Genomic DNA, 57,671 nt, shown 5'->3' on the forward strand with positions numbered 1-57,671 from the left:
CAATTTATCTGGCTGCTTCTGTCATTTGGCTCAATTGATGACACGCCCTAGATTTAGTGGGAAGATTAGCGATCGCAAGCTAATAGAAACTTTCAAACAAGCTCTAATATTAAAATCCTATCTGGGCAAGGGTTACAAATTATTCTCTGCCGAAAGTGACAAAAGAGGGATTACCCTTCGAGTTCGTTAATCGCTCGTAGGGAAACTCCCTTGTTTAGGAGACACTTTGGGTTAGCGTCTCTGAAAGAGAAGCCTCTCCCTTTGGGAGAAGATCGCGCGAACTTACTACGAACTTGCTTCTCGATCAATTTAAACTTGACACAGTAGTAGCGATTTCCAACTAGCGATGCAGTTCAACTCTAGGAAATATATCGCAGTCTATCGGCTCACCAGATTTTTTGGTTTTGAATGAATTCAATTCTGGTAGATCAATTTCTTCAACAGGTCTGAAAGGCCATGCTTTCGGGCGGTGATAGTAAGTAACATCATCGCCAGTCCAATTGGTAACTACTGCACGTCGTTGTGTAGAAGATATGTTGGTTACTGAATGATGAATTGTCAGAAAATGATGAACCAAGCAATCTCCAGGCTCCATATCCCAAGACAAAATTTCGCGAGGTTCTGGCTCTACAAACCAGGAGGGGTTTGATCCTTCACGTAACTCTTTGCCCCATTGATGAGAGGCTTTGATATACTCTAATCGACCATTTTCTTGGTTGGCACTATCTAAAGCCAGCCAAATTTTACAACACTGCCAGCCTTTTATAGGCCAGTAAGGTAGGTCGTTATGCCACCCAACACGGCTGTTTGTTTTCGGCTTTTTAACAAAGAAACCGTCGGTCAAAAAGTTCAGTTTTTCTGATTTCAAGACTTGAGCGGCGAGGGATGCTAGCGGAGATTCAAAAGCCAAAGCACGGAAATCAGCATCGGTGAGCCATAAGCTACTGGTATGTTCCACATGACCTTCTGGTCTGGGAATACCTTTAACTTCTAAAGGGCCGGGGATTAATACATTCTTATCAACGGCTGTTCGCATCCGTTCTACCCAGATGTCATCCAAAACATTTTTGACGCAGATAACGCCGTCTCGCTCGAAAGCTTCAACTTGTTGGGTGGTAATTTTTGATTTGTCTACCTTAAGCATTACGAAAAAACGAATAAAGTCAGATTTATGTAATAACAGATTTCTATAATCTGCTTTACTGACATTAACTTGGTCACTAAGTTAAAAATCTTTCTTACTGTAAAGTAAAGATATAAGTTAGCAGTTCTTCCTATAGGTGGATAAATCTCCAAGTTAAGTACAACTTTTTGTTCTCATATCCGCAACAAAGAGATTTCATTCTAACTACCTAAGTCTTTTTTAACAATGAGTGGCACAAGTGAAGCTAATCGTAATACACCAGATACAATAAATACTTCTGCTATACCAAAAGACCCAGCAAATTGAGCGATGAAGCCACCGATAGTTGCTCCTAAAGCACCACTTGCCCCAGCAACAGCTGCTGCGATCGCAAAATATATAGACTGATTTTTTACTGGTGCAATCTCTATCTGAAGATTGTTGTTACACAAGTCAACTCCTCCCCAATTAGCTCCAATAAAAATGTGTAACAGCGGCAACCATAGCCAGAGATCGAGAGGACTAGAACCCATTTTCAGCCACAGCCAAGGTATGACTGCAATGAGAAGTCCATTAGAAATTAAAATCGGACGATTGCCTATTTTATCTGCTAATCTGCCCCAGACGATCAGCATTAGCATGTGTGCTCCTGCTCGCAGACTGTTGTAGAAAGTTACCCAACTCACATCCAAGTCCAGTGTGTCTAGCAAGTAGAGGTTAAAAAACGGGGCACTTAGATTAACAGCAAATGTCCATGAGCCGAAATAAAGTAGAAACACCAAAAAATTAGAGTTTTTCCAAATGCTGCTATCTATCTGATTTTGAGGAGTTGGCATTTGCGGCAGAGAGATTGGTTCAGATATCTCACCAGGTTTATTTGGTGCCAAGTCCGACTGAATCTCACTGGTTTGAGATGAGTTAGCATAATAAGTATTTTGTAGTTGAGGGTTTATATCAACCTGAAAATACTGACACCCCAAGCTCACAATTCCAAAGATAATGCCTAAGAACAAAACCACCCCATAACCTTGAATAGCTCCCCCGTACCAATGTGATACGGCGAGACCAGCTATTGGCAAACCGACCAACTCGGTTAAGTTAGCAAGGCTATTGCGTAGCCCGAAATATCTACCTCGTAATTGCCGTGGGACTAACATTGCCATCCAACTCAACCAAGATGCGGCTCCTAATCCTCCTAAAAAATTGCTGCATACGAGAATCAAAAGCGACAATATCACTAATTGGTTGGAATTAAGCCCTCCCCAACTAAAGCTAACAATGCCAATTACTAAAATCAGCCATAGTAGCCGACCAATCCCATGAGTGCGAAGCGAATACTGAAAACGGCTAGTACTGCGTTCAGACAAATAAGCACCCATCGGCTGAAAGAGATTTACCAACATGGGGATAGAACTCACCATGCCAAATACCACTGGACTGGCATCTAACTCCACCAAGAAATTACCTAGCAAAATTGCGCCAGTACCAATAGAGAAAAGTGCTGCGAAAACACCATCGATAGTAGAAGCACTCAAACTGGTGCGAACAGCATCTTTAGGAATACGATGGCTGAGTGTTGAGCTAGGAGAGAGTGTTGTGGATGGCGAAGCAATCTGAGCAATTTCTATAGAAAGAGGCGCACCTGTTTCAATTTGAGAAGAATCCATAAATCTAGTATTTAAGAAAATAATTTAGGATTTACGTATCATACACATGTACTATACTAAGTTTAGGCTTTTGAGCTGTGTCTAACACTCAAAAAAGTTGCAGTCAGCACCTGAAATCTATATATTGACTGTTTGTGAGCTTGTGTGCCTAAAATGATTGTCATTGATGTGCTGAAAGTCGTTTTCAAGTTTATAGATAGCAGTTTATCTCTGGTTTCTTTATTGAAACCGCAGGAATAGTCTGTATACTCATCGGGTATTTTGTTTTTTATTTCAAGAGTTGATATACCCGATTTGCGAAGTGAGATAGCAATACTACCTCAACGGTCTGGAAAAACCGGGTTTTAATATGCAGGTATCCGCAGAAGCAGTATCGAGCGCGGGTGAGCGTAAATTAGAAGTCAAAACGGAAGAAAAAGGCATGACCAAGAAGGAGAAGGGGGAAGGGGGAAAGGATACAAGAAAGAGTTTTTAAATATAAAGCACATGTAAAGATTTATTTCGAGATACGTAGGCAGAAAAATAGGGACTCATGTTAAAGGGTAAAGGTAAAAGGGAAGCAGGAACAGGACTCTTGTGTTATCCCTTTTCCCCGCCCCTTATCCCCAGAGGGAACCCCCTGACAGGTGTAGGTATTTTACAAACGTGGCTGAAATGAGGTTTTTGCGTTGGTTGAAAACTCAAATTTTAGTCTCTAATTTTCCACCTAAGAACGAAATTTCGTTATTTGAACCACCTTTAGAACTCTGTTTGAGAGTATCCACTCATGCCCACATAAAAAACCTACACTTGTCAGGAGGGAACCCCACCTTCCCCTTTCCCCCAAACCCTTGCGAAGCGTTTTTACTTCAGCCCCTAACTTTAGTTATGGGGTTCCCTTTCCCCTTTCCCCTTTAACCTTTTCCCTCCCCAAAGGGCGTTGACCCGCACTGAATTCCGCTATGGTAGGTTTCAGCGCGTGATTTTGCTACTTACCTACGTTCAGAATGAACAGGTTCAAGCAAAATACAAGGATGGCATTCTCAAGCTGACGCTGCCCAAGGCTGAATCTGAGAAGAACAAGGTTGTAAAAGTATTCTGCGAGTTGGAGTGTCTTTTTTTTGTTTCATGCAACGAAGGCTATGAAGAAGAAAACCTGTTTTGGATACTCAGATATCGGAGCTTATATGCCAAAGTTGTTGGTATTTAGCGCCTACGTTGTAATTACTATTTCGGCTTTCTCGCTGTCTGGCTGTATGCACGAAAAAACAAAAAAAATTGTCGGATTTTCGCAAACGGAGAACATTGGACCGTGGCGCATTGCCGAAACGAACAGCATTAAGGAGGAGGCCGCCAAGCGTCAGAAAACTTATGATTTTCTGATGACGGATGCTCAGGGACAGACATCGAAGCAATTTGCCGACATTGAGGATCTAATTGCACGACAAGTTGATGTGATATTTCTTGCACCACGTGAGTATGAGGGTCTTACGCCCGCTCTCGAAGCAGCGAGAGCGGCAAAAATACCGGTTTTTCTCATCGACCGTGAAGCAGCAGGAAGACCAGGCGAACATTTCGTCAGCTTTCTTGGGTCGGATTTTATCGCCCAAGGTCGCCGCGTTGGTGAATGGCTAGCCCAGGCAACCAACGGTAAGGCATCCATCGTGGAACTCACAGGAACAGCGGGTTCATCGGTTGCAATCGATCGCGCTAAGGGATTTCGTAATGCGATCGCTACTTATCCCAACATGAAAATCATCGCCACATGGTGGCGATCGCCCGCGCTATATCCTTTGGGGCGCGGGTGCTAATTCTTGATGAACCCACGAGTTCGCTGACGGAAACTGAAGTTTCTGTGCTTTTTGATGTCATGCGGCGGCTAAAGTCGCAAGGGACATCTATCGTCTACGTCAGCCACCGTTTTGAAGAACTTTATGCCGTGTGCGATCGCGTCACGGTACTGCGTGATGGGCGCAATATCGTGACGCGATCGCTCTCTTCGCTGACTCGTCTGGAACTCGTTTGTTTTATGCTAGGTCGTAAACCCGAAGAGGTGAGCCAAGGAGTCACGGCATTTGCAGGACACTCGCAAAACACGCCTTGTCAGCCAGTGCTGCTCCAAGCGGAAGCTCTCAAATATAAAAAACGGCTCAATGGTGTTTCCATTGAAATGCGGCATGGCGAAATCGTTGGGCTTGCGGGTTTACTCGGCTCTGGTCGTAGTGAAACGGTGCGTGCCTTGTTTGGAGCTGAACCTCTTGAAGGTGGAACTGTAAAACTCGAAGGTAGTCTTTTATCTCTGCGCGATCCTCATGATGCCATAGACGCAGGCATAGCTTTCCTTTCAGAGGATCGCAAGGCAGACGGCATCATCCCTGAGCTTTCGGTGCGTGAAAACCTCACACTTGCTGCACTACCGAACTTGACGCGATGGGGCATCGTTTCCAGAAAACAACAGAGCGAACTTGTAGAGCGTTTCATGCAGCGCCTTGGAATCAAAGCCGCCAGCGCCGAGCAGAAGATCCACGAACTATCGGGCGGTAATCAGCAGAAGGTACTTCTGGCGCGATGGCTGTGTAAGAATACTTGAGGGGGCGACAATACTCGTTAAAGTACCACAGGTAAAGGATTTGAAGTAACAGACCCTCTCAAAAAAAGGGAGCTTATTGACAATGAACTGTGCAGTTATTAAGCACCTATCTATGGGGTACAGTTTGATGGTAAAAAAGAACGGTCTCGTAAATTGAACAAGACCGTCACTATAATGTTGCCTTCATTTTATCAAACGTTTCTCGAAAAATACCTAAATCACTCGCAGTTAATTACTTTAAAATTGTTAGTGTGGTTGTTACAAAATCAAAAACAAGTCAGACTGGAAAGATTGGCGGCAACGCTACCTTTACCCATACAACAGAATAGTCGAAGGCGACATTTACAAAGATTTCTAACGTTGAATGCTTTGAGTGTAGTATTACTGTGGTTTCCGATCATTGAAGCAATAATTAACCAACATTTTAAACTGGGGTCACAATTAACCATTGCGATGGATAGACGAGCGTGGAAAGAAAATAACGTGTTGATGGTGAGTGTGATTTATCAAAAAAGAGCCTTACCAATATTTTGGGTAATGTTAGAGAAGGATGGCAGCACTAACTTGGTAGAACAACAAAAAGTATTACGACCTGTTATCCGGTTGCTAAAGACTTATAAATTAGTCGTAATTGGGGATAGAGAATTTCATAGTATAGAACTAGCAGATTGGTTACACAGACAGAATATCAGCTTTGTGTTTCGTCAGAAGCATAACACCACTTTTCGTGAAAAAAGACAAAAGTTTAAACCCTTAAATAACATTCCTATTCATCCAGGTATTCGTCAATTTTATACTAATATTCATCTTACGCAAAAGTCAGGATTTGGTCGATTCAATTTAGCAGTTTACTGGAAGAGAAAGTATCGAGGTAAACAAGAGGGTGATGCTTGGTATTTATTAACAAACTTACCTGACTTGGAATCTGCCGTCAAAATTTACAGTCAGCGTTTTGGAATAGAGGCGATGTTTAAAGACTGTAAAACTGGTGGTTACAATCTGGAGGGTTCTAAAGCTAATCCTGATAGACTTGTACGAATAATATTGTTAATTGCCTTGGCAATGACTTCTGCTTGGTTACAAGGACAAAGGACTAAATTACAAAGACAACAACTCTATGTCTGCCGGACTCAAGAAAAAGGTAGAACTAGAAAACGGCACAGTAATTTTTGGATAGGTTTATACGGACAAAATTGGATAACTGCTTTTCATGAGTGTCAAATATGGGTTGAGGAACTTATGGGTTCTATTCGCAATAAGCTAAGGTTTTATCGCCAGGGCTTGAAAGCTATGTCACTTATACAGCAAGCTCTTTAGCTCCACTGTCGCCCCCTGAATAAGAATACAAAACTTCTTCTCCTTGATGAGCCAACTCGTGGTATTGATGTTGGTGCAAAGCGCGAGATCCAGCAGCTAATTGCCGAACTAGCAGAACAAGGGCTGGGAGTTCTGATGATTTCCTCGGAAGTGGAAGAGTTAGTTGAAGGTTCGCAACGTGTCGTCATCCTGCGTGACGGGCAGTCAATCGCGGAACTGGGCGGCGAACAGAAGAACATCAAGGCAATTCTGCACGCAATGGCGGAAGGCGCAGATCGTCAGGAAGCCGTCGGTGGACAATCTCAAACAGAGCAAAATCCAAATGAAGAGCAAGAAGCCTAATCTGGGTTGGGGAACCCTGTGGAATCCAAACTTCGGTGCATTTGCGGCACTCTTAATTCTCTATGTTGCGAACGCCATCTTCACACCGCGTTTTGCAACAATTAGCAACACATTGAATATGTTACTGCAAGTATCCACAACAATGTTGATTGCCGTTGGCATGACCTTTGTCATTGCCTCCCGTGGCATCGACCTGACGGTTGGCTCTACTATGGCATTGGTTTCAGTCATTGTGGCATTGCTGATTAAGTATGGGATGACTGTGGCCATCTTGTTCGCTTTCAGCGCTGCTCTGTTGGTTGGTTCGATCAATGGCTTTCTGATCTCACGTCTGAAACTTGATGCCTTGATCGTCACCTTGGCGGCTCTGATCTTATGGCGTGGGATTGCTCAGGTTATCGGGGACAGTAAGCTCGTTCCTTTCGTCCATCCGACATTTGAAGCGCTGGGAAAGGGGTATCTCGGTTCTATACCAATTCAAGTTGTCATTGCGGCAGTAGCGATCGCGGCAGCTTTCTTCTGTATTCGCTCTACACTTTTGGGCCGTCATATCGTTGCAGTTGGCGGCAACGAGGAGGCCGCACGGCTTGCGGGTATCCGTGCGGAGCGCGTGAAATATATAGTCTATATAATTAGCGCCCTGCTTGCCGGGTTAGCCGGACTGATCGAAACAGCAAGGCTGGGCATGGGCGATCCGAGTAAGGTCGGTGTCAACGCGGAATTTGATGCGATCGCCGCTGTTGTTGTTGGCGGCACGCCCTTCTCTGGTGGTCGGGCAAATATCCTCGGTACTGTTGTCGGAGCCTTGCTCATGCAGGTGATTTCCACAAGTTTCAATATGCTCCTGATTCCCTTTACCTGGTCTTTAGTTTTGAAATCTGTAATCATTCTTTTCGCCATTTTTTTGCAGCGTCCGAGGGAGGTTTAACGGGTCATGCCTGCGACAAGGTCTCTTGCACTTACGGGTTTGCGGCATCTTGCCAAACTCCTCACCTCCCAAGGCGTGCTACTCATGCTCCTTAGTTTGGCTGTTTTCGCATCCTTTCGTTATGAAACGTTCCTGACACCTGTTAATCTCATGAACATCATGCGACAGAATAGTATGCTGGCGATCGTGGCGCTAGGCATGACTGTCGTCATCTTGAGTGGAGGAATCGATCTGTCTGTGGGTTCCCTGGTTGCTCTAGGCGGTGTTGTTACAGCAATGCTTGCCGGACAAGGAAGCTTCGCGGCGATCGCCGGTGGCATTGCTAGCACCACGTTGCTCGGTGTAGTCAATGGTCTTCTGGTGTCTCGCGCGCGGCTTCAGCCGTTCGTTGTTACCTTATTCACTGCCAGCGCTGCACGCGGTCTGGCGTTGAGCATCACCGAGGAAAAGTCCATTGCCGTATCATCGACAGTATCGGGATTTATTTGGCTGGGTAGGGGATTCATTGGTTGGATTCCTGTACCTGTGCTGATAGTTGCACTCTTATATTTTGCAGCTTGGTTTATGCTGCACAGAAGCCGATTAGGTTTGCACATATTCGCTATTGGCAATAACGAGGAGGCTTCTCGGCTCATGGGCGTGAACCCAAACCGAGTGAAGGTGGCAGTCTACACATTTAGCGGGTTGCTTTCAGGGCTTGCTGGTATTATTCTCGCAGGCCGTCTAGGGGCGGGTCAGCCTGTCGCTGGCTTTGGCTGGGAGACGGATGCGATCGCCGCCACCGTCATGGGAGGAACGTTTCTCGCAGGGGGTCAAGGGAGCGTGTTTCCGACGCTAATCGGTGTACTTTTACTAGGAATGATGTACAACCTTTTAAATCTTGAGGGAACCATTACTCCTTGGTGGCAACTCGTACTTCGTGGGGCCTTGTTACTTTTGGTCGTGCTTTTTCAACAGCGTATTGTGCAGAAAGGCTGAGTTTATTGAAACGGAAGTTGTAGTTGTTCAGAGTTTCTGACTCTGTTCAACGTTAAATATAAAAGAATTAGTATTCTTGGTTTTTGGGAGCCTCAACACAGTTTTGAATATGGGGTTGTGGTCGGTGGTTTTAATAGTGAACGTTACTTGCAACTACTGCAATGCCAGCCATATTTAGCCCAACAGCGTCTTGAACAAACGTGTAAAATCACTGTCATTATTCAAGATGGAGCATCATTTCATAGTAGCAAACAAGTTCAACAATACTGGCAAATTTAGCACTCAGCTTGTGGTTGTACATTTTTTTTCTACCCCCATACTCACCTCAAATGAACCGCCTTGAAAATCGGTGGCTCCACCTGAAACGTTATGAGCTTTCTTCACAGATTTTTGACGATAAGTATGAACTAGCGTAGGCGTAGCCCGCCGCAGGCATCGCTCTAATTCATGCTATTGAAAATCGTGTAAACAACGGTAATTACTTTGTTGAACGTTTTATATTTAATCATGTCTAGCTACTTATAACGTCTCTGAAAAAGAAGACTTAGTGCTTTTCAATCAGTGGCGGGTCTGTAGCAACATCCCGCAGGGTATCCACCACTGATTGTTCTGACTCCTGAATTCTTCTTAAACCAGAATTTTTATAAGGAACAAACAATCAGTACATCAACGTCTGTCTCTATATCTGTTTCAAAATATAGATACTAATGTATTTCCAGATAGTGAAGTTATGGAATTATATACTTTATTGTCTATTAGTAGCTAAATACTATTTATTTGTTCTATCTTACTATGAAAATCATGCGAAAAAACTACTTTAACACTAATCAAGGGCGAATTTTTACTGCTTTTATTTTGACTGGAATTTTGTCTGTTGCTAGCGGTTTAACACTTGTAAAAGGTGCTACGGGGGCTTCTCTTAATTTATCGCTAGAAACAAGCAATGAAGTTCTCAAAGACAATATTAAACCAAACCGTTTGCCACGTCCAGTAGCTAATGCGGTACTGCGCGATTTAGCCCGCAGGCAGGGAATTTCTACTAGACAACTGCAAATTATTGACTACAATCAACAGACTTGGCGCAATGGTTGCTTGGAACTGCCTCAAGCTGATGAATTCTGTACCCAAGCCTTAGTTCCTGGTTGGCGGGTTGTGGTATCTAATGGCAAACAAAACTGGGTTTATCATACTAATAATAATGGCCGATCGCTACGTTTAGCTTCAGCAAATACTCCCTCAGAAAATTTGCCAAATAAATTACCCACATCTGTAAAAAATGCGGTTTTACAAGCCGTATCCAGACGTTTGCAACAGCCAATTTCTCAGTTAACCATTATTGAGGCTCAACAGCAAACTTGGAGAGATAGCTGTTTAGAATTAGCTAATCCTGATGAATTCTGTACCCAAGCTTTGGTATCAGGCTGGCGGGTGGTTGTCGGCGGAGTCGGTCAAACTTTGGTTTATCATACTAATCAAACAGGTTCCGCACTCAGGCTGAATCAAAAGGCTAACGAAACTACACTGGCCCCTGTGCAAATTCCAGCTAGTGAGTTACCACCACCGTTAGATCGAGATATAGTATTTCGCCAAATCTCCAGTGGGGGTTTTGCTGGTAGAACCTATGAGACTGTTTTACTCAAGGATGGGCGACTGATTCGCGTGCGGATTGGTGATGCTAATGATTCTGAACGTAGTGTTCGCCGTGTTTCTGTGCAACAGGTACAACGATTTGTGCGATCGCTAGAACGTTCTCAGTTTAGTAAATTTCGGAATTTGAGTTACCCAGCCCCCAGTGGTGCTGCTGATTATATCACCTATACCCTCACCAGCCAAGAAGGTACGGTTCAATACAACGATATTTCTCAAAATAACCTGCCAAAGAATTTACAGACAGCAGTCAAAGCCTGGAATCAAATTGTAGCCAGCGCACAATCATAAACTTCATTGATGAAATTGAAGAATAAGAAAGTAGCAAGAACCTAGCTACAGAGTCGTCATTCTCTTATAAAGTAACGGGTTGCAAATTTCCTAAATGCTGGCGATCGCGCTATCTTGAAAAATCAACTTTCAAGATAGCGAAACTAATGAAAGGTGTTTACGGCAATATTTGGTTGAAATACTTATCTAATTCGCCGTTTTGTAAAATACCACATAGGATTAAAATTAAACATGAAGTCTACTGTTAACAAGCAGTTACTCGAACAGCAATATTATATTAACTTGTCAATCCCCCAAAAGAAGTATCTTAAAAAGATTAATCAAGCTTATTTAGTTTAAATGGGTAAGCAAGTTTGTAGTAAGGACTAAAGTGCTTATTATAAAATCTCTTGCACTAGCTTAGACATTGGATTAGTACAGCACGACGTAAATCTAGCTACTATCTCAATTAACTAGATAAGTTGCTCTGAACAACTTATTAAAGGTAGGCAAATTTCCGCCACAGTGAACTAGTAGTTTTTGCTCAATTATACTCGGTTGAGGTGAAAAAATAGCACGTTTAATCAAGTAATATAAACTTAGTCAAAAAATATTTTGGAAAAAACAGGCTTGTATATTAATCAAACATTAATTACATGGAACAAGTCATTACTTCAATGCCAGATGCTTTGTTAGTAACCAGTAATTCAGGAAAAATAAAAAAAGTAAATTATGCTGCTCAACAATTATTTGGTTTTCCGGAAGAAGAATTAATAAATCAACCGATATCATTAATCATTGATGAAGATCAATTTTTAATTAAAGCTATTTGTCAACATTTTTATTTAAAGCGTAATGCCCAAAATCTAGAAGTGGTTTGTCGAACCAAAACTAGAGAGAAACTGTTGATTGCTTTTTCTTGCTCAGTGATTACCAAAAAAACAGAAGGACTAGAAGATATTGTCTATATTGGTCGGGATATTACTGCTTGGCAACGCCGAGAACAGCGTACAAGTGCCCAGTATTCTATTACTCGCATATTATCAGAATCACAAAGCATAAAGCAGGGGATTCCCCAAATTTTGCAGTCGATTTGTCAAAACTTGGGATGGGATTTAGGCGAACTTTGGACACCAAGTCAATATATTGGTACTTCCCTACAAGGAGATAGTCTCAATGCAGTACTAAGGTGTGTAGAAATTTGGTCAAGTCGATTAGTTTCTGTGCGAGAGTTTAAAGCAATCACTTGGCAAACTACTTATACACCTGGTGTTGGCTTACCTGGTCGAATTTGGATCAGACGTTTACCTTTGTGGATTAAAGATATCACAGTAGATGGAGATCAAAGGCGATCGCTACTGGCTGCGGAGGCTGGATTGCACGCAGCTTTTGGCTTCCCCATTTTAGACGATAGTGAAATCTTAGGAGTGATGGTTTTCTTTAGTCGGGAGTTCCTACCAAAAGATAAAGACCTACTGCAAATGATGGGTTCTATTGGTAGCCAAATTGCCCAATTTATCAAACGCAAACAAGCAGAAGATGCTCTTGTGGAAAGTGAAGAGCGATATCGAGATTTATTTGAAAATGCTAATGACTTGATTCAATGTGTCAATCCATCTGGTCGTTTTTTGTATGTCAATCGTGCATGGCGAGAAACTTTGGGATATAGCGAAGCTGAAATTGCGAATATGAGTATTTTCGATATTATACATCCAGAGTTTAAACAAAGCTGTTTGCAAAGATTTTATCGCGTACTATCAGGAGAAAATCTTGGGCAAGTAACAGCTATATTCGTTACTAAAGACGGTCAAACAATCTTTCTAGAAGGTAATATTAATTGTAAATTTGTTGAAGGTCATCCAGTTGCGATTCGCGGCATTTTTCGCAATGTAAGCCAGCGAGTAGCAGCAGAAGAAGCACTTCGATATCATCAGAAAGAAACCGAACGTTTATTGCTGAATATTTTGCCAGTCGCAATTTCTAGAGAAGTGAAAGAACAACCAGCTAAAATTGCCGAAGACTTTGCTGATGTCACAGTTTTATTTGCAGATATCATTGGCTTCACCGAAATTGCTACTTCTATGAGTGCAATTCAACTGCTGAACCTACTCAACTCAATTTTCTCAGTTTTCGATCGCCTCACCGAACGATATAGTTTAGAGAGAATCAGAACCATTAACGATGCTTATGTGGTGGTTGGTGGCTTACCTACACGCCGCCAAAATCATGCTGAAGCGATCGCTCTGATGGCACTGGATATGCAAACTGCGATCGCTCTATTTAATACTGAGAATAACCAAAATTTCAGCATCCGTATCGGCATCCATAGCGGTTCGGTAGTAGGGGAAGCGATCGATCTGAATAAGTTTACTTATGAACTCTATAAAGACACGGTAAATATCGCTCGCTCTATGGAATCCCAAGGTATTGCTGGTAAAATCCAAGTTACAAAAAATACTTATAAGTGCTTATGTAATGAATTTGTATTTGAAAAACGAGGCGAAATTGAAGTTAAAGGCAAAGGGAAGATGACAACTTATTTGTTAATTGGACGCAAGGGATGAGGGCATTGGGCATTGGGTATGGGGAAAGGGGTAAGGGGAAAAGGGGAAAGATTAAATTTATTCCTTTTCCCTTTAACCTTTAACCTTTTCCCCTGCCCCCCTGCCTCCCCTGCTCCCTGCCTCTTCCCTTAGTGAGTATTCGGAATCAGCCGTCCACAGGGATAAGTTGCTGTTGGCTGTGAAGCATTTTCAGCAACTGCTGCTGGAACTCGATCTGATGGTTGGGTTTTGGCTGCTAGATAATCTTTTTGCAGTTTATCTAAAATGGCTTCTCGCCTGTCGTATATACGCTTCAGGGGACGAGGCTGGCATTTGTTTAACACATACGCACTCACCAGTGGTAGAGCGATCGTGCTATCGGTATAACAAACGATTGTGTTAGGTAACTCATCCGGGTCAATTTTACCCCAGCTGACAGCTTCCGATGGGGTCGCCCCAGATAAACCGCCTGTATCTGGACGTGCATCGGTAAACTGCACAAAATAATCGTGTCCTCGTTCTTCCAACCCCAAAACTTCGTGAAGTTGCGGTTGAGTTTGTAGCAAAAAGTTTTTAGGACTACCGCCACCAAGAATTACAGCCGCACTTTTACCTCCTGATTCACGGGCATTATATGCGATCGCTGCTGTCTCATTCACGTCAATTGATGGATCGATCACCAACTGCGAACCTTCCAATGCTAAAGCCGCCACGTTCATCCCAATTGAACTATCTCCTGGAGAAGACGTATAAATCGGTACACCATACTCATAAGCTGTAGCTAGCAAGCAGGAATGCTGCACACCCAATTGCTTTTCTACTTCTCGGACATATTTACCTAGTAAATGGTGAAATTCAGCCGTTCCCATCCGCTTTTGAAACGCTTCTCCTTGGAGAATCTTGCGGATGAACGCATCAGTTTCTAGCAGCACATCGTAACCAAAAATAATGTCATAAATGCGGATCGTGCCTTCTTGACGAAGTTTCACATCATCCAAAAACGGATTACCAGCAAAGAGTTCAAAACCCAAACCATAATGCATATCGTGGTAAAGATTTGCACCAGTGCTAATCATCCAGTCAATAAAGCCGTTGCGAATTAAAGGTGCAAGTGCTGAAACCCCAAATCCTGCTGGCGTCATCGCACCGGAAAGGCTAACTCCCACCGTAACACCTTCCGTTAGGACATCGCGACTCAGTAGTTGGCAGATTTCCCGCAACCGCGCTGAGTTGTAAGCGGTGAAGTATCGATCGATCAAATCCACTACACTGATATCATTTGATATCGGTGTGGGTGCAATTTTTTGACCCAGCTGTTTAGACATTTTGGCACTCCCGAACAGTAAACACGCCGAATCTAATAGTATCTAGCTTTCAGCCAAAGTGGCAGCAATATTTTTTTACCACTAGCTTGAAAAAGTAAGTGAGGAGTAGGAGAAGAAAACTTTTTCAGCCCTTTTGGGATTTTCCGATGATTACAGGCATATTAGTCACATTGCTGCGAAATCACACCATAGTTTGACTAACATTGGGTTGTAATCCAGTGTGTGCGATCGCTTTTTCGGTTTTGGAATGGTGATGCCTTAATAAACATTAGTTGCAAAGAATTAACAATTAGTATTTTTTCTTTAATAACTATCTTAAATCTTTTAACTATCTGCTTAACTGTCTTAACTGTCTTTTAATTCTTTAATTTTTGATTTAACTATTTGTTTAACTGTCTTAACTGTCTTCTAATTCTTCAATTTTTGATTTAACTATTTGCTTGACGGCTTGAATCTACGGATTGCTTTTTATTTACAACTATGAAAAATTATGAGAGCACCAAGATTTAGTATTAAAAATTTATTTGCCAAAAACTTCAAAGAAAACGTACATAGCTCGTTATTTAGATTATGAGCATCTTAATATTCTCGCTTTGAAACGAACCACCACGAGCAAACCAAATGTGGCGATCTAGCTGGGTGGCGATCGTACTTGTGAGAATGGCACTAACAAAAAGGCGAAAGGCTTGTGTCACTTCGTTCCCAGTCTTCAGACTAGGAATGTATTTCTGTGGGCTGCTGCCTCTGGTCAAGCCACTGGAGGCGGAGCCTCCGACAATGGGTTTAGAGCCTCCAGGCTCTTAACCAGTTAGGGCAAAGCTTATAGCTTTAGTGCCATTCATATTTGTCAACTGCAACAATGCTCAGATCCGCTACGAAATAAAGATAGAAGAAGACTCCAGAGGAGGTTTAGCGCAGATCATGCAACCCTTTGAACTGCCAGAATTTTACACGCCTTGGCCCGCACGGCTGAACCCAAACCTGGAAGCGGCACGAGTCCATTCCAAAGCGTGGGCTTACGAGATGGGGATACTTGGCTCAGAAGAGGAAGCGGAAAGCTCGGTTATCTGGGACGAGCGCACATTCGATGCTCACGACTACGCCTTGCTTTGCTCGTATACCCATCCAGATGCACCAGAAGCGGAGCTTGACTTAGTAACCGACTGGTATGTTTGGGTGTTCTTCTTCGACGATCACTTCCTAGAAATCTATAAGCGCACCCAAGACATGGCTGGGGCAAAGGAGTATCTTGACCGGTTGCCAGCGTTTATGCCAGTGCATCCCACTGATACCCCTTCCGTTCCCACCAACCCAGTAGAGCGCGGCTTGGCTGACCTCTGGTCTCGCACTGCTTTTACTAAATCTGTGGACTGGCGACTTCGATTCTTTGAGAGTACCAAGAACCTCCTAGAAGAGTCTCTGTGGGAACTCGCCAATATCAACCAAGATCGGGTCGCCAACCCCATCGAATACATTGAGATGCGCCGCAAAGTTGGTGGCGCTCCGTGGTCAGCGGATCTCGTCGAACACGCCGTGTTTATAGAAATTCCGCCCCAAATCGCCTCGACTCGGCCAATGCGTATCCTCAAAGACACATTTGCCGATGCAGTGCATCTTCGCAACGACTTATTTTCCTACCAGAGAGAAGTGGAGGATGAAGGTGAAAACGCCAACTGCGTACTGGTCTTGGAGCGCTTTTTAAATGTCAGTACTCAGGAGGCGGCTAACCTTACCAACGAACTCTTAACTTCGCGGTTATACCAGTTTGATAACACTGCCGTTACTGAGTTGCCCCCCCTGTTTGAGGAGTACGGACTAGACCCAGTGGCTCGCGTGAATGTTCTCCTTTACATCAAAGGACTCCAAGACTGGCAATCGGGCGGTCACGAGTGGCACATGCGATCGAGCCGCTACATGAATAAAGGAGGAAACAATTCTTCGACATCCACACTTCTGGGAGGCCCTACAGGGCTAGGCACATCGGCTGCGCGGATTGAATCGCTATACGCCGCCTTGGGTTTGGGAAGGTTCAAGAGCTTTACTCACGTTCCATACCAGGCTGTCGGGCCAGTAACACTGCCGAAGTTTTACATGCCCTTCACTACAAGCTTGAATCCCCATCTGAATGCTGCGCGGAAGCATTCCAAAGAATGGGCACGTCAGATGGGGATGCTGGAATCACTACCTGGGATTCCTGATGCCGTCATCTGGGATGACCACAAGTTTGATGTTGCCGATGTAGCCTTATGCGGTGCGTTGATCCATCCGAATGGATCTGGTCACGAGCTGAATCTGACCGCGTGCTGGCTTGTTTGGGGAACCTATGCTGATGATTACTTCCCGGCACTCTACGGGAATAACCGCAACATGGCTGGTGCGAAAGTGTTCAATGCCCGACTGTCAGCGTTTATGCCTCTGGATGACTCTACTCCAACCGAGATTCCGACCAATCCGGTAGAAGCGGGCTTGGCAGATATTTGGTCTCGCACCGCTGGCCCCATGTCCGCAAATGCGCGGACTCAGTTTCGCCGTGCAATCCAGGATATGACTGACAGCTGGGTGTGGGAACTCGCTAACCAGATTCAAAATCGGATTCCCGACCCGATAGATTATATTGAGATGCGCCGTAAGACCTTTGGCTCGGATCTGACCATGAGTCTGTCCCGACTAGCTCAGGGCAACGAGATCCCGCAGGAAATTTACCGCACCCGAACAATGCGATCGCTCGATAATTCCGCCGCCGACTTCGCCTGTTTTACCAACGATATCTTCTCCTATCAGAAAGAAATCGAATTCGAGGGCGAAATCCATAACTGTGTGCTGGTCGTTCAAAATTTCCTCAATTGCGATAAACCACAGGCTGTTGAAATTGTCAATAATCTGATGACTGCTAGGGCGCTCCAGTTTCAACTGATCGTTGCCACCGAACTGCCAGTTCTTTTCGATGATTTCAACCTGGATGCAAGTACCCGCGAAAAACTGCTCGGATACGTCAAGAAACTAGAGCAGTGGATGTGCGGCGTACTCAAATGGCATATAACGGTAGACCGCTATAAAGAATTTGAATTGCGTAGTACGTTAGCAGGGCGGCTACTTAGCGGGCCCAGAGGTCTGGGTACTTCAGCTAGGCGTATTGGATCGTCGATTGATCGGGGGAGTCTCAAGTCATTACTCGGCCAATGAAGTTAGGTTTTCTTGTCGGTGAGTTAATTCAAGGTCATACCATTTTGGACTTTAGATTTTAGATTTTGGATTGTGAAACATCCATTGGATAAGTGTTTCAGTTTTCCATCTGTCGCAATCATTTTTCAAATTGGTGTCAGTATGCGATCGCGTGAGATCAATTTTTTTAGTAACTAAAAAGTGGAGGATTAAGTTGTGACGTATTCTAACGATCCCAATTTGAATGTAGAAGATCAGCAGCCTTTGTTAACTTTAAGTACAGCAGCGGCGCGTAATTTAGCGACAACGGCCAAATCTGCACCACAGACTCAGGAAATTACATCTCGGTGGTTGTTGAAGTTGTTGCCGTGGGTGCAGACAAAAGGTGGCGCTTATCGAGTCAACCGTCGGTTGAGTTATTCCGTGGGTGATGGACGGGTGACTTTCACCAACACTGGAGCTGCGGTGCAGGTGATTCCCCTGGAACTAACTGAGTTGCCCTTGCTGCGGGGGTTTAACAATCTTGACGTATTGACCGCGTTGGCAAACCAGTTTGAGCAGCAGGAGTACGCCCCAGATGATGTAATTGTTGAACTTGGCCAACCTGCCGATCGCGTGATTCTGATTGCTCGTGGCAAGGTAAACAAGATTGGTGTTGGCAAGTATGGCGAGCAGATCGTGTTCGATGTGCTAGCTGACGGCGACCATTTCGGTGATGAAACTGTGGTGCAATCCGAGGATACTTGGCAGTACACCCTCAAGGCGATTACCAGAACCATCGTTTTGTCGCTACCTCAAGCGGCGTTTGAGAGGGCGATCGCTCAATCTGAGGCGTTAGGAATCCATGTTGAACAGTTCCGCACCCGCCTAAACCAGCCACAGACTCCCCAAGGTGAAGCTGCCATTGAACTGGCAGCCGATCATCCCCAAGAGGCTGAGTTGCCGGGAACCTTCGCCGATTACGAACTCACACCGAGAGAATATGAGTTGAGCATTGCTCAAACGGTGTTGCGAGTCAGTACGCGGGTAGCCGATCTGTACAACGAACCGTACAACCAGACAGAAGAACAACTGCGTCTGACTATTGAGGCTTTGCGGGAACGTCAAGAACACGAGTTGCTCAACAACCGCGAATTCGGGTTGCTGCACAACGCCGATCTCAAACAGCGTATCTACAGCAGTAGCGGCGCACCTACTCCCGATGACCTTGACGAACTGTTGGCGACGGTATGGAAGGAACCGGGATTCTTCCTGGCTCACCCCCGCACGATCGCTGCTTTCGGTCGCGAGGCCAACCGCCGGGGCCTCTATCCACAAAGCGTAGATGTGAACGGCGTTCAGGTCACATCTTGGCGCGGCGTACCGATCTTTCCTTCCAACAAGATCCCCATCACCAATAACCGCACCAGTTCTATCCTTTTGCTCCGCACTGGTGTAGAAAAACAAGGGGTAATCGGCTTACATCAAACTGGTATCCCCGATGAATACCAACCCAGCTTGTCTGTTCGATTCATGGGCATCAGTGAAAAGGCAATCATCTCCTACCTCGTGACTGCTTATTACTCCGCAGCCGTCCTCACTCCTGACGCACTTGGCATCCTCGAAGATGTTGAGATCGGGCGCTAAATATCAGGAGTGAATAGGCACGCTTGTAAAGCCCAAAAGCTTGTTTAGCCTCGTTCCCAGCCTCCGGACTGGGAATGTATTCCGAGAGGTTCTACCTCTTGTCAAGCTATGGAGGCGGAGCCTCCCAGAATGAGTTCCCAGCCTGGAAGCTGGGAACCAGTCAGGATAAGGGCTGTATCTTAACTTAGTGCCATTCTATCAGGAGTGTTGAGTGCTGTTAGCTATTAATGGAACTCAGGACTCAGTACTGAATGGCACTTTTATTAGTAACTAGAGGATCGGTTGATGACGGATTTTATTGAATCAAATTTAAATGTTGAGAGTGGACAACCTCAACTAAGTTTGAGTAAAGATGCTGCGCGTAATTTGTCCACAACCACCAAATCTGCACCGCAGACACAGGAAATTACCTCGCGGTGGTTGTTGAAGATGTTGCCGTGGGTGCAGACGAAGGGTGGAACTTATCGGCTGAACCGTCGGTTGACCTATACGGTGGGTGATGGACGGTTAAGTTTCTCTAACACCGGAGCCGAGGTGCAGGTGATTCCCCAGGAACTTGGTGAGTTGCCCTTGCTGCGAGGATTTGACGATATCGAGGTGCTGAGGGCGTTGGCAAGTCGGTTTGTTCAGCAGGAGTTTGCACCTGGCGATATCATAGTCCAGTCAGGTCAGCCAGCCAATCAGCTTTTCTTGATCGCACATGGCAAGGTAAACAAGATTGGTATTGGCAAGTATGACGAGCAGCCTTTGTTGGATACGCTAGCTGACGGTGATTATTTTGGCGATCGCGTGTTGGTGGAGTCAGAAAGCAATTGGAAGTTCACGGTCAAAGCTGTAACCCAATGCACGGTATTGGCGCTACCACAACAGGCATTTCAGGAACTGCTCAACCAGTCGCAGGCGTTGCAGGCTCAACTTGAGCAATTTAGGACTCGCGCCGAACTTCCACAAAACAAATACGGAGAAGCTGCGATCGCATTGTCAACTAGTCATAGTCAAGAGACGACGTTACCGGGAACTTTTGTTGACTACGAACTTTCACCCCGCGAATATCAGTTGAGCATTGCTCAGACTGTGTTGCGAGTGAATACTCGCGTTGCGGATCTGTACAATCAACCATACAACCAGACGGAAGAACAATTGCGGCTGACGATTGAGGCATTGCGGGAACGTCAAGAATACGAGTTGATCAACAACCGCGAATTTGGATTGTTGCACAACGCCGACCTCAAACAGCGCATCTACAGCCGCAGTGGCCCCCCCACTCCCGATGACCTTGATGAATTAGTCACCCGGCGGCGGAAGTCGAGGTTCTTCCTAGCTCATCCCCGCACTATTGCAGCCTTCGGTCGCCAGTGCAATCGTCGAGGCATCTATCCAGACACCATCGATATGGACGGGAGCAAAATAATCACGTGGCGCAATGTACCGATTCTGCCCTGTAACAAAATCCCGATTACCAAGAACCAGACCAGTTCTATCCTTATACTCCGCACTGGTGAGAAAGACCAGGGCGTGATTGGCTTACATCAAACTGGTATCCCCGACGAATACCAACCCAGTTTATCCGTCCGATTTATGGGCATCAGCGAAAAAGCCATTATCTCCTACCTCGTCACCGCCTACTACTCCGCAGCTGTCCTCATCCCCGACGCACTTGGCATCCTTGAAGATGTGGAAATCGGTTTGTAACTTTTTTGAGTGGAATATGAGTCAATTTTGCTAAACTTTCAGTTACCCTGAAACTCATAACTCACCACTCAGGACTGATGCAAGATAGGCAAGAACAAATTTCGCAAGTGGTAGTGACTGCTGGGCAGATGCGCGATATTGAAAAGCGGATCTTTGCAGTGGGAATGCCTGTAGTTGCTTTGATGGAAAAGGTGGCGGGACTAATTGCTCGTCGCATTCCAGAGATTCCTGCAAACACCCCTTTGTTAAGGGTATCTCGTGTGGGAATTCTTGTCGGCCCCGGTCATAATGGTGGTGATGCTTTAGTCGTAGCCCGTGAATTATACTTTCGCGGGTATGAGGTTTGGATTTATTCTCCTTTTTCTAAGCTTAAAGAATTAACTTCGCAGCACTTGCAATATGCCCAGAGTTTGGGCATTCCAATTTATCAAACAATTGAACAACTACCAGATTCTGATTTGTTGATTGATGGCTTGTTTGGATTTGGTTTAGAAAGAAACCTGACCGATCCCATTGCTTCTGCAATTAATCAGTTAAATGAATTATCTATACCGATTTATAGTATCGATTTACCTTCAGGTTTGCACACCGACACTGGCGTTGTATTAGGAACTGCCATTCGCGCCACTCACACATTTTGCTTAGGTTTATGGAAACTCGCTTTCTTCCAAGATCGAGCGTTGGAATATCTCGGTAAAGCTGAATTAATCGATTTTGATATTCCTTTAGCTGATGTGGAAGCTGTTCTCAAAGATGCACCTAAAATTAAACGGATTACACGAGCCAAGGCACTTGCTACTTTACCTTTACCCCGTCCAGCAGTTACTCACAAGTATAAGGAAGGACATTTACTGCTGATTTGCGGTTCGCGACGCTATGCAGGTGGGGCGATTTTAACTGGTTTGGGTGCTAGGGCTAGTGGTGTCGGGATGCTTTCGATTGCCGTACCCGAATCTCTGAAATCTCTTTTGGTGTCACACTTACCAGAAGCGCTAATTGTCGGTTGTCCAGAGACGGAAAGTGGAGCCATAGCTCAATTAAAATTACCAGAAAAAACTGATTTAAGTTCCTTCAATGCGATCACTTGTGGCCCCGGTTTAACACGAGATGCTACGCCCATTGTGCAACAAGTCATAGAAAGCGATCGCCCTTTGCTTCTCGATGCCGATGGTTTAAATATCTTGGCACAAATGGGAGCGATCGCCACACTAAAAAAACGCCAAGCAGTAACCGTACTCACACCCCACACTGGCGAATTTGAGCGATTGTTTCCTGATGTCCCCGATGCCAAAGATGACAGAGTGAAAGCCGTACAAAAAGCAGCCGCCCAAAGTGAGGCAGTAGTACTGTTGAAAGGGGCAAGAACTGCGATCGCCAACCCTCAAGGTGCTGTTTGGATTGTTCCTGAAAGCACACCCGCCTTAGCCCGTGGCGGTAGCGGCGACGTGTTAACTGGGCTACTGGGTGGATTGTTAGCGCAAGCCGCAACTAAACAGATTCTTGTAGAAGATATTGTCGCAACTGCTGCATGGTGGCATTCCCAAGCAGGTATATTAGCAGCCCAAGAACGTACTGAATTGGGTGTAGATGCGTTTACATTGACACAATATTTGATGAAAGCTGTAACTTAGTCAAATTCCTCGTTCCCAGTCTCCGACTGGGAACGAGGAATTGGGATCAGGGATTGACTAAATACCAACGTTGTAGCGCCAACCGTTGAATTTCGTGCCAGGGAATATTATGTTTTCGGGCTAAGTCTGCACAATCTTCATATTCGGGCTGCACATTTGCAAGAACTTTTTCTGGCGATCGCCCTTTCCATGCTACTTTTACACGCACTTTGCCATATTCCGTTTCCACTTGTTGAATTTCCCGTTGTAAAATGGCGCGTTGCTGAGTTGTTCGCCGAATGCCTAAAGTTGTAGTTTCGCGGAAGATAACGGCCTCACAACTGAGTAAATTTTCTGGATGACAAATCACAGTTAGCAAAATCCCCGAACGGGACTTTTTCATACCGATCGCTTGGGTAAAAACATCCAGCGCACCAGCAGCAAACAACGCCTCAAACGCATAGCCAATAGCTTGTGGACTTAAATCATCAATTTGGGTTTCTAGTACCGAGATGGTTTCCAAATTTGAGCTAGTAGCTTCAGAATCACTGAAATTTGACTGTAAACTTGCGCTTTCACCCAACCAGAGGCGTAAAATATTGGGAATGGGTAAATTGATGGTTCCTGCTCCCAGTCCTATCTGCTTGATAGCGATCGCAGGTGGTGAACCAAAATCTCTTGCCAAAGTAGTGGCGATCGCGGCTCCTGTTGGCGTTACTAATTCTCTGTCAATGCCATTGCTATAAACTGGACAACCCCGCATTTCCCACAGCTTTAACACCGCTGGCACTGGTACTGCCATCTGACCATGTGCAGCCCGAACAGTGCCGCCACCAGTCGGAAACGCCGAGCAGTAAAGTAGGGGCAATCCTCGATCGTTGCTCGCAATCCCCAACCAATCCAACCCCAGGCAAGTACCCACAATATCTACGATCGCATCTATAGCACCAACTTCATGAAAATGAACTTTTTCAGGTGCAATGCCATGCACCGCCCCTTCTGCCACCGCTAGCTGCCGGAATACCGCCAAACTCCAAGCTTCTGCCCTTGATGGCAACCCTGCCTTGAGAATCATTTGCTCTATTTCTGGCAAGTGGCGTGTGTGATGGTGACTGTGTTCGCCATCGTGGTGATGGTGGTGATGGCGATCGCGTACTAAATCCACATGGACTTTAGTTGCCTGTTGACCATTCCGTTGGACAAGTTCCGCCCTTAACTGATATTCCTGTTCAATACCCAACCCATTAAGTTTTTCAATTAAATACTCCACAGGAACACCCAAACTGACCAAAGCACCCAGGCACATATCACCAGAAATTCCTGTCGGACATTGAAGATAAGCGATTTTATTCATAATAAATTTGTCATTAGTCATTAGTCATTAGTCATTAGTCATTGGGCATTGGGCATTGGTTATTAATTATTGCTTCCCCTGCCTCCCCTGCCCCCCTGCCCCCCTGTCCCCCTGCTCCCCCTTTCCCTCCCCAATCCCACTCACCGAGTTATGGCAAAAATTTTCCCAGTTCATCCGGACAATCCTCAAATTCGCCGAATAGAGGAAATAAAGTCGGCGCTCTCTAGTGGCGCAGTCATGCTTTACCCTACTGATACAGTCTATGCGATCGGTTGTGATTTGAATGCCAAGTCGGCGGTAGAACGAGTGCGGCAAATTAAACAGCTAGCAAACGATAAACCATTGACATTTTTATGTCCCTCGCTTTCAAATGTGGCAACTTATGCCTTCGTAAGTGACACAGCCTATCGGATTATGAAACGCCTGATTCCAGGGCCATACACGTTTTTGCTGCCAGCTACGAAGTTAGTACCGCGATTGGTACAAAGCCCCAAGCGGAAAACTACTGGAATTAGAGTACCAAACCATACTGTGTGTTTGGAGTTGCTGGCAGCCTTGGGCAATCCGATTATTTCAACTTCAGCACATCTGCCACCAGATGAAGCAGATAATGGCATGATTCGGATAGATCCTGAAACGATTCAGTCGCGGGTAGAGCTATTCGATCGTTTGGACAAGTTGGTAGACATAATTGTAGACACTGGCGAGGAACCTACATTTGAAGTATCTACCATCCTAGATATGACCGGAGACGAAGCAGCAATTATACGGAGGGGTTTAGGTTGGGAAACAGCAGCAGCATGGGTATAAGAATTCCACTTCACAGGCGCACCTCTCGGTTTCGGAAATTGTGATAAAAATAACTCCAGTTTTAAAATTGTCATATTTAAAAGTGATGTCTACGCTCGGCTGTTATGTGAGACCGTGGATATAAGAGGATGGTGGCAAAACTTGGCACAGTAAGGTATTTGACAACTTTCAGAAAATGGCGGGTACTCGTGTGCCAGCGTTGAGATGGTGGCTTGTGAAGAAAAGCGACACATTGCCATAACTGTAACTCTTTCGTATTTCCTATAGTTTTGATATATGAGCTTTAGATGTGAGCATTATATACGACAAGTCTTGATGGATAAATGCCTAAAGATTCACAAGCCTTGGACGGTCTTGATTGCTGTGTCTGCGTTGTAATTACGGTGCAATACTACTGGAAAAGTCATGAAAGCTAACGTCGTCAATCTACCAAACTCTACACCCATTTTTGAGAACCACGTTTCGACTGAAGAATTTTCAAATAGCAGCAGCGATCGCTTGATTCAATTGCTGTCTGAGGAAATGCAAGCGCAAGTGAAAGCAACACCCAAGTGTGTAGAAGCTTTAGCAAAGCGCATAGCCGTAGAAGTAGAACGCATTTGTGACAAAAGCTCCCGCATTCAAACATCTGGGGAAATCAAGTCCTGGCAGATGACGTTGGGAAGGCATCGGATGCAAAAATGCTTACGTTACTACCAACTAGGTTCCAAACAAGGGCGAGTGGAATTACATAGCAATTTGGGTGCTATGGTTTACCGTCATGTAACTGTATCTGGTTCGGAGTTGGGCTTTGATGCTCGTTACAGCCTAATTGAAGATTTTTTACAAGCATTTTATATCGAAGCAATCAAAGCTTTCCGTAGAGAAAACGAACTACCAGAGAATCACACGCCGCGTACTCAGCTGCAATTAGCTGAATATATGGCTTTTACAGAACAGTATGCCAAACGCCGGATCAATTTACCTGGTGGTGCAAATCAGCAATTGATTATCTTGCGCGCCCAAGGTTTTGCTCGTCGTCAGCCCCAAGAAACCACCGTGGATATTGAAATGGCGGTAGAGTCTGCTAAGGGTGAAGAAGCAGAATCTTACCAGCGTAACTCGGCGGTACAACAGCTGCGATCGCAAATGATCGCCCAAACTAATTTCGATCCATCTGAAGAATCAGAACGCGATCGCGTCATCACTGAATTGATGAAATACCTCGAGTCTCAAGGTCAATCTGATTGTATGAACTACCTCAGCTTGAAACTTCAAGACCTTTCAGCCCCAGAAATTGACCAAATTCTCGGTTTAACTAGCCGTCAGCGCGATTATCTCCAACAACGGTTTAAATATCACGTAGAAAAGTTTGCCAAACAACACCACTGGCAATTAGTACATCAATGGTTAGGCGCGGGTTTAGAGCAAAAGTTGGGTTTATCTTCCCAGCAGTGGGAAATCTTTGTGAATCAACTCACAGAACAGCAACAGCAAATATTAGAGTTAAAAACTGCACGGGAAAACGACGTTGCGATCGCCAAAGCCATCAAATGCACCCCAAAACAGCTACAAAAGCGCTGGACTCAACTTTTAGAAATAGCATGGTCTATCCGCAACGGTCATACTGAAGCACAAACAGGTTGAAGCCAAAGTGAAATAACTAAAAACCATTATCAAAGCTTATGACTGGGACAAGGAGCGCGAATTTAGCTTATACACCAAGGACAAAATTTCATTAATTCGTAGCGAATTCTTTGCATGCCTCTGCGCTTCCCTCTGCGCCCCTCTGCGTTTAAATTTCACCCCTCAATTCGCCGCAATCTTACACAAATAAATCTTATCTGAATTTATCTAAATTACTAACTCCTTACTCATCCAAATTATTAATACATTTGTATTTATTTAGTACAAAAATACCAATATTTTCCGATTTTTCACCCATTAATCCAACCTTGTTTACATCAAAATCAAAAATTCATATTAAGTAACTGAACCTTTTTTCCTACTTCTGTGAAATCCTATAATAAGCAGGACTTTTGGCAGAGGGATTGAAGATGGCTCTGACTCAAGGCGGACGGGCAAATAAGTCTGGGAATATTTTAGAAGCAAATGTAGAAGCAATCTTGCATGGGCATAATTATTTCCAAGTAGGGAACTATGTCCAAAAAGAATTTATACTAAATGCTACTTTATTGCCAAAACGTTATGGCAAAGAAGTCTATATTGGAACTGGAATTTATCATACCTATCTGAAGGTTGATTTTTATGTTGTCGGCTCATCTGCAATGCCATCTGGTTTAATTTTTGAGTGCAAATGGCAAGAAAGCCCCGGTTCAGTTGATGAAAAGTTTCCTTACTTGAACATGAATATTCAGCACTATTACCCAGCACCAACTATTGTAATTTTAGGCGGTGAAGGTATGCGAGAAGGGGCAAGCAAATGGCTGAAAGCAAGAGTTAATGATAACCATAATTTATTAGCAGTTTATAGCTTAGATAGATTCATTGCTTGGGCAAATAAAAATCTTTAAAAGATGTAATTAATAGTTCGTCAATCGTGCCTCTATTTTTTATTTTCGAGTTAATTGAACGTGCTGCTTTAATTTTATAGGTCTCAAAATTAATATCAGTATAGATTTTTTTAATAAATTCACTATCAGAATTGCATACCATAACTTTGACACCACGATTCGCTAACTCTGCACAAGTATCTCTTAAAAGTTCTTGGTCTTTTTTACTAAAACAATTTTGACTATAAGCAGTGAAATAGCTAGTATCACTGATAGGATAGTAGGGCGGATCGAAAAATACAAAGTCATCACTGCTAGTCGCATGATTTAAGACTTCTGTAAAATCTGCTTGTTTAATTTCTGCATGGAAAAGCGCTTTGGAGGCTGCTTTGAGTAAAACCTCAGCACAAATATTAGGATTGTTATATCTGCCTAAAGGTACATTGAATTTCCCCTGTGAATTGACTCGATAAAGACCATTAAAACAAGTTTTATTAAGATAAATTAGACGAGCCGCTTTTTCTATATCAGTACCATCAGCGTTATTTCTAACACTATAGTAATAATCTTTACTATGTCGGCTTTTATGCTCTTTTAATAGAGAAATTAATTCTTCTACACCGTCTCTAACGCAACAATAAGTGTTAATTAATTCGGCATTAATATCAGTTAAAATGGCTGCACTGGGTTGGAGATAGAAAAAAACAGCACCCCCACCTAAAAATGGCTCATAGTAATTTTTATAACTCTTGGGAAAAAAAGGAATATATTGCTGTATCAACCGACTTTTACCCCCCGCCCACTTCAAAAATGGACGTGGGCTAGCTTCCTTTGAGACTTGAATTACCATTTATTTACAATTTCACTGAAAATAATCATGATTAAATAAAGCCAATATAACCGACAAGCCAAATTTTAGATTAACTGGCTAATTTTCCAGCCGCATATATTACAATTGAGTAGATAAAGCATATCAAAACAAACGTAAGTATATAACAAGGCAGTTTACATTCAGATGTTTGACGGATTTTGGGATAACGTTTTTCGCTACCCCCGATACTTAATTACGATCGTCTTAGGCTTGTTTCTGAACACCTTTGCGCCATTAATGCCATTGTTGAAACGCCCTGTCACCTCGATCGCTATCTTGGGTTTATTTGTGAGCAGTTTAGTCTTTCTTACTTTCACCCTACGGGCAATGCTGGGCTTGAGTCCAATCTAGACTAGGGTTATATAGGGGCTGTGCCCCATAGACGGTTGCTCTCGCTAAGTACTGTCAACCCAACTTGCATTTATATTTTGTCGTACAACCTCTGTGATGAGGGGAAATTTTTATGGCTACAAATCGTCGGGTTTCCCGCGTTGCTGAACTGATCAAACGGGAAGTTAGCCAAATGCTGCTTAACGGAATTAAGGATGACCGTGTGGGTACTGGAATGGTCAGTGTGACTGATGTTGATGTTTCCGGCGACCTGCAACACGCCAAAATCTACGTCAGCATCTATGGTACAGATGAAGCTAAGGTAGAAACAATGGCAGGCTTAAAGTCGGCCACAGGTTACGTCCGTAGCGAACTGGGAGCGCGGGTACGGCTACGTCGTACACCAGAGGTGATATTTCTCGAAGATCGCTCTATAGAACGCGGTAATAAAGTATTAGCACTACTAAATCAACTTAACCACGATCGCTCCCCAGAAAATCTGGAAGCAGTAGAAGACAGCGCTGTTCAAAATGATGAAGAATTCTCCGAATAAGTAACTAAAACAACAATGTAACTTCAGAACAATTAATCTCAGCAAATCCGCCAAACAGTTTACAGACGTGACTAGATCGCGTCTGTTTTAATGTGAACATAGCCTAATTCAGCAAGACACTTCTCTTGTTGTAGGCGAAACAAGGTTTAAACATCAGACTTCTTGGCATTTGTGGGGAAAAAGGGAAGGGTTAAAGGGTAAAGGTATGGAATTTTCCCAAACTCAGTAACCTTTAACCTTTCTCCAACCGGAAAGCAAAAGCTACTTTTGCAAGATGTCTATTCTTCCTTGCTAAAACTCCATTCCTTGATGGGTGGAATATTCACTAATTCTGAAATTATGACTCTTGTTTATCTGTGTCCTGATTATGAATTAGAGTATTACTCGACCCAATACTACTCGCTTTGTGCATTTTGAACTCAGAATTTGGTTTGGGGAAAAGGTTACTGGGGTTGGGTTAAAGGTTTTTTCTTTCCCTTTTCCCTTTAACCGACAAGTATTGTTACTCGACCCTTTTACAGATGTTTTTCAAAAGAAAATTGGATGGTGTTAGTGCTGAAATTAACTAAGAAATTACAGGCTTACTTAAAAAATTGTTAACAGATGCTATGGTTCAAGCCTTCGTAGTATACTTTTTCAGTTATAATTTGCAACAATTTATACCCTAACAACTGACAAATATTATTGTGTTGCTTACCTTAGATGAATACCCGCAGTTGTAGATCCAGCTTTTAAGGTGATTATTTGATATGTAAGCGATGGCGATATAAACTCTTCCCACCCACCAAATCTTGCCTAAATACACTAATGGCAAGACTTTCAGACTTGTGGCATCAAAGTCATACAGTTACATAAGCAGGTTAAGTTAACTACTTGGAATTTTTTTTGTAAAGCGGATTTTCGACAAATGTCAGGATTCGTTGACTTTCTTAACATTTCTTGAGATAATTTCAGGAGATGTAGCGTCAAAATAAAAATAGTTCCGTATAGCAAACTACAAAATCTTAGCCACAAGTCTAATTTCTGTAATGTTTGTTCCTAATTTTTAACGGGAACACTATCGTAAGTGTTAATTTGTGAGTAAAAACCATGAGTGTGAATACGGTGCCTTCTATCAATTACTACTCTCTAGATGTGATTCAAGACGAAGCACGCCGACTGGTGCAAAAGGGAATGGTTAGCCGACAACAGCCAATATATAGCCTCTGCCAATACATTCCAGCGAGAGAGTGGGTTTGCGTTGAATGTGAATTAGAGAAATGTGACTTTTTGTTACGCGATCGCATTGGCGACCTAATTGGTCGCGAACAGTGGGACAACGACTAATCAATGTTTGATTTCGGGTTTGGGATTGGGGGTTTGTTTTTGATGTGTGAATCTCACCATCAAAGATTCAACACTCAATTTGGCGGATAATCTCTAGTTTTGAATGAGCATTGCCCTATACAGAATCTTGCGTTTTTGATTAATACAGAAGCAGTTGAGTCTGAATTTATACAACTTTTCAAGTTAAAGAAGGCATCAAAACCATTTGTTCTGTACATCTGGTGTCACGGCTTGAGTTTAGTATATAGATTCTGCGAAGTTCCTACATCGATCCGATAGAAGTGTAGGAACTTCGCTTTCGACTCGCAATTTATTGCATCCCTTACTTGAAGGAAGCGATTGTCTGCTTGCTGTTAAAAGCCAAAATCAGCCTTGAAAAGTTTGCTAAGTAAAGGCTAACCGTTACCAGTTGCGACAATACAGGGAACCTCCGCAAGCAACTAGCTCAACTTTCGCAAAATCCAAAATTTTTATTTTTATAGTATTTTTTCAGAAAAAATCTTGCAAAGCATAAAAAAATCATCTTTACATTTTTGGGGGAAGATTCAAGCTCCACCCTTCATAGATAGCTCTCTCTCCTGCCTGCTTCACTTGACTATTATCCTACTTGCTCTAAATATTGATTAATGTCTTCAATAATGCGAGTAAGTTCCGCCTCAGTAGTCAAGCGAATGTTGACATTGCGGACAGTCAGCAAAACCTTGGCTGCGAAAGGTGTTGGCCAGATATTAGGATTACAAAAAACTTCTAAAAATACTTCACCCGTATAACGATATTCCAGGGGAGGCTGGGGAGTGACTCTACCACCGCCAGGAGTGGGTTTAGCGGCGATCGCTTTTAGGCGTTCCATCAGTTGATCCGTTGCTGCCTTTAATTCTCGTGCTGCTTGGGGTGAAAAACTGAAGGAGACTGAACCCTCAATCAAGTTCAATGTTAGAGGAATTGAAGACATATTTTTTATTATTAAAACTTCTTGATAAGTACTTATATTACCGGAATAAGGGGTCTGAATCCCACTCTGAAAGTTCCCGATGTCTTCTTCAAAGACCATTAGTACCGTTGCGGGTAATTCGTTAGTCTGTCAAGACAAGTATTCTGTCCTGGGTAAATAAGTTTGTAGTAAGTTAGCGCGGTCTTCTCCCTTTGAAAGAGGCTAGCGCCAAGGGGGTTTCCCCCATGAGCGACTAACGAACCCGTTCGCGCAGCGTCTTTGTTAGGATGAAGTGCTTACTACATAACAGGCTTTCATTGGCTTGCAATCACAGTATTACCTGGTCGTTTTGTTACCGCCGAATCAGGCTGTGAAGCCACCATCAATGTTTAGACTCGCACCAGTAACGAAACCGGCTTCTGCACTGGCAAGATAGGAAACCATGTCGGCTACTTCTTCACTCCGACCATAGCGCTGGAGGGCAGTCATACTTCTCATAGTGTCGGCAAAGGAACCCTCCGCTGGGTTCATGTCGGTATCCACTGGGCCGGGTTGGATATTATTTACTGTGATGCCACGAGGGCCGAGATCGCGGGCCAGACCGCGCGTAAAACTTGCGATCGCACCCTTGGTCAAAGCATAGACGGAACCACCAGCAAATGGCATGATGTCACTGTTGACGCTGCCAATCATAATAATCCGTCCGCCCTCGCCAATATGGCGGACAGCCTCTTGAGTTGCCACAAACACGCCCTTAATATTAACCGCGATGATTCGGTCAAAATCATCCAGTGAGAACTCGTCGATAGTAGCCAAAGTGGCGATACCCGCATTGTTCACGAGGATATCGAGACGACCAAAAGCTTTTACAGTCTCGGTGACAGCATTTTTCACCGCTTCAGCGTTGGCACTGTCGGCGCGAATAGCCAAAACTTGCCCACCTGCTGTTTTGATCGCTTGCACCACCTCATCGGCTTTTTGCGGCGAGCTAGTGTAGGTGAGGGCAACAGCTGCCCCATCTTGTGCTAGACGTTTAGCGATCGCTGCCCCCAAACCGCGTGAGCCACCTGTTACCAATGCCACCTTCCCAGTAAGTTTTTTGTTGCTCATAAAATTCTTTTGTGATTAAAGTTTTGTATCGTCTGGTATAGATATAAAGCATAGGGGTAAGCCTGTCAAGAAATTATTATACTGATGAGTATGAAACAGGAAAAAACCACTGTGGCCATAGGCCGACCCCGCGAGTTCGATACCGATGAAGCGCTCATTCGTGCAATGTATGTGTTCTGGCGCAAGGGCTATTTAGGCACATCCCTCTCGGATCTGACCGAGGCTATGGGCATTAATCGTCCTAGCCTTTACGCCGCCTTTGGGAACAAAGAATCTCTATTTCGCAAAGTGCTGGCTCGTTATGCTGACGGGCCATCAGCTTATCTTCGTGAGGCTCTCAAAGAGCCAACTGCGCGCCAGGTCGCCGAGAAGATGATGCACGGGGTCGTTGACTTAGGAACCGATCCACACAATCCACCCGGATGTCTCTGGGTTCATGGCACGCTTTCATGCGGAGATCCAGCTGACCCGATGCGGCAAGAATTGTCTGCACGCCGAGAATCGAGTGAAGCTTCTGTGCGTAAGCGTTTCGAGCAGGCGATTTTGGAGGGTGACTTGTCGGCTGATTCCGATCCAGCGGCTCTCGCCCGTTTTGTCGTGACAGTCAATTGTGGAATATCAGTTCTGGCGGCAACCGGAGCTACCCGAACGGAACTCCTACGGGTTGTGGAGACAGCGTTGCAAGCGTGGCCGCAGTAAAGATAGTGCCTATTTGGTATCACATAGACATCTGACGTGGAAACTGTCAGATTTCGCTCCTCAAATTTTGACCATTTTTTGAAAAAACTATGAGCTTCCTTATCTTTATCAGATATTAAATAACACTCATTAAGCCGATCGGTTATTTAGAGGAAATACAGACCACTGATGGTTGTCATAATATCTTTGAATACAACTCAATACGATCTCAGTTGATGTATTAATAACAAAGTTAATTAAAATATTCCTGAAATTAATGCTAAAAATACGCGGTTATTTCTAAAGCCATTAACAATGGCTATCCAGCTTGTAGCTGCCGTTAGTTAAAAAGAATCTCAATAAAACAATCTAAAATATAGAGACTATAGAGAGACTTAACTCTTACTGTGTAAGACTTTGATACACTTTATTTGTGTTTATTTCTATTTTGAGGTCTACATTAGAGGTCATAGAACTTGATGTGATAAATTATCTATGACTTACGATAACCGCGCTGAAGTAAGAAAGGTTTTAATTATTACTCTATTACTCAACCTGTTTGTAATGGGATTGAAAGCACTTGTGAGCTACTGGACAGGTTCTTTGAGTTTACTAGCTGATGCCTTGCATAGTGTGACAGATAGCGCCAACAACGTTTTAGGATTAGTTGCGAGTAAATTTTCTTCTCCACAACCCGATCGCGAGCATCCTTACGGACACAGCAAATTTGAAGCAGTAGGCGCTCTAGGAATTGCCTCATTTTTAGGAATAGCCTGTTTTGAAATTCTGCAAGGAGCAATCGAACGAATTCTCAAAGGTGGTGGTGAACCGATAAAAATATCGCCCCCGGAATTGTGGTTATTACTAATTGTGCTGGGTGTGAATATTTTTGTGGCGTTTTATGAACGTGCTGTGGGTAAGCGGGTAGGTAGCTCAATTCTCATCGCTGATGCGACACATACCATGAGCGATGTTTGGGTGACAATTTCTGTAATTGGTGGCTTGATAGGAGTTTGGCTAGGTTATCAATGGGTGGATTTGGTGTTAGCTTTTCCTGTCGCCTTGTTGGTATTTTGGAGTGGCTGGTCAGTTTTAAAAGAGAATTTGCCTTGGCTTGTGGATCGAATGGCGATCGCACCAGAAGCAATACACGCGATCGCAACTTCTGTTCCAGGTGTAATTAACTGTCACGCGATCGCTTCTCGCGGCCTTCTTGGTCGTCAAGTATTCATTGAAATGCATTTAATAGTGGATGCATCAGACGTAGAAACTGCCCACCACATCACCGAAGAAGTAGAAAGCCGATTAGAAGAACGATTTCGTCCAGTGAGAATTTTAATTCACGTCGAGCCACCAGCATATAAATCTGAGCAAATTAGTTTTGAAACTGGATTGAAGTAGCTTAAAAAATTAAAAATCACGGCTTGTTCTAATGCTCGCAAACCTTATATAGATGGAGTATCATGAATAACGAATTAATTATTTTAATATCCTTAGATAAGTTATACAATTTGAAAAAAGAATGCGACAAATAGACCATTTGTAAAGACGCGATTTACCTGTGTTTTTACCCAAGGATGTGTTGCAATCATTAATTGAATTGATATTATTTACGGTGTACACACAAGTCGAGTTGGGAATCAAATAGAGGGTAAAGAACGGAAAATTATTTTTAAAATACTTTATTTTCCGTTAAGTTAATTATCAATAATCTTAGTTTATTGATAATTAACTCCAAATCTTGCGTGCTAAGGCTTGATCTTAGCAAACAAGGATTTTAGGACTTGTGCGTACACCACAGAGATGAGTTACTAAGTCTTACGGGCTATAACGTACATATTGACTGTTGTATAGTCTTCGAGTCCAGGAACTTTACTCAGAAAGCGAAACAATGGCATAAATTTGGAAGCTCCTTCTAAAGCATTTGTAGTCTCGCTAACAATCACAAATCCGGCTTTATTAAAGGCTTTCAAGAAGTCGCGGCGCTTGAGTTTATTGAGTCCAAGGTCATAGATCGAATGGCACTCGATTCCGGGATGGTATTTATTATAAGCTTCAACAACACGCGCATCGCCAATAATGAGATGCGCCCATGGTATCTTGATGCGCTTTCCAATTGCGTGAAGTCCATGATCGCCAAAAGGACTGTAGTAAAGTGGGCTAAAACCAGTTATCAGTAAGCCCCCTGGCCGTAGAACTCGTTTTATTGAAAGAAGAACTCGCTCTATGCCCATGATGTGTTCAAAAGTGTCTTTGGAAATTACGATATCAACCTGGCCGTCAAGCGTCGTCAAGTTGTCAATATCCAAGTGATGAAACTCTACTCTGTTGGCAATATCTGGGTAGCGTTCCGCTACGATATTGCGCGCAAATTCGATACGGCTACTTATGAGGTCAAGACCTATTACCCGCTCTGCTCCAGAAATGGCTGCATCAATGCACAGCGCACCATGTCCACAGCCGATCTCAAGGACAACTTTACCGGATAAGTCTGGACGACCGCCAAAGCGGCTCCAGTACATTTCGGATTTTGTGACTTGTGCCTCAAAGTATTTTAGGGAAAAGTCTTCATCTGGTACAGCAAAATTGTCTTCAGTAAATTTGTAGTTTGCAGAGGGGTCTGTAAAAGTTTCTTGACTCATGAGTTTAAGTGTCAAATGACAATACAGGTTATATTTAGTTTATACATCACATCAGTAACAATAGCAATTAATACTGGAACCTTCTCCCGTAAGTGCGTAAATTAAGAACACCTTTCGTGCCCCGTAGGCAATTTCTTCACATACTCCTTTTTCAGGGCAGGGGAAAAGAGCCGTCAACAGCTCCAAAATCCCAATTTATAAGCCCTCTCTCATTAGACTTGTCGGAAAATAACGAGAAAAATGTCTGAAAGTAGTGCTAAACATAGCTTACAGCTATTTGAGTTCAGATTAGAATTCATAAACAAAAGAAAAAGAAAACTCATTTGTAAAGTCTAGAATCTTTGTTAAACATAATATCGCTTCAAATCGAGCAGATGAAAAAATAAAAGAGCGGATAGATAAATAAATCAACAGACTTAATTACATAATTATTTATTTTTTTTTAATAAAAGCTGAATTTTGATTAGTGTGTAGATGAGAAAACTTCTATCTAAGTACGATCGGGTTTACACCCAAACAAACTTGTAACTCTCAAATAGCCAATTCGCTTTTAGATGAGGAACATGGGGCAGATGAGGCAAATAACAAATAAAAACCGACAAATGACTGCATCTTTGTGTTAATTCTTATAAGAAGCAACCAAATCTGCGACGATCGCAACTAGTTCTCCGGGATCGACTGGTTTAGGCACATGAGTCTGAAAACCCGCTTCTATAGCACGGCTACGATACTCGCTATCACCATAAGCAGTTAAAGCGATCGCTGGAAGTTTTCCATAAATATCAGGCTTTAGTGCCCGGATCTTGCGGATCAGGGTGTAGCCATCTTCATCAGGCATTGCAATATCACAAATCAAGACATCTGGTTGCAACTCAGGTAATACTTTCAATGCTACCGCTGCCGATGCAACTGCCATAATGGTGGCTCCATCAGCTTCCAACACAGTAGTAATGTAAAAGCGGCTATCATCATCATCATCAACTACGAGGATGTTTAAGCCAGCAAGGGGAAGGGCAGGTTCCATAACATCTCCATTAATGTTGATCGAATGAAATGTATTTCCAATCAGCTACTTATTTTTTATCTCTATCACCATACCATTGGTAATTTTACTGCGATCGCGCCTATTTTCCTAGAATATAACTCAATTTGTCTAGTCACCATTTAATTGATACTTAATTATTCACTGGTATTTATAATTATTGACTGGATAAAATTATGTTATTGTTTAAATTCATTTACATTAAAAAATTAACTTTAACTATTCGTTAAAGTTTAAAAATAATCTTGCTAACTACTGACTGCTTTATTACTAACAGGTTTGGATTCAATACTTTTCGGATAAACTCAATAATCTCTTTTTTGGTCTGGGGAAAGGTTAAAAGGCAAAGGGGGAAAGATAAATTCAAACCCTTTCCCTTTCTCCTTTTCCCCTTACCCGAAAAGTATTAGGTTTGGATTTTGATGGAGCTTGAAAAAAGTCAAAAAAATAGACAATGCCGAGTCTTAAAACTAGTCAGGTCGGCATTGTCATTTTTAAATCAATACAGTTCAGATAAGCTCAAAACCTAGATTTAGAGACGCAATTTCTCGCATCTTTAAAGACCAATTATCTACACCAATAACCCTTAAGCTTATTGAAATGAAGTAACAGACGCTCCAGATACAGTCAGTAATTAGGAGTCAAAAGTAATACACCTAACTATTAACTTTCAAACTGCTGTATGTGAATCTCAACTCCTGCAAGTAATCTGAACCTTAGTAAAAAGTAATCAGCTTTTAGTTAAGTCAACTCAAACCTTGATTACTCCCATTCAATGGTTCCAGGTGGCTTAGAGGTGATGTCATAAACCACGCGATTCACCCCTTTTACCTCATTCACAATTCGAGTAGAAATCACTTCCAGGACATCATAAGGCACTCTCGCCCAATCAGCAGTCATGCCATCTTCACTGGTAACAATCCGCAAAACAATGGGGTAAGCGTAAGTACGTTGATCTCCCATAACGCCAACACTACGAATCGGTAGCAATACAGCAAATGCTTGCCAGAAATCATGATACATACCGCGTTGGTTAATTTCTTGCCGCACAATCAAATCAGCATCGCGCAAAATATTTAACCGCTCAGATGTAACTTCTCCCAGAATTCGAATTGCTAAACCAGGTCCAGGAAAGGGTTGTCGTTGAACAATTTCTTCTGGTAAACCAATGGAACGCCCAAGTTTGCGGACTTCATCTTTAAATAGTTTCCGCAGTGGTTCGACCAATTTAAATCTTAGGTCTTTTGGCAAACCGCCAACATTGTGATGACTTTTAATTTTCACCGCTACCCGCTCACCAGTTTGGGGATCGACGTTGGTGTCCGCAGATTCAATCACATCTGGATAAAGAGTTCCTTGAGCTAGATAGTCAAAGTGACCGAGGCGCTTGGATGTTTCCTCAAATACACTGATAAATTCGTGTCCGATGCGGCGGCGTTTTTCTTCAGGATCTGTGATTCCGGCAACTTTAGCCAAAAAGCGATCGCGGGCATTAACATATTCAACAGGAATGTGAAACTGCTCTCGAAATAGCTTTACCAATCGCTCTGGCTCATATTTTCGCATAAAGCCTTGATCGATAAACACGCAAGTCAGTTGCTCGCCAATCGCTTTGTATAACAAGAAAGCCAGGGTAGAAGAATCCACTCCACCAGACAGGGCCAACAGCACTCGCTTGTCACCAACTCTGGCGCGAATTTCTCGAATTGCTTCTTCAACAAAAGCCGCTGTTGTCCAAGTTGGTTCGCAATCGCAGATATGGTAGACAAAATTACGGATTAATGCTATGCCACCAACAGAATGCACTACCTCTGGATGGAACTGAACGCCGTAAAGTTTCTTTTCGTGGTCGGCAATAGCAGCGCAGGGAGTATTTTCTGTATGTGCTAACAATTCAAACCCTGATGGCATTTGGATAACTGAGTCTCCATGACTCATCCACATAGTAGTGCCATCTTCAACATTAGTAAGCAAATCTGTGGGATCGTCAATATATAATGAGGCTTTGCCGTATTCACCTCGATCGGCCTTTGCCACTTCCCCACCAAGGTGGTTTACCATCAACTGCATCCCATAGCAAACACCCAAAATGGGTATTCCCAAATTCCAGATTTCTGGGTCACAATGGGGAGCGTTATCACTATAAACTGAACTTGGGCCACCTGAGAGAATTATTCCCTTGGGATTAAGTTGGCGCAAATGTTCAGAAGTAGTGCGATAGGATAAAACTTCCGAGTATACTTGAGTTTCGCGGATGCGACGAGCAATCAACTCAGAATATTGAGAGCCAAAATCCAAAATTACAATCAATTGGCGATCGAGCCGCCCAAAAGTTTCCAATGTTTGGGGCGCTTGTTCTGTTGGTAGAGTCACCGCTGTATTCATGACGGGAGTGTTATATCTGTTAAGGATAAATAGATGCTTTGTGGTTTATGGTGATGCTATTATCCAGCCTGGATAGGCTGATAATGGTATAGAAAGCCTTGACAAACGCTAGTTTACGTGCATTTGTCAAACCCCGGAGTTGGAGATGGTATTAAAACGATAAATCTACCCTAGAGTGGTTACTTAAAGGATTATTTTTTTGGATTGTTTACGATTATTCATAATAAATTAACATAATTTTCCCATCAACAGACCAGCAGTTTTACTCTTCACGATAATTTTGCGATCGCGATCGAAGAGAATAGAGCCACAGACTGTTACTTTTGTGCCGCTTTCGCTATGGCTTTGAATGTATTCTTGGGCACGAAGATCGATAGTTTCGGCGATCGCACTGTAAACTTTATTTACCCAATTACTACTAGTTGCAGCATCTAGGGATTTTAAGTATGTTAGTGCTGCTTCAGCGGTAGCACTATTAAACACAGCTAGGATATCTGGTGATTTTAAACCTGCGATCGCACAGTGCGCTGACAAAATTTCCCGCCGTCCATCAGCTAAGTAGTGATGGGTGTGAAAAATACCGCCAGCCAGTTTCATCAGCTTACCGTGATAGCCAAATAATAAGATTTCTTTTACACCCAGCAGATCAGCTTCTACTAACATTGGGCCAAGCCAGTTAGCAGTTTTGACTAATTGTTCGGGATTAATCCCTAGTTTACGCGCCAAATCTAGGCCATTCTCCCCGATACAGAATACTAAAGTTTCAAAACGACTGGCTTTATTTTGTAATTCTGCCCGAAAAACGGCAAGCTGATCTGGTGTACTTAAAGGTTGAGAAATACCAGTTGTGCCTAAAAGGGAAAGTCCTTCAACCACACCAAAGGCAGAATTTGAAGTCCGAACAGCAAGCGATCGCCCTTCGGGTAGAATAATCGTCACCGTGATTTTTTCTCCCGGTGCTAGCATTCGTTGCAAATTCTCTTGCAACAGCCTTTGAGCATAAGCATAAATAGCAGGCTTGCGATCGGCATTTAATTGCCTACCAATCCCTTCTCCACCTTTAATAATTACAGCATCATCACCCTGTTCTCGCCATTCCACCAGCGCCCAAATCGGTGTATTTTTAGTCAAATCAAGATTATCACCAGGATCGCTGCGAGCGATCGCTAAAGCTGTATTTTCAGATAATCCTGCTACCTGTTCAATCGGGATTTCTGCAATTTGAGCGGGTTCAATCAAATCTACTGATGCTATGCTTAGGGGTTGGCGATCGTGTAACCAATCTAAAGCTGCAATAGCAGCAGCGCAGGCAAAGACGGGAAGTGTGTATCCAGAACGGGACATTTTATATCACTGAACCTAGCATTTTTTCCCCAATTGTGGTTTGATATTAGCCTTGGTAATAACGTCAATACAATCATTGTCTGTAACAATAAAGTAATGAACCACATCCTTAGTTTCCAACATTCCGCAAGATTCATCCACTAACTCCTCTACAATATCTGAATTGGACACCACATATAATGTTTCCTCCATTGGTATAGGCAAGTGCTGGAGTTGCTTGAGCCTGCGTCCTTCGTCTATAACCCGATACACTTCTGTATATGTGAACTTCACTGTGATAGTTTGATTTGGATCGTAAAAAATGAGGTCTATTTCCAGACCATCGTCACTATCTTTAAGCAATTGCACATCACGACGTTTTTTTGGGAAAGCTCCTATCTGCCACGGTTTGTAATACTGATGTTGAGTTCTATCCACTTTGCTGAGACCTCACATAAACCCACCCTGTTGGATTGAAAATTATGATGTCTAAATAATTCTTCAAAATTGTTCGCGCAGCGTCTCGTAGAGAAGACAGTTTCAGATAGCAATTTAGACCCATCTGTAGCTTGCTTCATGTGATACAGCCGCTTAACTAAAAACTAGGATAGTTTTGATCGCCTTCAAACATCGATTCTAGCTCCTCAACTGCTGCAAGAATTGCCTCTATATCTCCATCTGAAGCCAACTCCTTAATTTCCTTGAGACATTCCAAAACTCCTGTTTTCCCATCTGCAAGCAATGCATTGAACTGATACCAATTGTACAGGTGATACAGCAGGTGATACGCAACACCAGTATCTAGTTCATGACTGGGTTCACGTAAAAATAACTCTAAATCAACTAACCAGTCTATTGCGGCTCCAATCCCATCAACGTAAGTGTGAAAAACAGCAGTTTTCAGCATCTCTTCTGGTGCATTGGGATAAGCTTGGTGGAATGCCTGTTTTGCCTGACTGCTCAGGTTCTTACGTTGTAGCAAGGTTTGTACAATTTCCCAACGTTGTTCTTGACTGAATTGTTTTGGCGTGTTTGCATCCTGTGAATATTGCATCTAAGCCCATCCAAATAAAGCTCACAGTATAATCCAGTCTGTCTTAACTGCGATCGCCTGACCAATACCTTGAGTCAATAATCCATGAAATAATGCGATCGCACAGATTTTCGTCTACAGCTGATTACTGTTTCTTGCGGCTTCTAGCTTTTGGCGAATCGCTGCTTGAACCTTCTCATCAAAATCGGGATCGTCAGGGCTTGCAACAATCCTACGCGGACGCTGATTAAGCCTGTCTAAGTATGCTTGAAAAGCAGCTTGATCCCCGCGATGCTTGAGAAAATACTGTTTTAATTCAACATCAGACATCGAATCGTAATTAATTCGGCTCATCAGATAACTCTCCGTTGGGTAAAATTTGGAATTCAATCTCTTCGTCATACCCAGCAAGAATGTATATATTACGAGTCCGATTATCAACGCAAATGAGGTATATGGGCTGAAGCATGATATACGTCAGTTGATAGCTAATACGATACAAACTTGCTGCTTGAGCAGCAGTAGGCATTTTAGTTAATTACACCACCTTCTCCCCATTTTAACTGTTGGTGTAATCAACTTTGATATCTATGTTTAACCACTGACCCCAGAAAATTATTAGTAAAATCAAAGAATTGAGTAAGTCTTTCGGCAAAATTACGAATTACGAATTACGAATTACGAATTAATTAGACTCCCACTTCTAATAATAAAGCTTCCATAGCTTCCCAAGAAATTCCTTGTTGAATATAACGCGGTGCTTCAGGATTGTAAGGACTGGCTACTCTGTCAATGTTGAGGATGTTTGCCCCATCTGGTAGAACAGGTACATCTGCATCAAATGCCGTTGGACGCATCAAAGAACTGGAAAAGCCTTTGAAAATAGCAATTGTATCTTGCTCATCACCAATTTCCACCGTTACAATTAAGACTTCTTTGGTGCGTTTAGCGGTGTATTGTTCCAGTCGCTTACCAATGGAATTCATTTTTTTTAGAGTAGGGGTATGGTGGCGTAACGATGCTTATTGTGGTGTGGCTGAACGTCCCTGTTTGCCCAGCTTAATCAAAACAAAATAGCTTAAGTAAAGCACATAAATTACTAAACTAGTTATGCCAAGAAAACCTAAAAACTCAGCCTTGCTGTTAGCATGAAAATATTCTTTGAATAGTAACGGAGCCTCAAACCAGACACGACAATAGGGAGTCTTTAGCATATTGCCAGAAAAAGCACAACCCAAAAAAGGTATAAATGCTAGTGCGCCTAAAAAACAATAAACAGTTGTTGCCCAGCGCCAAGAGGTAAAAATCAATTTCAAAGAACCACTGGTTTGATACTCAATTTCATCGTTGATATCCACCCAGAACCACAGCGAAATCGGGATCAAAATCTGAGCTATCAACCCAGAGATAAAGCTAACTGGATATTGGGCAATCATTAAGTAAACCGTGATTGCCACCAAGCTTGATACTCGCCAGTATATAGCCAATAAGCGTTGTATGCCTTCTGCTTTTTGTACAAATGCCCAAATCAGAAGAATTAGCGGAATAATTACCAGGAATAATACTGCCAGTCGGTAATCAATCCAGACGAAAGGTCGAAACCAAATATTAAAGTCCATATTTTTTCTCAAACAATAGATAAAAAGAAGTCAGGAGTATGAATAAATCAAGTGCGATTTTATACCACTACCTGATTGTAGACTGCTAAATAAGGCAGGGGTATTAAACCCTTTTATTCAAGAGTCAGTCGGACTTCAATTCATCCTGAATTCTTCTTGATAATAGTTTATTGAATCTCGTATGACTAGAACACCGATTCAGTAATCGCAGAAGAAAAGAAAAATCAACCCAGAATGAAGTAAATAATGGAAGAGAAAATAGAGAAAACGCTTACTAGGCAACACTTATAGCAATAAACAAGCTTGGAGGGAGATTTAATAAAGTCTCAAGGAGAGGCGTAACTAAAATTGTTGTAAATTCAGGTAATAAATGTGCATTACCAACAGCGAATTTACGTATGCGACCCCAGATATGGCAGCCGCCGATAGAGCTATCGGCATTAGAGCAAAGTATCGTCAAGCGAATTAAACGAGCAAAGCTGTTTACGTTCTTACGGCAATATCGCCATCAATTATTTGATGAGGCACGGGCGTAAAAGTAAAAGCCAACGATTTGATGGTTATAAGCGTCATGTCTTGCGTGATTTAAACAACGGTTTGGTTCGCGCTGTTGGAATCACAAGAGCGAATGTCCCTGAAGCATCTGTGACAGATGCAATTGCTACTGACTTGAAACACCAGCAAGTAAATCTGGTTGAGTTACACATTGACCGTGCTTATCTCAGTAGTTCCTTGGTTCAAAACAGAAGCGATGAACTGACTATTTATTGTAAGGCTTGGCAAGTAAGAAACGGTAAGAAGTTTACCAAAACTGCTTTTAGCCTGGATTGGGACAATCAGACTATTTCCTGCCCAAATGGGGTTACTTTACCTTTTAGCGTTGGTGGCAAAGTTCAGTTCCCCAAAAATATTTGTACAACTTGTCCACTAAGAGAACGCTGCACTACTTCTAAGTCTGGACGCAGTGTTTCGATTCATCCTGATGAACCATTATTCCAAGAATTAAAACAACGCCAATTAACTCCTGCTGGCCGTGCCAAGCTCAGAGAACGTGTTGCTGTTGAGCATTCTTTATCTCACATTGGTCGATGGCAGGGGGAGCAAGCTCGTTATGTTGGTTCTCGCAAAAATCTCTTTGACCTTCGCCGTATCGCCGTTGTTCACAATCTTCATGTCCTTGCCAAAATTTTTACTCACACTACTGAGCAGTCTGTTACTTCATCGTAATTACTGAATCGGTGTTCTAGAAGTCACGAGTATTACAAAAAATTTCTAGGGGCGTACATCTGTACGCCCCTAGTGCCAATTAATTGGTTGTTTAATTTATGAAAATCGCAACTTATCCCTTTGGAAGAAGCCTATTGATTCAAATAAGGAATTTATTTTTTATTTCCACGACTAAAATCAGTAGCTCCAAATAAAACGCTTGCGAGTGGAGGACATTGGTGAGTTTCCACGTCCTCTACTCTGGGCGTCTTCTTTAGTCAATGCTGGTTGTTTGCTAACCAAGCAACATAAAATCCAGTTACCTCAATTTCTAGTCGTCGTAAACCCGGCATTCAATGGCATCTGGGTTGTCATCACAATACTGTTCTAGAGAATTTTTTGGCTTGCTTTGGCGCTTGTGGGAAGCTTCGGCTTGCAATTCTTCTACTGCATCCCAAGCAGCAGCACACTCTGGTGAGTTGCTACCGTTAATATCACAGACAGTACGCGCTTGTTCCACTTCTTGTTGGATTTGCTCTTGGATGTCGCTTTTTGCTGTTTCTTGGATGTTGGTCATTGCTTTAGTCTCGTTATGTGTTGTTAATACTAGTATAGAAAATGGCAGTTTTTCGCTTGATTAATAACCATTCTAACCATTTAACCGATGGTAAGTTAGTTTTTTAGCCATTGATTTATAACCAATACAGCAAGCTACTCTATCTATAATGCATTTACCTTTATTTTTTAAGATTTTGTGGAATTAGTAGCATAGATAAATAATCATACAATATATTTAGATGCCTATATTAGGGAATGACAACCCCAACTTCTTGGGATGGAGGAGATAAAGGGCTGGCATCAATTCTTGTAAGATGCAATTCTTCCCAAAATAAAAAGTCAAAATCTACTAGCCTAAAATAGAGAAAGAAGCTCAAAACTCATGGCAGACCAAATGCAGTGGGCAAATGCCCTATCAACCCGTCATTCTCTGGAAGCCGCTGTTACAGATGTGGTGGAACGAGCTGTTTCATCGTTAACAGCACCTGCGGATTTAGGACTGGTATTCATTTCATCTGCTTTTACGAGTGAGTATTCCCGACTGTTACCTTTGCTAGCTGAAAAACTTTCTGTGCCTGTGCTAATTGGCTGTAGTGGTGGTGGTGTAATTGGGACGACAGTTAACGGAGAAACCCAAGAATTAGAAGCTGAACCAGCTATTAGCTTGACTTTAGCACACCTTCCAGGGGTGAAAATTCAAGTTTTTCATGTTGTTGCTGAAGAATTACCTGATTTAGACAGTTCGCCAGATGCTTGGCTTGATTTGATCGGTGTACCACCATCACCGACACCGCAGTTTATTTTGCTGTCTAGTTCTTTCGCCTCTGGAATCAACGATTTGTTGCAGGGGTTGGATTTTGCTTATCCAGGATCGACGATCGTCGGGGGACAGGCTAGTGGTGGAGGTATGGGTGGTCGTGTTGCCCTTTTTTGTAACGATACTAACGGTGAAGAACAGCAAAATTTGTATCGTGAGGGCACTGTTGGTATAGCTTTGACTGGCAATATTGTTTTGGAAACGATTGTCGCTCAAGGATGCCGACCGATTGGCAAGCCATTGCAAGTTACAAAAGCCGATCGCAATATCATTCTAGAGTTAGATGAGCAAGTGCCTCTAGTGGTGTTGCGAGATTTGATTGCTAGTCTCAGCGAACAAGAACGGATTTTAGCACAGCATTCTCTGTTTGTTGGTGTGGCAATGGATGAATTTAAGCTGGCTTTGCAGCAAGGGGACTTTTTAATACGTGGTATTCTTGGAGTCGATCCAAATGCTGGGGCGATCGCAATTGGCGATCGCGTTCGTCCTGGTCAAAGGCTGCAATTCCACCTCCGCGATGCCCAAGCCTCTGCTGAAGACCTCGAATTACTCCTCCAAAGTTATCAACATCAACGAGAATCTGAACCCTCGGCTGTAGCTGCTTTGATGTTTTCTTGTCTGGGACGAGGTGAAGGACTTTATGGTAAACCTAACTTCGATTCTGAATTATTTCAGCGCTATCTTAACGATATTCCTATAGGTGGCTTTTTCTGTGGCGGTGAAATCGGCCCTGTTGGTGGCAGAACCTTTTTACACGCTTACACCTCAGCATTTGGAATTTGTCGCCAAAATCAGTAATGAGTTTGTCATTGGTCATTGGTCATTTGTCATTTGTCATTGGTCATTGGGCATCGGGTTATTAATTATTCCCTTCTATCCCGCGTCAGCTAAATTTATTTATGGGAATAATAATTTTGAATTTTGAATTTTGAATTTTGAATTCCCGGAAAGGGTTGACTCCTAACTCTTATTCAGTACAAGTGTGCTGTTATTATCAATCATCGTCAAATTTCCAGCAGTGGCGATCGCTGAGTTAGACTGTGATGCACTATATGTTTGAATGTAGCGCCGCACTTCTGGAGGAAAATGAGGGTAATCTAACACCGCATCTCCATCGGCAATAGTTGCCCAGAAGTCGCGCAAACCAGGAGCTAATTCTTTTGCCTGTGATAATGGTAAGTTTAATGGAGAGTGAGTTAGTAGCTTGATTAAAAAAGGGAAAGAGCGATCGCCCATCCACTGCCTTGATGATTGTTGCAAGTCGGGGAACTCAGGCAGTGACTCTACGCGATGGGATAAAATTTGCAACGATTCTTTACCTTGGTTATCTCGATGAAACTCTAGCACTCGATAAGGGTGAGGATAGCTAACTAAAGAACCAGTGGTAATATCATATACCCCATCAGAGTAAGCAATATCCTGAACGTGCAAATGCCCTGTAAATACTAACTTGACTCCGTAGCGCCTCAGCAGCTGCAATAGTTCTGCTGAGTTGAACAACATATAGCGATTTGCCAGTGGATGGTTCGATTGATTGGGCAAATGTTCCACTACATTATGATGCACCATCACCAGAACTAAGTCATCACCAGATGCCGCTAGCACCTCTTCTAACCACCGTAGCTGTTTGGCATCCAAACACCCCACTTGCTCTCCCCGGTCATTAAAGGAGTTAGAATTCAGTCCAATCAGCTTAACTCCAGGCAATAACTGACGAATGTAGTAAATCTGCCGTGGATCTTCGTAGCCAAACTTTGTGTAATAGTAAGGGAAATCCGCAAAGGCAATCGATTGCCGATCGCCTAACAACACAGGAACGTCATGATTACCAGGAACAACATAGACGGGAAAAGGTAGTTGGGCTAAACATTGTTGTAACCAGGCGTGATTCTCTGGTTCGCCGTGCTGGGTTAAATCTCCTGGCAACAACAAGAAATCTAAATCGAGTTGTGTTAAATGTTCTAGTACACTTTTAAATGCTGAGATACTTACTTCTACCAGATGAAACCGGCTAGGGTGATCCCAGATTGTGTGAGGAAGTGCCAGGTGTAAGTCGCTGACTACCGCAAAGCGAAAATTGAGAGTCATTGATTTATAAAAATGTTAAAAGCAGGGGTTAAAATAAGCCTTTTCTCAAAAGTATAACGCTTGCTTTGTTTCCCTGCGTAGGAGTGCGTATACTTAATATTTATATACATTAAGCATTGATTACATACTATGGTGACGATTAACTTCAAGGCTAATCATAACCATTAATTTCCAAAAATTATCGTAAATTTGATTGGTAAAAATTATTAATTAACCCTTGAAAAACTGGGCGATCGCTGCTATTTGTACCTGAAGAAATAATGAATGGATAATAATTGAATAGTGTTAGGCACGAAATGCGATGTCTACGACGGGCTACGCCTACGCCTAGCTCATCGTAGACATCGCTTTGTTTTCTGCTACTCCCCTTTTCGATAGAATAACTGAGCAGATCGGTAAAGAACAGGTTCAGAATCATGGCTCAAGCTAGTATTGGAATTATTGGTGGTAGCGGTCTTTACAAAATGGATGCCCTCAAAGATGTTGAAGAGGTGCGAGTCGAGACTCCTTTTGGTTCACCATCTGATGCTTTGATTCTGGGGACTTTGGATGGTACGCGGGTAGCTTTTTTAGCGCGTCATGGCCGCAATCACACGCTTTTACCCTCTGAGTTACCGTTTCGCGCTAATATCTATGCGATGAAGCAATTGGGTGTGAAGTATTTAATTTCAGCTAGTGCTGTGGGTTCCTTGAAGGCAGAGGCGAAACCACTGGATATGGTAGTGCCAGATCAGTTTATTGACAGAACGAAAAATCGGATTTCAACGTTTTTCGGTGAGGGAATTGTGGCTCACATTGCCTTTGGCGATCCGATTTGTCAGAATTTGGCTGCTGTGTTGGCAGATGCGATCGCATCTCTCAATTTACCAGAAGTTACTCTCCATCGCGGCGGCACTTATGTATGCATGGAAGGGCCAGCTTTTTCTACTAAGGCAGAATCGAATCTTTACCGCAGTTGGGGTGCAACAATCATTGGGATGACGAATTTACCAGAGGCGAAGTTGGCAAGAGAAGCGGAAATTGCTTATGCAACCTTAGCGCTGGTGACAGATTATGATTGTTGGCATCCAGACCATGACAGTGTGACGGTGGAGATGGTGATTGGTAATTTGCTGCGAAATGCTGTGAATGCTCAAAAGGTGATTCAAGAAACTGTGCGGCGCTTGAGTGAAAATCCGCCAACCAGTGAGGCGCATTCGGCGTTGCAGTATGCGATTTTGACTCAATTGGATAAAGCACCAGCAGCGACGAAGGAAAAGTTAGGGTTATTGTTGCAGAAGTATTTGTAGTGTTGCTGATGAATGAGCGATGTTTATGACGGGTGGTTCCTGAGCGCAGCCGTACCACTTTGTGGAAGCAAGCTAGCAGAGCGTCTGCGACAGGAGAAGAGCTACGCTTACGCAGTTTCTTAATACAGTTTTGCGTAAAAGCGTAGCGTTTTTAATGCAAGGGAACGTATTAACAATGCAAGTCGATGTATTAACAAGGCGGCCACCGCATTAACAATGCAAGGTATTGCCTTTCATTAATTCGCTAGGAATTAATGAAATGCTGTATTTAGATTAGAGCAAGAGCGATCGCTACGATCGGCTATTCGGTGACATAACACGATCGTGAAATTATAGAGGCGATCGCTCATTACTAAAATCTAATCAAAAGACCTCTCCCTGGTTTTACTACGCAAAACCGTCCCTCTCCGACTCGGAGAGGGACAGACTTGAACTTTAGTTCAAGGCAGGGAGGGGTTCATCGAACTCACGCGATCTTAAATCCTGCCCACATCAAACTAAAATAAAGCCTGCTTGTGCAGGCTTTATTTTAGTAGCCCCAGACTTTAATCTGTGGGCGCTTTTATATTTTTACCAGAGATGCAATGACTAAGCTGTTACGCATTCAAGTTGTATATTAAAGGAGCAATCCTTGTCATTAGTTATTTGTTTTCAAAGGACAGATGACCAATTGACTTAGGACAGTCTTAACGTCAAAATTTACAATCTAGAAGCGCATCAGCTTAATTTCAATCGACTGTGTTCTTAACTGCTTTGCCTGCATCCTCAGCTGTGCGCTTAACATTTTTACCAGCATCCTCAGCTCCACGCTGAACATTTGTCGTCACGTCTTCAGCAGCATTCTGGGTATTACCCTTGATATTTTCAATTCCTCGCTGAGTTCCCTTAACAAGACCTTTGCCAAGTTCTTCAGCTGAACTACCTATATCTTCACCCAGATTTCTCCCTCTTTGACCTAAGGGTGTACCTTCCTTGAAGTTACGGATATATTCCCCTGGACTGTTAACTCCTTTTTGGTCAATATTCTTTTGAGCATTTTTCACTAATGCCTCAGCTTTGTCATTAGCTGCCTTTTCATCTGTTGCTCTGGGATCTACATCACTAAAGTTATTGATTCCACCAGTAGGAGAATTCAGAGGATAATCTTTTGTGGCATCGTATCGTTCAACATTAGGTGCTTGATCGCCAGGTTGTGGTGGCTGTGTTGCTATTCCTGGAGCACCACAAGCCTGGGCCATAAATAGAAACATCCCTGCTAAAAAAACAGTTACAACTTTCAAGGGACGAATGTTTTTCAGCCAATTCATTGCTTTTTTCATAGTTCTAAGTCCTTGCATTTTTGTGACTAAGTTAAACTTCAACCAAGATGGCATTCGGAATTAATTTTACATCCAAAGCATTCAGAAAATATAAGAGTTTTATCTGTTTCCTGCTGGATTGGGTTGTAATTCAGGTCTTGCTTTAGCTTCATCTGCCTTGTTGTTCAAAAAGCCGGAAGCTTCTTCAACGGCTTCTTTTACAGTCTCAAGCCGATCTTTAACCCGCTCTCCTACATTTGATTCATTCTGAATCAAACCACCGGGTTCAGGCTGGCGGAAGTCTTTATCTGTGATGAATGGCAGTTCTGCTTCTTTCTGGACTCGACCTGCTGGTGTCTCGCCACCAGGATAAAGGATCTCAGATTCTGTATTTGTAGCAATCAACAATTGCGAACTTGGTTGTAAGCTAGCTTGGTCACGTCCCTGATTGGCTTTTGGGTTTGCTATTTTCGGATCGGTAGACATTCTATAGTTGCTATACTTGTCTCCACCATTCTTATAAGGGTTGTTTGCTCCACCGGCTTGTACAGCAGGATTTTGTGGATTTGCACCTTGAGCATTTGCCCCACTACAAGCAGTGCTAACTATCAACAATAGTCCAGCTAAAAAGATAGTTAATATCTGGCGCAATCTTATTTGTTTCAAGAATACTCTCACTGCGTTCACTTAGCCCTCCTTACCAAAATATTAATAAACTAAGAATTTGCTGAATCATTGGATTGGTCAGCAAGTTATTGTGCTTGTTTTGGTTCGCTCACTTTTGATAACCTGTATTCAGGATATGAATAGTAAAATGCTCTTTGCCTCTAGCGCAGGCTACATTTTAATGAGTACAAAAATAATATTTTTATCTAACTCTAGAGAGATATAAAATAAAGTAATATATTTCTCGTAAAAAGAACTACATATTGTTGTTTGATACTTCAAAATATTTGGATATATAGCTGATACACCATAAGATTTGAGGTATTCAGCCCTTGTTGCTCTTAACGTTAAATGACTAAATTCATGAAGCAATTTTTACGCTGGATAATTTTGGGGGGAACGCTGTTTTTTTTAGGGAAAGCTTTAAAGGATAATTGGATTGAGGTGAGAGCTATCCGCATTGATGATGTAGGATGGGCAATTATGGCGATCGCTACAGGGGTAACTTTACTAGCTCATACTTGGGCAGGCTGGATCTGGACTTGGATTTTGCAAGAGTTAAATCAACCTGTATCATCTATTCAATTCATCCAAGTTTACCTAAAAACGAACATCGCAAAGTATTTACCAGGTAATATCTGGCATCACTACGGACGAATTGTCGCTGCTAAAAATGCCGATATTCCTACCAGTGCAGCCACCTTAAGCGTTTTGCTAGAACCCCTACTCATGCTAGCAGCTGCTTTAATCATCATTGTCTTATGCAGTAGCCAATTTGCACCAGCTAATAGTACCCTTGTTATCCAAATACTACAATTTCTGAGTTTAGCTGTAGTCCTTGGTGCGATTCATCCGTGGTTTTTAAACCCCATTATTCGTTTTTTGTATAAATTAAAAGCAAAAAAGTCTGCTGCTACCACTCAATCAACTGTTCCCTTCAGTGTTAAAAGCTACCCTTTGCGCCCTTTGTTAGGAGAAGTGGGCTTTATGGGACTACGCGCCACTGGGTTTATACTAACTATTTTCGCCTTGGGTTCGTTGAATGCGAATCAAATTCCTTTGTTATTTGGGGCTTTTAGTTGCGCTTGGTTGTTGGGGTTTGTTATACCTGGTGCGCCTGGTGGGTTAGGTGTGTTTGAAGCGACTGCGTATGAACTTTTACGACACCACTTTCCATCTGCCTTAGTATTTAGTGCGATCGCTCTATATCGCCTCATCAGTATTTTAGCTGAAACTGCGGGTGCTGCCTTAGCTTGGTTAGATGAACGCCTTGCGAAATCTTGAATCAGGCAAAACTCATTTTTATCTATCTACTTTTATCTGTGAAAACACACGATAACTATCCAAATTCAATTGCTGATTACTGCTTTGTTCCTCTTCTTCCATCTTAATCAAGTTATATTCTACATTTTCTGCATAAATTGCGAACGTAATATTAAAAATCTCGATAAATTTTATTACTCCTTTGCATTCCTCTTCGGAATATTTTTCGTAAAAACGAATCAAATGAGCAATCCGGGTTTCTAAATGTCTTCGAGAATTTCTACAAATCAAAATAATCTTTAATAATATAATTACTAGGGTGAGAGCATGACCTTGACTAATTAATAAAATAAATAATTGTGAAGGTTCTTTAGAATTTTCGGTTGTCAAGTAATCAATCACTCGATTACAGGTTCTCAAAAACAATTCTTTAGTAATAATTTCTTGATTATAATCTTTTTTCCAGAACGATAAACTATGTGCAAACTGCCGCCGCCAAGTTTCGACTGATTCTTGATTTTCTACAGGAAAAAATAGGTATTTTTCTAAACTTGCTTTAAATTCTTTCAGAGTTTGATTTGCCGTTTGCTTGATAAATATATGGGCGATATTTTCATGGCTAAATACGCCTTTTTTTAAGACAATTGCTTTTATTAAGCGCAGAGCTTGATCTCCCAAAATACTGGGATTTTTATAGCGTGTTGTGCTTGAGACAGCAGATTGAGAACGAGCAATATACATTGCTAGTTCAAACTTAAATTTGTCTTTCATCTGTTTAGAAAGCCTTCTAGCAGCTTCTTGTTGCTCTTTAGGGTTCTTATTATTAACAGATTGATCGATCAATAAATAGGAAGTATAGCGATTAGCCCAATGACCTTTAGATGATTCTTCATATTTAGTAACAAATAATTTCAGATCCTTGTAATCTTTGCTGTTCGCAAACTTCTCTAACCAGACTTTACAAGTTTTTACGACTGGAGGATTATTGTCTTTGATTTTCAGATTTTCATGAACAAATAAATTAACTAAGTCTTGGATATATTTGTCTTTTCGGTTAGTTTTCCAGTTATTAATTATGATGTAGCAACACCGCTTAAGTGTATTGTATAATTCTTCTTCGTTATCATCTAAAAATACACTATATATTCCAGGTATATAATCGGAATATTCGCAATCAAGACCGTCTATAAATAAAGTTTTGAATTCTCGTAAAACATCTTCTGGTGGCAATTTATTGACAATTTCCACAAAGAAGCTATAAACCTCTTCTTGGGCAGTTTGTACATCTAATTGTCTAGAATTAGACGTAACATAATGGGAATTTTCCTGACTAATTGATAAACGATTAGCGGTCATTTCAGTTATCAGGACAAAAAGGCTTCCTGTTCATATTATTACCAGCTTAACCTTGGCGAACAGGAGCATCAATCTCTTCTTCAGAAATTCAGTCATCTTTTTACATAAATTTGATTAACTAGGGTTATAAATAAAGTATTAAAGATAAATTGTTTAGTTCTTCATCAAATAGTTCAGTAAAATTACTTATTTATAACCAGAAAATATCATACATAAATAGATATGAGCGAGTCGATCTATACATTTAGATACAATCCGCTCATACCTTCTACCGAAGCCTTTAAGTATTTTAAATTTTTAGTGGGGGTGGAGGGACTTGAACCCACACGACCTTTTACGGTCAACGGATTTTCATTCTCCCGCAGTTTTCACTGCTACCTGATGACAATAGCCTGCTCAGATTTTGAGAATTGGACTCTCCCTTTACCCTCGACTTAACGTTAGGGTAGCTCCCGTCGGGTCTCTGCACCTTCCCTCAATTTTGGATTTTAGACTTCGGCTTCGCTCAGTCGAACGATTTTGAATTTTGGATTGAAGACTAATCGCAAATCTAAAATCGCAAATCTAAAATTTTTGGGCTTGGCTCAGGATTGCCATGTCTGTCACCAGATTTAGGTTTCCCTGAGTTTGAGAGCTTCCACTTGAGGGATTTCTCCTTCAAGGCTCAATTATTTAAGTCCGTAGCGTCTACCATTCCGCCACACCCCCAAAGGTGTTTGGCAACTAGTGTAACTAGTTATTTTTTAGAGGTAGCAAATACCTCCTTATCTATTCCACCATCAATTGTGTCTTTTGTCCAACTAGATTGAAAATATTTTTTCCAGATTGGGCGATCGCTTCAGAAGAGGTTTTCGATTTTGTTTGACTAGAGCATTTTTTGCTAGTGGATTCACATAATAGCATGATATTAGCTTTTGTCATGAAATCCGTTGAATCTTCCCCAGTAAAAGTACTTCAGCCTGCCAAAGCTGCGCTTTCGCCTCTTCGATAGCGGTTTCGAGGAATTTTGGCGCAGTTATGTTGAAAGCATTATGACTATACTTCTCTGAGTTTGTCTCTTCAGCCTATGATGGAAAACAGATGCTTAAGACTTGAAAGTTATGATTGTCGCCCTGCTATATCTGATTTTGGCTGGAGCTTACCTTCTAGTAATCCCCGTTGCTGTTTTGCTGTATCTGAAGCAGCGTTGGTATGTGAGTGGCTCCATTGAGCGTGTCTTTATGTACTTTTTGGTGTTTTTCTTCTTTCCGGGTCTGTTGGTTCTATCGCCGTTTGCAAATTTCCGACCCCAACGGCGACAAGTTCAAGTTTAACGAGATTGGTAGGTCATAACTCTCATGCGACGGATTGACGCGATTGGAATTGGCTTAGGTGTTTTTATTGCTGGCGGTTTGGCATACTTAGGATTACAGCTAGTTGGTTTGGATAATCAAAAAGCTGGTATATGGAGCCAAGTTTTGCTAGTCAGTGCCTTAGTTGGCTGGTTAGCCACCTATTTTTTCCGTGCGGTGGGACAAAAAATGACCTACCACCAACAGCGGGAACAGTATGAGCAAGACTTTCTGCAAAAGCGGCTAGACGAGCTTACTCCCGAAGAACTAGCACGAATTCAAGCCGAAATAGAACAAGAAAAGCAATCTCAGGTGTAAAGTTATCATTGGTCAGTTGTGATTTGTCCTTTGTCATTAGTCATTTGTCCTTTACTAATGACTAATGATTAATACTTCGACTATGCTCAGTACAAGTGACCAATGAGCAATGACCAATACTTCGACTACGCTCAGTACAAGTGACCAATGACCAATGACTGCGATTTCTGATTGCTTTAAAACCCTTGGGCAGAATGGTGAGTGCGCTCTGATTCCGTTTGTCACTGCTGGCGATCCAGATTTAGAAACCACAGCAAAAGCCTTACAGGTTCTAGATCGTAGTGGAGCCGACATTATAGAAGTGGGTATACCCTATTCCGATCCTCTCGCGGATGGGCCAGTCATTCAAGCTGCTGCTACCCGCGCCTTGCAAAGGGGCACGAAGTTAGAGCAGGTGCTAGAAATGCTGCAAGGGATTACTCCCAAATTGCGATCGCCGATTGTTCTGTTGATCTATTACAACTCAATTTTGCACCGGGGAATTGAAAAATTTCTTGGGCAAATTGCTGCTGCTGGAGTTGCAGGATTGGTAATACCTGATTTGCCCTTGGAGGAAGCAGCAGGATTGTTGCAAGCAGCTAGTGAGATGGGAATTGACGTAATCTTGTTGGTAGCTCCCACTAGTTCTGCCCAACGGATCGAAGCGATCGCTCGTTCTTCCCAAGGATTTATTTATTTAGTCAGTGTGACTGGGGTTACAGGGGTGCGATCGCAACTGGAAAACCGCGTGTCTGATTTACTCAAACAAATTCGTAGTGTTACTGATAAACCGATTGCAGTCGGCTTTGGCATATCTGAAGCTGAACAAGCCCGACAGGTAAGGGAATGGGGCGCAGATGGTGCGATCGTGGGTAGTGCTGTTGTCAAACGGTTAGCCCAAGGCACACCAGAGCAGGGACTTTTGGCGATCGCCGAATTTTGCCAAAGTCTCAAGGCAGCCATCAAGACCACCAATACCAGCACAAATACTCTTCTTGATTAGACTCAGAAAGTAGATTAAAAAAGTATAACAGTGTAGTTTTTCTATCCTTATTTGGTAGACAATTTGACCATTATGGTCTTGAATATTAACATCAGATATGATGATGTCAAAAAACTAGCTGATAGAGTTGCTTATAGTTTGAGTATTATGTGAAATTAACTAGGCATAATTTATGAGTGTGAGAGAGAGTCGGTCAAAAATGATTATAGTTACGTCGCAATCGAGGAGCAAAGGCGATGAGTGAGAGTATGGCGTTTATCGGTGGGGTTGCCGTAGCTGGGCTGGCGGCTCTCGTATTGCTCAAAGGAACAAATACCCCTCTACAACCTAACTTTGCTGTTACTCCACAAATCCCAGGTGTAGTCGCGCCTCAAGGAATGCAACCACAAATGTATCCTTACGGGCCTTATGGGCAACCAATGTATCCCAATCAGGTTCAACCACCGACTGGTACTAATAATGACCAGCGTTTAGAGATGGAGAAGCTGAACACGCAGATGCAACTGGAGCGTTTAAAAAACGACAATGAACAGCTAAAGTTGCAAAATCAACAACTTCAAGGTCAAGTTCAAAATTTCAATACTCAGCAGCAGTGGCAATTAGCCCAGCAAAATAACCAACCAAAAACAGCAACATTCCAGCCGCAAAATAACTGGTGGTCTTCACCTGTGCTTTGGGCTGTGGGAGGCGCAACTCTGACTATTGGTGGTGGTGTTGTTGTTGCTGGAGTCTTGGCTTTGTTCTCACCACGGCAGCGCCCAGCCCGGACTGTACAAGTTATTCACCCTTACCAAGGAAATACGCCGCCCTTGGTTCCAGTCCGTCGTGCTGAGTTTCTGCCTGCTTCGCGGATGGAAGCAAGACGAGTTGAAGCCCAAGAATACGACGAGATGCACGGATAGGGAAAATAAAACCACAGATAAATACCTATTTAAAATCTCGTTTTCAGGTATAACTTGGGAACGAGATTTATTAGGTCAATACTGCGAATCCGGACGGTGGCAGCCCTCAATTATACCATTTCTTTGTGAGGCTGCACCAAATTTTCTTTCTTCTTTGTATCCAACTCTTAGGAGACGCTGCGCGAATGCGCCCTACTCTGCAAGAAGCTGCTTTGCGTCTATGCGGTTCGTTCCTCATATAGTTTGGCGCATCTTTATACAGAATTGGTATTAGTAATTCTCAGTCAGAAGAAGCTGGA

The 57,671-nt window shown here is 42.7% G+C and carries 55 protein-coding genes and 2 pseudogenes; 32 read left to right on the plus strand and 25 right to left on the minus strand.

Annotation, left to right across the window (positions count from 1 at the left end):
* The coding region (locus RM368_RS16090; protein WP_322694981.1) for a hypothetical protein at positions 1–190 on the plus strand (190 nt) is incomplete at its 5' end.
* 150 nt (positions 191–340) lie between these two features.
* Here the strand turns inward: RM368_RS16090 and RM368_RS16095 are convergent.
* On the minus strand, positions 341–1,144 hold the full coding sequence (locus RM368_RS16095; RefSeq protein WP_322694982.1) for a phytanoyl-CoA dioxygenase family protein: 804 nt from the start codon (positions 1,142–1,144) through the stop codon (positions 341–343).
* A 200-nt stretch (positions 1,145–1,344) separates the two neighbouring features.
* Positions 1,345–2,790, minus strand: a complete 1,446-nt coding sequence (locus RM368_RS16100; protein ID WP_322694983.1) for an MFS transporter — start codon at positions 2,788–2,790, stop codon at positions 1,345–1,347.
* A 910-nt stretch (positions 2,791–3,700) separates the two neighbouring features.
* Here RM368_RS16100 and RM368_RS16105 point away from each other — a divergent pair.
* The 10 genes and pseudogenes from RM368_RS16105 to RM368_RS16145 form a co-directional block, all read left to right on the plus strand.
* A pseudogene (locus RM368_RS16105) lies at positions 3,701–3,979 on the plus strand (Hsp20/alpha crystallin family protein); the annotation flags it as partial.
* A 46-nt stretch (positions 3,980–4,025) separates the two neighbouring features.
* Entirely contained in the window at positions 4,026–4,580 is a 555-nt protein-coding gene (locus RM368_RS16110; protein WP_322695047.1) for a substrate-binding domain-containing protein, read from the plus strand.
* Positions 4,535–5,359: an ATP-binding cassette domain-containing protein gene (locus tag RM368_RS16115; RefSeq protein ID WP_322694984.1), complete on the plus strand. Its 825-nt coding sequence runs from the start codon at positions 4,535–4,537 to the stop codon at positions 5,357–5,359. Before RM368_RS16110 ends, RM368_RS16115 begins: the two co-directional genes overlap by 46 nt.
* Positions 5,360–5,533: 174 nt before the next feature.
* Positions 5,534–6,676 carry an IS4 family transposase gene (locus RM368_RS16120; protein ID WP_322694985.1) on the plus strand — a complete coding sequence of 381 codons (1,143 nt, stop codon included), beginning with the start codon at positions 5,534–5,536 and terminating at the stop codon, positions 6,674–6,676.
* Between the two features lie 135 nt (positions 6,677–6,811).
* Positions 6,812–7,018 carry a hypothetical protein gene (locus tag RM368_RS16125; RefSeq protein ID WP_322694986.1) on the plus strand — a complete coding sequence of 69 codons (207 nt, stop codon included), beginning with the start codon at positions 6,812–6,814 and terminating at the stop codon, positions 7,016–7,018.
* Positions 6,999–7,946 (plus strand): ABC transporter permease, encoded by a 948-nt coding sequence (locus tag RM368_RS16130; protein WP_322694987.1) that lies wholly within the window; start codon positions 6,999–7,001, stop codon positions 7,944–7,946. Before RM368_RS16125 ends, RM368_RS16130 begins: the two co-directional genes overlap by 20 nt.
* Positions 7,947–8,105: 159 nt before the next feature.
* A complete protein-coding gene (locus tag RM368_RS16135; protein ID WP_322694988.1) occupies positions 8,106–8,924 on the plus strand; it encodes an ABC transporter permease in 819 nt (272 codons plus the stop codon).
* Positions 8,925–9,217: 293 nt separating this feature from the next.
* Complete coding sequence (locus RM368_RS38765) at positions 9,218–9,340, plus strand: transposase (protein ID WP_416212236.1); 123 nt, start codon at positions 9,218–9,220, stop codon at positions 9,338–9,340.
* A 376-nt stretch (positions 9,341–9,716) separates the two neighbouring features.
* A complete protein-coding gene (locus RM368_RS16140) occupies positions 9,717–10,862 on the plus strand; it encodes a hypothetical protein (protein ID WP_322694989.1) in 1,146 nt (381 codons plus the stop codon).
* A gap of 635 nt (positions 10,863–11,497) precedes the next feature.
* On the plus strand, positions 11,498–13,405 hold the full coding sequence (locus RM368_RS16145; RefSeq protein ID WP_322694990.1) for an adenylate/guanylate cyclase domain-containing protein: 1,908 nt from the start codon (positions 11,498–11,500) through the stop codon (positions 13,403–13,405).
* A gap of 128 nt (positions 13,406–13,533) precedes the next feature.
* Here the strand turns inward: RM368_RS16145 and RM368_RS16150 are convergent, their stop codons facing one another.
* On the minus strand, positions 13,534–14,709 hold the full coding sequence (locus RM368_RS16150; RefSeq protein ID WP_322694991.1) for a homospermidine biosynthesis protein: 1,176 nt from the start codon (positions 14,707–14,709) through the stop codon (positions 13,534–13,536).
* Positions 14,710–15,272: 563 nt separating this feature from the next.
* Positions 15,273–15,404: a hypothetical protein gene (locus tag RM368_RS16155; RefSeq protein WP_322694992.1), complete on the minus strand. Its 132-nt coding sequence runs from the start codon at positions 15,402–15,404 to the stop codon at positions 15,273–15,275.
* 136 nt (positions 15,405–15,540) lie between these two features.
* Between RM368_RS16155 and RM368_RS16160 the strand changes: the two genes are divergently transcribed.
* The 4 genes from RM368_RS16160 (at position 15,541) to RM368_RS16175 (ending at position 22,820) form a co-directional block, all read left to right on the plus strand.
* Positions 15,541–17,892 carry a family 2 encapsulin nanocompartment cargo protein terpene cyclase gene (locus RM368_RS16160; RefSeq protein ID WP_322694993.1) on the plus strand — a complete coding sequence of 784 codons (2,352 nt, stop codon included), beginning with the start codon at positions 15,541–15,543 and terminating at the stop codon, positions 17,890–17,892.
* A 195-nt stretch (positions 17,893–18,087) separates the two neighbouring features.
* Entirely contained in the window at positions 18,088–19,497 is a 1,410-nt protein-coding gene (locus tag RM368_RS16165) for a family 2B encapsulin nanocompartment shell protein (RefSeq protein WP_322694994.1), read from the plus strand.
* Between the two features lie 285 nt (positions 19,498–19,782).
* Entirely contained in the window at positions 19,783–21,189 is a 1,407-nt protein-coding gene (locus RM368_RS16170; RefSeq protein ID WP_322694995.1) for a family 2B encapsulin nanocompartment shell protein, read from the plus strand.
* A gap of 77 nt (positions 21,190–21,266) precedes the next feature.
* Entirely contained in the window at positions 21,267–22,820 is a 1,554-nt protein-coding gene (locus RM368_RS16175; RefSeq protein WP_322694996.1) for an NAD(P)H-hydrate dehydratase, read from the plus strand.
* A gap of 46 nt (positions 22,821–22,866) precedes the next feature.
* On the opposite strand, the gene larC is transcribed toward RM368_RS16175, so the two are convergent.
* Positions 22,867–24,153 carry a nickel pincer cofactor biosynthesis protein LarC gene (gene larC, locus RM368_RS16180; protein ID WP_322694997.1) on the minus strand — a complete coding sequence of 429 codons (1,287 nt, stop codon included), beginning with the start codon at positions 24,151–24,153 and terminating at the stop codon, positions 22,867–22,869.
* Between the two features lie 150 nt (positions 24,154–24,303).
* On the opposite strand from larC, the gene RM368_RS16185 reads away from it, so the two are divergent.
* From RM368_RS16185 to RM368_RS16195, 3 genes are all read left to right on the plus strand, one after another.
* Positions 24,304–24,963 (plus strand): L-threonylcarbamoyladenylate synthase, encoded by a 660-nt coding sequence (locus RM368_RS16185; protein ID WP_322694998.1) that lies wholly within the window; start codon positions 24,304–24,306, stop codon positions 24,961–24,963.
* Positions 24,964–25,368: 405 nt separating this feature from the next.
* Positions 25,369–26,589 carry a HetZ-related protein gene (locus RM368_RS16190; protein ID WP_322694999.1) on the plus strand — a complete coding sequence of 407 codons (1,221 nt, stop codon included), beginning with the start codon at positions 25,369–25,371 and terminating at the stop codon, positions 26,587–26,589.
* 410 nt (positions 26,590–26,999) lie between these two features.
* The gene (locus RM368_RS16195) at positions 27,000–27,476 is read left to right on the plus strand and encodes a PD-(D/E)XK nuclease superfamily protein (RefSeq protein ID WP_322682323.1); all 477 of its coding nucleotides are present in this window, start codon (positions 27,000–27,002) and stop codon (positions 27,474–27,476) included.
* Here RM368_RS16195 and RM368_RS16200 read toward each other — a convergent pair.
* A complete protein-coding gene (locus RM368_RS16200) occupies positions 27,448–28,305 on the minus strand; it encodes a DNA adenine methylase (protein ID WP_322695000.1) in 858 nt (285 codons plus the stop codon). The genes RM368_RS16195 and RM368_RS16200 overlap by 29 nt on opposite strands.
* 165 nt (positions 28,306–28,470) lie before the next feature.
* Between RM368_RS16200 and RM368_RS16205 the strand changes: the two genes are divergently transcribed.
* The 3 genes from RM368_RS16205 (at position 28,471) to RM368_RS16215 (ending at position 30,535) form a co-directional block, all read left to right on the plus strand.
* The gene (locus tag RM368_RS16205) at positions 28,471–28,677 is read left to right on the plus strand and encodes a DUF751 family protein (protein WP_322695001.1); all 207 of its coding nucleotides are present in this window, start codon (positions 28,471–28,473) and stop codon (positions 28,675–28,677) included.
* A 112-nt stretch (positions 28,678–28,789) separates the two neighbouring features.
* The gene (gene rbfA, locus RM368_RS16210) at positions 28,790–29,209 is read left to right on the plus strand and encodes a 30S ribosome-binding factor RbfA (protein WP_322695002.1); all 420 of its coding nucleotides are present in this window, start codon (positions 28,790–28,792) and stop codon (positions 29,207–29,209) included.
* Positions 29,210–30,298: 1,089 nt separating this feature from the next.
* Positions 30,299–30,535, plus strand: coding sequence for a DUF4327 family protein (locus tag RM368_RS16215; protein ID WP_094347157.1), 237 nt, complete (start codon positions 30,299–30,301; stop codon positions 30,533–30,535).
* Positions 30,536–31,133: 598 nt separating this feature from the next.
* On the opposite strand, the gene RM368_RS16220 is transcribed toward RM368_RS16215, so the two are convergent.
* Complete coding sequence (locus tag RM368_RS16220; protein ID WP_289797408.1) at positions 31,134–31,487, minus strand: hypothetical protein; 354 nt, start codon at positions 31,485–31,487, stop codon at positions 31,134–31,136.
* Positions 31,488–31,829: 342 nt separating this feature from the next.
* On the minus strand, positions 31,830–32,576 hold the full coding sequence (locus tag RM368_RS16225) for a 3-oxoacyl-ACP reductase family protein (RefSeq protein WP_322695003.1): 747 nt from the start codon (positions 32,574–32,576) through the stop codon (positions 31,830–31,832).
* A gap of 165 nt (positions 32,577–32,741) precedes the next feature.
* Here RM368_RS16225 and RM368_RS16230 point away from each other — a divergent pair, with 165 nt between their 5' ends.
* The gene (locus RM368_RS16230; RefSeq protein ID WP_322695048.1) at positions 32,742–33,275 is read left to right on the plus strand and encodes a TetR/AcrR family transcriptional regulator; all 534 of its coding nucleotides are present in this window, start codon (positions 32,742–32,744) and stop codon (positions 33,273–33,275) included.
* Between the two features lie 474 nt (positions 33,276–33,749).
* Entirely contained in the window at positions 33,750–34,655 is a 906-nt protein-coding gene (locus RM368_RS16235) for a cation diffusion facilitator family transporter (protein ID WP_322695004.1), read from the plus strand.
* A gap of 410 nt (positions 34,656–35,065) precedes the next feature.
* On the opposite strand, the gene RM368_RS16240 is transcribed toward RM368_RS16235, so the two are convergent.
* The 10 genes from RM368_RS16240 to RM368_RS16285 all read right to left on the minus strand — a co-directional run bounded on the left by RM368_RS16240 (position 35,066) and on the right by RM368_RS16285 (position 43,298).
* Complete coding sequence (locus RM368_RS16240; protein WP_322695005.1) at positions 35,066–35,896, minus strand: class I SAM-dependent methyltransferase; 831 nt, start codon at positions 35,894–35,896, stop codon at positions 35,066–35,068.
* 619 nt (positions 35,897–36,515) lie between these two features.
* A complete protein-coding gene (locus RM368_RS16245) occupies positions 36,516–36,920 on the minus strand; it encodes a response regulator (RefSeq protein WP_322695006.1) in 405 nt (134 codons plus the stop codon).
* 780 nt (positions 36,921–37,700) lie between these two features.
* Positions 37,701–39,323 (minus strand): glutamine-hydrolyzing GMP synthase, encoded by a 1,623-nt coding sequence (gene guaA, locus RM368_RS16250; protein ID WP_322695007.1) that lies wholly within the window; start codon positions 39,321–39,323, stop codon positions 37,701–37,703.
* Positions 39,324–39,551: 228 nt separating this feature from the next.
* Positions 39,552–40,667, minus strand: coding sequence for a cobalt-precorrin-5B (C(1))-methyltransferase CbiD (gene cbiD, locus RM368_RS16255; protein WP_322695008.1), 1,116 nt, complete (start codon positions 40,665–40,667; stop codon positions 39,552–39,554).
* A 15-nt stretch (positions 40,668–40,682) separates the two neighbouring features.
* Positions 40,683–41,084 (minus strand): hypothetical protein, encoded by a 402-nt coding sequence (locus RM368_RS16260; RefSeq protein ID WP_322695009.1) that lies wholly within the window; start codon positions 41,082–41,084, stop codon positions 40,683–40,685.
* 157 nt (positions 41,085–41,241) lie between these two features.
* Positions 41,242–41,700 carry a hypothetical protein gene (locus RM368_RS16265; RefSeq protein ID WP_322695010.1) on the minus strand — a complete coding sequence of 153 codons (459 nt, stop codon included), beginning with the start codon at positions 41,698–41,700 and terminating at the stop codon, positions 41,242–41,244.
* Between the two features lie 114 nt (positions 41,701–41,814).
* Positions 41,815–42,033 (minus strand): DUF6887 family protein, encoded by a 219-nt coding sequence (locus RM368_RS16270; RefSeq protein ID WP_322695011.1) that lies wholly within the window; start codon positions 42,031–42,033, stop codon positions 41,815–41,817.
* Positions 42,020–42,208 (minus strand): DUF6888 family protein, encoded by a 189-nt coding sequence (locus RM368_RS16275; protein WP_322695012.1) that lies wholly within the window; start codon positions 42,206–42,208, stop codon positions 42,020–42,022. The genes RM368_RS16270 and RM368_RS16275 overlap by 14 nt, the downstream gene beginning before the upstream one ends.
* A gap of 160 nt (positions 42,209–42,368) precedes the next feature.
* Positions 42,369–42,665 carry a hypothetical protein gene (locus tag RM368_RS16280; RefSeq protein WP_322695013.1) on the minus strand — a complete coding sequence of 99 codons (297 nt, stop codon included), beginning with the start codon at positions 42,663–42,665 and terminating at the stop codon, positions 42,369–42,371.
* A gap of 36 nt (positions 42,666–42,701) precedes the next feature.
* Positions 42,702–43,298, minus strand: a complete 597-nt coding sequence (locus tag RM368_RS16285) for a DUF3177 family protein (RefSeq protein ID WP_322695014.1) — start codon at positions 43,296–43,298, stop codon at positions 42,702–42,704.
* A 398-nt stretch (positions 43,299–43,696) separates the two neighbouring features.
* Between RM368_RS16285 and RM368_RS38770 the strand changes: the two genes are divergently transcribed.
* Together RM368_RS38770 and RM368_RS16290 are read left to right on the plus strand one after the other, a co-directional pair.
* Complete coding sequence (locus RM368_RS38770; RefSeq protein ID WP_416212237.1) at positions 43,697–43,834, plus strand: hypothetical protein; 138 nt, start codon at positions 43,697–43,699, stop codon at positions 43,832–43,834.
* Positions 43,818–44,525: pseudogene (locus RM368_RS16290) on the plus strand (transposase); the annotation flags it as partial. The gene RM368_RS38770 and the pseudogene RM368_RS16290, both read left to right, overlap by 17 nt.
* A 310-nt stretch (positions 44,526–44,835) precedes the next feature.
* Here RM368_RS16290 and RM368_RS16295 read toward each other — a convergent pair.
* Positions 44,836–45,081: a Calvin cycle protein CP12 gene (locus tag RM368_RS16295; RefSeq protein WP_322673382.1), complete on the minus strand. Its 246-nt coding sequence runs from the start codon at positions 45,079–45,081 to the stop codon at positions 44,836–44,838.
* A 363-nt stretch (positions 45,082–45,444) separates the two neighbouring features.
* Between RM368_RS16295 and RM368_RS16300 the strand changes: the two genes are divergently transcribed.
* Positions 45,445–46,677, plus strand: a complete 1,233-nt coding sequence (locus RM368_RS16300; protein WP_322673381.1) for an FIST signal transduction protein — start codon at positions 45,445–45,447, stop codon at positions 46,675–46,677.
* Between the two features lie 162 nt (positions 46,678–46,839).
* Here RM368_RS16300 and RM368_RS16305 read toward each other — a convergent pair whose 3' ends face one another.
* On the minus strand, positions 46,840–47,967 hold the full coding sequence (locus RM368_RS16305) for a metallophosphoesterase family protein (protein ID WP_322695015.1): 1,128 nt from the start codon (positions 47,965–47,967) through the stop codon (positions 46,840–46,842).
* A 178-nt stretch (positions 47,968–48,145) separates the two neighbouring features.
* Entirely contained in the window at positions 48,146–48,385 is a 240-nt protein-coding gene (locus RM368_RS16310) for a hypothetical protein (protein WP_322695016.1), read from the minus strand.
* On the opposite strand from RM368_RS16310, the gene RM368_RS16315 reads away from it, so the two are divergent.
* Positions 48,384–49,256, plus strand: a complete 873-nt coding sequence (locus tag RM368_RS16315; RefSeq protein ID WP_322695017.1) for an S-methyl-5'-thioadenosine phosphorylase — start codon at positions 48,384–48,386, stop codon at positions 49,254–49,256. The genes RM368_RS16310 and RM368_RS16315 overlap by 2 nt on opposite strands.
* Positions 49,257–49,984: 728 nt before the next feature.
* Here RM368_RS16315 and RM368_RS16320 read toward each other — a convergent pair.
* Positions 49,985–50,575 (minus strand): hypothetical protein, encoded by a 591-nt coding sequence (locus RM368_RS16320; protein WP_322695018.1) that lies wholly within the window; start codon positions 50,573–50,575, stop codon positions 49,985–49,987.
* Between the two features lie 99 nt (positions 50,576–50,674).
* On the minus strand, positions 50,675–51,241 hold the full coding sequence (locus RM368_RS16325; RefSeq protein ID WP_322695019.1) for a DUF6658 family protein: 567 nt from the start codon (positions 51,239–51,241) through the stop codon (positions 50,675–50,677).
* Positions 51,242–51,583: 342 nt separating this feature from the next.
* Between RM368_RS16325 and RM368_RS16330 the strand changes: the two genes are divergently transcribed.
* Entirely contained in the window at positions 51,584–52,504 is a 921-nt protein-coding gene (locus RM368_RS16330; protein WP_322695020.1) for a lysylphosphatidylglycerol synthase domain-containing protein, read from the plus strand.
* 18 nt (positions 52,505–52,522) lie between these two features.
* On the opposite strand, the gene RM368_RS16335 is transcribed toward RM368_RS16330, so the two are convergent.
* Entirely contained in the window at positions 52,523–53,839 is a 1,317-nt protein-coding gene (locus RM368_RS16335; RefSeq protein ID WP_322695021.1) for a hypothetical protein, read from the minus strand.
* Between the two features lie 768 nt (positions 53,840–54,607).
* Positions 54,608–54,760: a hypothetical protein gene (locus tag RM368_RS16340; RefSeq protein ID WP_322695022.1), complete on the minus strand. Its 153-nt coding sequence runs from the start codon at positions 54,758–54,760 to the stop codon at positions 54,608–54,610.
* A gap of 179 nt (positions 54,761–54,939) precedes the next feature.
* Between RM368_RS16340 and ndhL the strand changes: the two genes are divergently transcribed.
* From ndhL to RM368_RS16360, 4 genes are all read left to right on the plus strand, one after another.
* Positions 54,940–55,152 carry an NAD(P)H-quinone oxidoreductase subunit L gene (gene ndhL / locus RM368_RS16345; RefSeq protein WP_322695023.1) on the plus strand — a complete coding sequence of 71 codons (213 nt, stop codon included), beginning with the start codon at positions 54,940–54,942 and terminating at the stop codon, positions 55,150–55,152.
* A 24-nt stretch (positions 55,153–55,176) separates the two neighbouring features.
* Positions 55,177–55,488: a DUF3007 family protein gene (locus RM368_RS16350; protein ID WP_322695024.1), complete on the plus strand. Its 312-nt coding sequence runs from the start codon at positions 55,177–55,179 to the stop codon at positions 55,486–55,488.
* Between the two features lie 154 nt (positions 55,489–55,642).
* Positions 55,643–56,470 (plus strand): tryptophan synthase subunit alpha, encoded by an 828-nt coding sequence (gene trpA, locus RM368_RS16355; protein WP_322695025.1) that lies wholly within the window; start codon positions 55,643–55,645, stop codon positions 56,468–56,470.
* A 236-nt stretch (positions 56,471–56,706) separates the two neighbouring features.
* Entirely contained in the window at positions 56,707–57,372 is a 666-nt protein-coding gene (locus RM368_RS16360; protein ID WP_322695026.1) for a heterocyst differentiation related protein, read from the plus strand.
* The last annotated feature ends 299 nt before the right edge of the window (positions 57,373–57,671 follow it).

This window comes from Nostoc sp. DedSLP03, from assembly GCF_034530815.1.
Lineage (GTDB): Bacteria > Cyanobacteriota > Cyanobacteriia > Cyanobacteriales > Nostocaceae > Nostoc.

Excerpts from the sequence above, each read along its gene's own strand:
- RM368_RS16235 (WP_322695004.1), top strand. The coding sequence starts at position 33,750 with ATGACTTACGATAACCGCGCTGAAGTAAGAAAGGTTTTAATTATTACT.
- RM368_RS16110 (WP_322695047.1), top strand. The coding sequence starts at position 4,026 with ATGCACGAAAAAACAAAAAAAATTGTCGGATTTTCGCAAACGGAGAAC.
- RM368_RS16245 (WP_322695006.1), bottom strand. The coding sequence starts at position 36,920 with ATGGAACCTGCCCTTCCCCTTGCTGGCTTAAACATCCTCGTAGTTGAT.
- RM368_RS16315 (WP_322695017.1), top strand. The coding sequence starts at position 48,384 with ATGGCTCAAGCTAGTATTGGAATTATTGGTGGTAGCGGTCTTTACAAA.
- ndhL (WP_322695023.1), top strand. The coding sequence starts at position 54,940 with ATGATTGTCGCCCTGCTATATCTGATTTTGGCTGGAGCTTACCTTCTA.
- RM368_RS16240 (WP_322695005.1), bottom strand. The coding sequence starts at position 35,896 with ATGAGTCAAGAAACTTTTACAGACCCCTCTGCAAACTACAAATTTACT.
- RM368_RS16295 (WP_322673382.1), bottom strand. The coding sequence starts at position 45,081 with ATGACCAACATCCAAGAAACAGCAAAAAGCGACATCCAAGAGCAAATC.
- RM368_RS16195 (WP_322682323.1), top strand. The coding sequence starts at position 27,000 with ATGGCTCTGACTCAAGGCGGACGGGCAAATAAGTCTGGGAATATTTTA.
- trpA (WP_322695025.1), top strand. The coding sequence starts at position 55,643 with ATGACTGCGATTTCTGATTGCTTTAAAACCCTTGGGCAGAATGGTGAG.
- RM368_RS16265 (WP_322695010.1), bottom strand. The coding sequence starts at position 41,700 with ATGCAATATTCACAGGATGCAAACACGCCAAAACAATTCAGTCAAGAA.
- RM368_RS16125 (WP_322694986.1), top strand. The coding sequence starts at position 6,812 with ATGATTTCCTCGGAAGTGGAAGAGTTAGTTGAAGGTTCGCAACGTGTC.
- RM368_RS16205 (WP_322695001.1), top strand. The coding sequence starts at position 28,471 with ATGTTTGACGGATTTTGGGATAACGTTTTTCGCTACCCCCGATACTTA.
- larC (WP_322694997.1), bottom strand. The coding sequence starts at position 24,153 with ATGAATAAAATCGCTTATCTTCAATGTCCGACAGGAATTTCTGGTGAT.
- RM368_RS16140 (WP_322694989.1), top strand. The coding sequence starts at position 9,717 with ATGAAAATCATGCGAAAAAACTACTTTAACACTAATCAAGGGCGAATT.
- RM368_RS16300 (WP_322673381.1), top strand. The coding sequence starts at position 45,445 with ATGGCAGACCAAATGCAGTGGGCAAATGCCCTATCAACCCGTCATTCT.
- RM368_RS16190 (WP_322694999.1), top strand. The coding sequence starts at position 25,369 with ATGAAAGCTAACGTCGTCAATCTACCAAACTCTACACCCATTTTTGAG.
- RM368_RS16285 (WP_322695014.1), bottom strand. The coding sequence starts at position 43,298 with ATGGACTTTAATATTTGGTTTCGACCTTTCGTCTGGATTGATTACCGA.
- RM368_RS16320 (WP_322695018.1), bottom strand. The coding sequence starts at position 50,575 with ATGAAAAAAGCAATGAATTGGCTGAAAAACATTCGTCCCTTGAAAGTT.
- RM368_RS16275 (WP_322695012.1), bottom strand. The coding sequence starts at position 42,208 with ATGCCTACTGCTGCTCAAGCAGCAAGTTTGTATCGTATTAGCTATCAA.
- RM368_RS16350 (WP_322695024.1), top strand. The coding sequence starts at position 55,177 with ATGCGACGGATTGACGCGATTGGAATTGGCTTAGGTGTTTTTATTGCT.
- RM368_RS16225 (WP_322695003.1), bottom strand. The coding sequence starts at position 32,576 with ATGAGCAACAAAAAACTTACTGGGAAGGTGGCATTGGTAACAGGTGGC.
- RM368_RS16310 (WP_322695016.1), bottom strand. The coding sequence starts at position 48,385 with ATGATTCTGAACCTGTTCTTTACCGATCTGCTCAGTTATTCTATCGAA.
- RM368_RS16170 (WP_322694995.1), top strand. The coding sequence starts at position 19,783 with ATGACGGATTTTATTGAATCAAATTTAAATGTTGAGAGTGGACAACCT.
- RM368_RS16215 (WP_094347157.1), top strand. The coding sequence starts at position 30,299 with ATGAGTGTGAATACGGTGCCTTCTATCAATTACTACTCTCTAGATGTG.
- RM368_RS16330 (WP_322695020.1), top strand. The coding sequence starts at position 51,584 with ATGAAGCAATTTTTACGCTGGATAATTTTGGGGGGAACGCTGTTTTTT.
- RM368_RS16130 (WP_322694987.1), top strand. The coding sequence starts at position 6,999 with ATGAAGAGCAAGAAGCCTAATCTGGGTTGGGGAACCCTGTGGAATCCA.
- RM368_RS16340 (WP_322695022.1), bottom strand. The coding sequence starts at position 54,760 with ATGACAAAAGCTAATATCATGCTATTATGTGAATCCACTAGCAAAAAA.
- RM368_RS16185 (WP_322694998.1), top strand. The coding sequence starts at position 24,304 with ATGGCAAAAATTTTCCCAGTTCATCCGGACAATCCTCAAATTCGCCGA.
- RM368_RS16150 (WP_322694991.1), bottom strand. The coding sequence starts at position 14,709 with ATGTCTAAACAGCTGGGTCAAAAAATTGCACCCACACCGATATCAAAT.
- RM368_RS16200 (WP_322695000.1), bottom strand. The coding sequence starts at position 28,305 with ATGGTAATTCAAGTCTCAAAGGAAGCTAGCCCACGTCCATTTTTGAAG.
- RM368_RS38770 (WP_416212237.1), top strand. The coding sequence starts at position 43,697 with ATGCGACCCCAGATATGGCAGCCGCCGATAGAGCTATCGGCATTAGAG.
- RM368_RS16230 (WP_322695048.1), top strand. The coding sequence starts at position 32,742 with ATGTATGTGTTCTGGCGCAAGGGCTATTTAGGCACATCCCTCTCGGAT.
- guaA (WP_322695007.1), bottom strand. The coding sequence starts at position 39,323 with ATGAATACAGCGGTGACTCTACCAACAGAACAAGCGCCCCAAACATTG.
- RM368_RS16220 (WP_289797408.1), bottom strand. The coding sequence starts at position 31,487 with ATGTCTTCAATTCCTCTAACATTGAACTTGATTGAGGGTTCAGTCTCC.
- RM368_RS16115 (WP_322694984.1), top strand. The coding sequence starts at position 4,535 with ATGGTGGCGATCGCCCGCGCTATATCCTTTGGGGCGCGGGTGCTAATT.
- RM368_RS16145 (WP_322694990.1), top strand. The coding sequence starts at position 11,498 with ATGGAACAAGTCATTACTTCAATGCCAGATGCTTTGTTAGTAACCAGT.
- RM368_RS16120 (WP_322694985.1), top strand. The coding sequence starts at position 5,534 with ATGTTGCCTTCATTTTATCAAACGTTTCTCGAAAAATACCTAAATCAC.
- cbiD (WP_322695008.1), bottom strand. The coding sequence starts at position 40,667 with ATGTCCCGTTCTGGATACACACTTCCCGTCTTTGCCTGCGCTGCTGCT.
- rbfA (WP_322695002.1), top strand. The coding sequence starts at position 28,790 with ATGGCTACAAATCGTCGGGTTTCCCGCGTTGCTGAACTGATCAAACGG.
- RM368_RS16095 (WP_322694982.1), bottom strand. The coding sequence starts at position 1,144 with ATGCTTAAGGTAGACAAATCAAAAATTACCACCCAACAAGTTGAAGCT.
- RM368_RS16305 (WP_322695015.1), bottom strand. The coding sequence starts at position 47,967 with ATGACTCTCAATTTTCGCTTTGCGGTAGTCAGCGACTTACACCTGGCA.
- RM368_RS16135 (WP_322694988.1), top strand. The coding sequence starts at position 8,106 with ATGCGACAGAATAGTATGCTGGCGATCGTGGCGCTAGGCATGACTGTC.
- RM368_RS16270 (WP_322695011.1), bottom strand. The coding sequence starts at position 42,033 with ATGAGCCGAATTAATTACGATTCGATGTCTGATGTTGAATTAAAACAG.
- RM368_RS16335 (WP_322695021.1), bottom strand. The coding sequence starts at position 53,839 with ATGACCGCTAATCGTTTATCAATTAGTCAGGAAAATTCCCATTATGTT.
- RM368_RS16175 (WP_322694996.1), top strand. The coding sequence starts at position 21,267 with ATGCAAGATAGGCAAGAACAAATTTCGCAAGTGGTAGTGACTGCTGGG.
- RM368_RS16100 (WP_322694983.1), bottom strand. The coding sequence starts at position 2,790 with ATGGATTCTTCTCAAATTGAAACAGGTGCGCCTCTTTCTATAGAAATT.
- RM368_RS16360 (WP_322695026.1), top strand. The coding sequence starts at position 56,707 with ATGAGTGAGAGTATGGCGTTTATCGGTGGGGTTGCCGTAGCTGGGCTG.
- RM368_RS16280 (WP_322695013.1), bottom strand. The coding sequence starts at position 42,665 with ATGAATTCCATTGGTAAGCGACTGGAACAATACACCGCTAAACGCACC.